Below are 57671 nucleotides of genomic sequence, written 5' to 3' on the forward strand. Positions count from 1 at the left end.
TTCCAACCCGGGGCCAACTCCCCCCCGTTAGCCCCCCCTCTCCCCCCCCCCCCCCCGGGCCCCCGCCTCAGTGGGGGGGGGGGGGGGCGGTTCCCCCAAGGGACCGCCCGCCGCCCGCGATTCTTTTTTGGCGTGTCGTACCCGCCTTTCTCCCATCGGGCGCGGTACGCGACCGGGTGTAACCGGGTAATAACTCCCAAGGAGTGATCCATCGGAGACGGGGGAGACGTCACGTGGGACACGTCGAAATCCGGGTGGTCGCCCTTGGCACGGGGGCGCTGGCCCTGCTTCTGGCAAGTGCTTGTGCGAGTTCCGGCACCCAGAAGGGTGCCGAAGGTTCACGTCAGGACGTGGCTGTGAGCGTCTCTCCGGGCAACGGGGCCACCCAGGTGGCCCCTGAGCTGCCCGTCACGGTCGGAGCCGTCAACGGCGCGCTCAGGAGCGTCAGCGTGCGCACGGCGTCGGGGAACACGCCGGTCGAGGGCGTGCTGAGCGCGGACCGCACCCAGTGGCGCAGCAAGCGCGCCATGTCCCCGGGCGAGACCTACAAGATCACGGCGGTGGCCGTGGGGCCCGGCGGCACCAAGGAGGTGACCAGCGAGTTCTCCACGCTCAAGGCCACCAAGGTGTTCGCCGTCCACAAGATCCTTCCCAACAAGGACATCACCGGCCTCACCGTCGGCATCGGCATGCCGATCATGCTGACCTTCGACCAGCCCATCACCGACCGCGTGTCGGTCGAGCGCAACCTCATGGTGCAGGCGTCCAAGCCGGTCGAGGGGGCGTGGCACTGGTTCGACGACAAGTCGGTGTCCTTCCGTCCCAAGCAGTGGTGGCCGGCGCACACCAAGGTCAAGCTCATCGCCCACCTGGCCGGCGTCCGCGGCGGGCCCGGGATGTACGGCGGGCAGGACTACGTCCGCGAGTTCGAGATCGGGCGCGCGCAGATCAGCCACGCCGACACCACGAGCCACCAGATGACGATCAGGCGCGACGGCAATGTCATCAGGTCGGTGCCCCTCAGTGCCGGTCAGGGCGGCTCCTGGAAGTACTACACGACCAACGGCGTCCACCTGGCGATGTCGCGGGAGGACGTCACCACGATGACCTCGCCCGACGCCGGTCCCGGCCAGCCGGGGTACTACAGCCAGACCGTGTACGACACCGTGCGGATCTCCGACACCGGCGAGTACGTCCACGGCGCGCCCTGGTCGGTGGGCTCCCAGGGCAGCTCCAACGTCAGCCACGGCTGCATCAACATCAGCCCGTCCAACGCCAAGTGGTTCAAGGAGACGACGCTCATCGGTGACCCGATCATCGTGAGCGGCTCCCCGCGCCAGCTCGACCCGGGCAACGGATGGGGGCACTGGCAGGAGCCCTGGCAGCAGTGGCTCCGGTGGAGCGGCCTGCGCTCCGGCTTCACGACCGAGGCCCTGACCGCCCACCACGAACCCAGCACCGGCATCCCCGCGAGCGAGTCGAAGAAGAAGGTGACGTCCTGACGGCCGCTCCTCGGCACGGCGCACACAGAAAGAGGGGGTCCGGGCGATGCCGCCCGGGCCCCCTCTGTACGTCCAGCTCTGCAGGTCCCAGCGACCTCAGTGGCCGATGGACTTGGACTCGTTCCCCGCGCCCACGCCGGCGTGGCCGTGGCCCTCGCCGTGGTGACCGTCGGTCTCCAGCGAGATCGACTCGGCGTCGGCCGAGTAGGTCTGGCTGAGCTTGGCCCTGAGCCGCCCGAGCGGGTTGCGCATGCCCTTGGGGGGCACGCCCTCGCCGTCCGGGGACGCCTCGACGGAGGGAATGTGCTTCTTGCCCTGGACGTGGGCCGCCAGGTCCGCGGCCGGGGGAACGTGCACCTCGATGTACTCGCCGTGGGGCAGGCGCTTGATGACGCCGGACTCCACGCCGTGCAGCAGCGTCTCCTGGTCCCTGCGCTGCAGGCCGATGCAGAAGCGGTACGTCACGAAGTACGCGATGGCCGGCCCGACGAAGATGGCGATGCGGCCGACCTCGGTCGTGGTGTACAGCGGGATGTGGAACGTCGAGGAGATCTCGTCGTTGGCGCCCAGCAGCCACAGGATGCCGTAGAACGCGATCGCCGAGATGCCGATCGAGGTGCGGTGCGGGTTGTTGCGCGGCCGGTCGGCGATGTGGTGCTCACGGTCGTCACCGGTGATCCACCGTTCGGCGAACGGGTAGAGCGCCAGGCCGGTCATGATGATGCCCATGGGCACCAGGGCCGGGATGAGCACGCTCAGCGGCAGCGTGTGCCCGAGGAAGTTGATCTCCCAGGCGGGCATCAACCGCAGCGCGCCCTCCAGGAAGCCCATGTAGAAGTCGGGCTGCGACCCCGCCGAGATGTCCGCCGGGGTGTACGGGCCGAACAGCCAGATCGGGTTGATCTGGGCGAACGTTCCGAGCAGCGCCAGGGCGCCGAACGTGAACAGGAAGTACGCGCCCGCCTTGATCATGAAGGTCGGGTAGAACGGCGCGCCGACCACGTTGGTCTCGGTGCGGCCCTTGCCCGGCATCTGCGTGTGCTTCTGCACCCACATGAGGATCATGTGCGCGGAGATCAGCGCCAGCAGGATGCCCGGGATCAGCAGGATGTGCAGGCTGTAGAACCGGGAGATCACGTCCTCGCCGGGGTACTCCCCGCCGAACAGGAAGAACGTGATGTAGGTGCCCACCAGCGGGATCGAGATCGCGACGCCCTCGGTGATCCGCAGGCCCGCGCCGGACAGCAGGTCGTCCGGCAGGGAGTAGCCGGTGAGGCCCTCCGCGAGCGCCAGCGTGAGCAGCAGCACGCCGATGATCCAGTTGAGCTCGCGCGGCTTGCGGTACGCCCCGGTGAAGAACACGCGGAGCATGTGCACCATCATGCCCGCCACGAACAGCAGCGCCGCCCAGTGGTGGATCTGACGGATCAGCAGGCCGCCGCGCACGTCGAAGCTGATGTGCAGCGCCGACGCGTAGGCCTCGGACATGCGGACGCCCACGAGTTGCTGGTACGCGCCGTTGTAGACGACCTCGCCCATGCTCGGCTTGAACCAGAACGTCAGGAACGTACCGGTCAGGAGCAGGATGATGAACGAGTAGAGCGCGATCTCACCGAGCAGGAACGACCAGTGGTCCGGGAAGACCTTGCGAAGGTTGCGCTTGAGGAAGTTCCCGGCGCCGAGGCGATCGTCGAGGAAGGTCGACGCGCCGGCGATGGGCTTCGGAACGGTGTCCAGGCTCATGCCTGCCCCCTAGCTTCCGCCTCCGCGTCCCCGCGCTCCCAGAAGCTCGGGCCCACCGGGACGTTGAAGTCGCTCTGTGCGATCAGGTACCCCTCGTTGTCGACACCGATCGGCAACTGGGGCAGAGGACGGGCCGCAGGGCCGAAAATGACCTTGGCGCCGTCGGCCGCGTCGAAGGTGGACTGGTGGCACGGGCAGAGGATGTGGTGCGTCGTCTGCTCGTACAACGCCGCCGGACAACCCACGTGGGTGCAGATCTTGGAGTAGGCGACGATGCTGTCGTGCGTCCAGTTCAGGTTGACGCCGGGCTTGAGGTCCTCGGGCCTGAACTTGATGAGGATCAGCGTGGCCTTCGCCAGGGCGTTGAGGTCGTCCTCGTGCCCTTCCGGCACCACCGACAGGATGCCGCCGGGGGAGTTGAAGTCCGCCGCGCGGATCGGCTGGCGGGTCCCCTCGACCATCAGGCGAAGGCCCTTCTTCCACACCGTGTGCCGCAGCGAGGTGCCGGGCAGCGGGCCGAGGTCCTTGAGCAGCACCAAAGGCAGCAGGCCGAGCGGCGCCGACGCCAGCAGGAGCGTGCGGCGCAGCATCTTGTGCCGCAGCAGCCCGCTCTCGTTCGCGCCCTCGAGGAAGGTCTTGGCGACCTCCTCGCGCGTCGCGGAGCCGGAGGCCATCGGGTGGCGCTGCTGGACCAGCGTGTACTTCGGCATGATCTGACGGGCCCAGACCACCAGCCCCGCCGCCAGCGACAGCAGCGCGACGGCCAGCGAGCCGCCGAGCGCGAGATTGGAGGTCGCCGTCTTCTCGACCGAGCCGACCTGGAAGATCACGTAGGACGCCACGAAGCCGACCGCGGCGACGAACGTCAGCAGGAACAGCAGCGAGGCCCGGCGCTCGCCCTTGCGGGCGTCCGCCGGGTCGGGGTACTTGACCTCGCCGACCACCGGCTCGTCGGCCGTGTGTTCGTCGTGCTCGCCGTGCGCGAGGGCCGCGGCGTGCCCGTTGCCCTGGGGACGCGCGCCCGCGTCGGGGCCGAGCAGGGAGTCGCCGCCGCGCGGCGGGGGCGTGCCGATGACGCGCCGCGGAACCCGCGGGCTTTCGCCCGGCTCGATCCCACCCGGCTCGATCTCATTCGGATTGTCAGTCATGGTTGACCTGCCGCTTCTTCGCGGTGATCCAGATGGCGGCGATGATCAGCAGGCTCAGGCCGCCGACCCATGCCACGAGGCCCTCGGTGACCGGGCCGATGCGGCCGAGGCCGTTACCGCCCGGGTTCGGCTCGTGACGGACGCCCACGATGTAGGCGATCATGTCGCGCTTCTGCTCGGGGGTGATCGTGCTGTCGTTGAACACCGGCATCGCCTGCGGGCCCGTGGCCATCGCCTCGTAGATCTGCGTCGGCGAGGCGGGCTCCAGGGACGGCGCGTACTTGCCGTAGGTCAGCGCGCCGCCGGCGCCCACGAAGTTGTGGCACTGGATGCAGTTCGCCCGGAACAGCTCGCCGCCCTTGGCCGGGTCTCCCTTGGAGGGGTCGACGGCCTCCAGGGAGGGCTTGGTGGGACCGCCGCCCAGCGACTGCACGTACGCCGCGAGCTCCTTGACGGTCTGGGGGTTCACCCACTCCGGGGGACGCTTGCGCGGGGCCTGGGGGCCGGGGTTCGCGAACGGCATGCGGCCGCTGGAGACCTGGAAGTCCACCGCGGCGGCGCCGACGCCGATGAGGCTCGGGCCCGAGGCACCGCCGGGCGCGTAGGAGCCCTCGGCGTTGAGGCCGTGGCAGCTCGCGCAGTGCGCCGCGAACAGCTCCTTGCCCGCGGCCACGTCGTCCGCCTTGCCGGAGGCGATCGCCGCGTCAGCCCGGTCGCCTCCGGGCATCAGCAGGGCGTACACCCCTCCGAGGAGGCTCAGGGCCAGAAGGAGGACGGCATATCGCGCGAGTGGATGCCGCCTCCGTGCGGTGATCGAGTTCACCGATATCCTCGTTCCGATCATTTGATGATGTAGATGGTCGCGAAGAGGCCGATCCAGACGACGTCGACGAAGTGCCAGTAGTAGGACACGACGATCGCGCTGGTGGCCTGCTCATGGGTGAAGCGCTTCGCGGCGTACGTGCGTCCCAGCATGAACAGGAACGCGATCAGGCCACCGGTCACGTGCAGGCCGTGGAAGCCCGTGGTCAGGTAGAAGACCGAGCCATAGGCGTTGGACGACAGGGTCAGGCCCTCTTCCACAAGGTTGTGGTACTCGTACAGCTGACCCCCGACGAACCACGCGCCCATGAGGAAGCTGACGACGTACCAGAACCGGAGCTTCCTGACCTGCCCCTTCTCGGCGGCCCACACGCCCAGCTGGCACGTCACACTCGACAGGACCAGAACGATCGTGTTGACAAGCGCGTACGGGACGTCCAGGTGGACGCCCTCGGGAAGAGTGGGCCATGGCCTGTCCAGGCCGAGGCTGACCGACCGGATCGTGAAGTACATCGCGAACAGCGCCGCGAAGAACATGAGCTCAGAGGACAGCCAGACGATCGTGCCGACGCTGACCAGGTTCGGCCTGCGGGACGATGGGGCTGTCGTCGTCGTGATTGCGGATGCTGTCGCCACGCGCAGCATTATTGCGGCTGTGATGGCCGGGTCGCCGCACGACCCCCCGCTAAGGGGCACTTCACGCGAATAAACCGGACATACGCCCGGATCCACGCCAAGTGTGACTCGTCTGGGATTCCGTCGGCGGGGACCGGTAGCATCCGTGGTGACCATACCTCGTCAATCGATAGTGAGCGCGACCGTGAGCATGAGGGTTCTCGTCTACAGCGACGACGCGGGCACCCGCGAGAAGGTGCGGCTGGCGATCGGACGGCGTCCGGCCGCCGACGTGCCCCTCGTCGAGATCATCGAGTGCGCCACCCAGCCCGCCGTCCTCAAGCGGCTCGACTCCGGCGAGATCGACGTCGCCGTGCTGGACGGCGCGGCCGTCCCCGCCGGCGGCATGGGCGTCTGCCGCCAGGCGAAGGACGAGGTGTACGACTGCCCGCCGATCTGCGTGATCGTCGAGCGCCGCGACGACCGCTGGCTCGCCGACTGGTCGCGCGCCGACGCCGTCGTGGCCCAGCCGATCGACCCCATCGCGCTCGCCGAGGCCGTCGCCGGCCTCATGCGGCGCCGCTCGGAAACCCGCATCTCCTCTCACTGACCTCTCACTGACGGAGACCCCCATGGACGCGCGCACCACGTGGCCCGCGCTGCTCACCGCCCTGCTGTCCCGCGAGCACCTCAGCGCCGACGAGACCGCCTGGGCCATGAGCGAGATCATGTCCGGGTCCGCGACGTCCGCCCAGATCGCGGGCTTCGTCACGGCCCTGCGCGCCAAGGGGGAGACGGTCGCGGAGGTGGCCGGCATCGCGCGCGCCATGCTCGACTACTCCACCCCCCTGAAGATCGACGGCCCGACGGTCGACATCGTCGGCACCGGCGGCGACCGCGCCCACACGGTCAACGTCTCGACGATGGCCGCCATCGTCGCGGCGGCGGCCGGGGCGCGCGTGGTCAAGCACGGCAACCGCGCGTCCTCCTCGTCCTGCGGGGCCGCCGACGTGCTCGAACACCTCGGCGTCGTCCTGGAGCTGTCGCCGGAGGCCGCCGCGCGCACCGCCGCCGACGCCGGCATCACGTTCTGCTTCGCGCCGGTCTATCACCCCGCGTTCCGCCACGCCGGGCCCACCCGCAAGGATCTCGGCGTGCCCACCGTCTTCAACTTCCTCGGCCCGCTCACCAACCCCGCCCGCCCGACGGCCCAGGCGATCGGCGTGTTCGACGCGCGCATGCTGCCGGTCATCGCCGGTGTCTTCGCCGAGCGGGGCGTGTCCGCGCTGGTCTTCCGGGGCGACGACGGGCTGGACGAGCTGTCCACCGCCACGACCTCGACGGTCTGGGTGGTCGGGGATGGCACGGCCGTGGAGACGGGCTTCGACCCGCTGGACATCGGCGTCCCGCGCTCGGAGCCGGACGCGCTGCGCGGCGGCGACCGCGAGTTCAACGCCCAGGCGGTCCGCGACCTGGTCGGAGGCAAGACCGGGCCGGTGCGTGACGCCGTGCTGCTCAACGCGGCCGCCGCCCTGGTCAGTCTCGACTCACTCACCCCCGGCGTCACCGAGTCCGGCGCCCCGGGCGAGGCCCTTGTCGCGGCCATGGGTTCGGCGTACGCGCGTGCCGCCGAGGCCGTCGACTCCGGGCGCGCGGCCGACACGCTGGCACGCTGGGTCGACATCAGCCGCTCCCACAAGTCCTGACCCTCCGCAGGACGCCGGCCGGGCTGCGCGACCGCGCCGCCCGCCCTGGTGCTCGGCTTCGCCCAGATGGCTGCCGCAAAGCCGGTGGTCCTTCCCTCCGCGGCTCCCACTGGCCGTGATCATTCCTCCGGGAGGAGGCGTCTCCTTCACGGATGGCGCGAGATCCTCCCTGGAGGGGATGTCGCGATTTCGTGACATTTCTGCGTGCCCTGCCAGGGCACGCGTGGTGGTCCGTCGTCTCGCCCATCGCCGCCGTGCACGACGGCGCCGTCACCGCCGTCCCGTGTCCGGGCGAGGTCCGCACGTCACGTCATGGCCCCCGCGGCGGGGCCGGTCCGGGTGAGCGACCTCGGACCGGGAACCGCGCATATAGCGGTAGCCGATCGCATGGATCCCTTCACTTGCGAAGAGCGTGTTTAGCCGACAGGTCAAACAGTGGAGCTCCCGAGGCGAGCGGTAAAGACTTGGCGGGTGCACCCATTGGATTCCAACGGCTTTGCCCCGCGAAGTGCCGAGGAGGTACGGACATGCCGTCGGTCTCCTCAATGGTGAATACCGGCATCGGCCGGGTTATTCGAGTGGTCCGCAGGTACAGGCCGGTCGGGACGGATGGAACCGCATTTCCGTCGATGGCCGTCGCTGGAGCGCCATTCTCGGGCCCGTGACCGTCTCCGTCGAGGGGACCGGCCGTCGCAGGCTCGCCGCAAACCGATGTTCCGCAGGCGCGGCAGTGTGATCACCAATCCTTCGGATCGCCTCTGCGATTTCCATTGTCCGGGCGTGGAGTGAGATATCGCCGCCGCCGTTTTTCCGCGAAGGAGTAGTGATGATGGTCGATTGGCGTGGACGTCGTCTGGAGGAGTTGTTCGCCGATCAGGTCGCCAGGACGCCCGGCAATACGGCGGTGTCGTTCGGGGACCGGTCGCTGAGTTATCGGGAACTCGACGCCGCCGCGGAGCGCTTGGCCGCGTGGCTGATCGCCAAGGGCGCCGGCCCCGAGCGGTTCGTCGCCGTCATGCTGCCCCGCTCGATCGATTTGATCGTCGCCGTGCTCGCGGTGCTCAAGTCGGGCGCGGGATACGTGCCGATCGAGCCGGACACCCCGGCTGAGCGCGTCGCGTACGTGCTGGACGACGCGCGTCCCGTCCTCATGGTCACCGATTCCGAGACCGTTGGCCGGCTCCCCGGAGGTCGGGTGCCGAGGCTGCTGCTGGACGATCCGGAGACCGTGGCCGAACTCGACGGCCCGGCCGCCGCTCCGGCTCCGGGTCGCGCCGGGCACCGGACGTCGGACGACCCCGCGTACATCATCTACACCTCGGGCTCGACCGGCCGCCCGAAGGGTGTGGTGATCCCGCACGGCAACGTGACCCGTCTCCTCAGCGCCACCGCCCACTGGTACGGCTTCGGCGAGCGGGACGTGTGGCCGCTGTTCCACTCGATCGCGTTCGACGTGTCGGTGTGGGAGTTGTGGGGCGCGCTGCTGCACGGCGGGCGCCTTGTGGTGGTCCCGCAGGCCGTGACCCGGTCACCGGCGGACTTCCTGCGGCTGCTGGTGGACGAACGGGTGACCGTGCTGAATCAGACGCCTTCCGCCTTCTACCAGCTGCTGGCGGCGGACCGGGAGAACCCCGAGCTGGGACGGCGGCTGTGCCTGCGTTACACGGTCTTCGCCGGTGAGGCATTGGACTTCCGGATGCTGGCCGACTGGTACGCGCGTCACGCCGACGACGCGCCGATCCTCGTCAACATGTACGGGATCACCGAGACCACGGTCCACGCCTCCTACTTCACCATCGACCACGTGAGCGCGGCCGAGGCGACCGGCAGCCCCATCGGGGAGCCCATCCCGGACCTCGATTTCCACGTGCTGGACGAACACCTGCGCCCGGTGCCGCCCGGCGCCGACGGTGAGCTGTACGTCAGCGGCCCCGGCCTGGCCCGCGGCTACGCGGGCCGGCCCGCCCTGACCGCGGAGCGGTTCGTGGCGTGTCCCTTCGGCAAGCCGGGAACCCGGATGTACCGCTCGGGAGACCTTGTCCGCCGGACCGAGGACGGCGGCCTTGAGTACCTGCGCCGCAACGACCAGCAGGTCAAGATCCGAGGGTTCCGCGTCGAGCTCGGCGAGATCGAGAACGCGCTCGTCCGTGAACCCTCCGTCGACCAGGCCGTGGTGGTCGTCCGCGAGGACCAGCCGGGTGACCGGAGGCTGGTGGCCTACATCGTGCCGTCCGGGACGGCCCGCCGGAGGCCCGCGCCCTCCCGGCTGCGGACCGTGCTCTCCTCCCGCCTGCCCGGATACATGATCCCCGCCGCGTTCCACGTCATGGACCGGTTCCCGCTGACGGTGAACGGCAAGCTGGACCGCGCCGTGCTCCCCGCTCCCACGCGGGAGGACAGCGTCGACGCCGATTTCGTCGCGCCGCGCGACGAGGCCGAGGCCGCGCTCGCGGAGATCTGGAAGCAGGTGCTCGGTCTGGAGCAGGTCGGTGTCCTCGACGGGTTCTTCGACCTCGGCGGCGATTCCCTCTCGGCGACCCGGGTGCTCTCCCGCATCCGGGCGGTGATGGGCGTACACCTGCCCTCTCGGACCCTTTTCGAGACACCGACCGTGGCCGGACTGGCGACCCGGCCGGAGATGACGGTGCGCGCTCCGGCGGCGCCCATCCCGGCCGTTCCCCGCACCGGGCGGCTGCCGGTCTCCTTGACCCAGCGGCGGTTCTGGCTCTACCACCAGCTCAATCCCGGCGAGGTCGAGTACAACGTCCACTCCGCCGTCCGGTTACGGGGTCCGCTGGACAGGGCCGCCCTGGACCGGGCGTTGCGCGATCTCGTCGCCCGGCACGAGGCGCTGCGGACCACCGTCGTCCTGTCCGGCGACCAGCCGACCGCGGTCGTCGGCCCGGTCGACGGCGTCGAGGTGCCGGTGACCTTCGCGGACCTGTCGGCACTGACGGACGGGACACGGCAGGCCGAGCAGGACCGCCTGATCCGCCAGGAGGTCGCCGCACCGTTCGACCTGGAGCGGGGTCCGTTGGTGCGGGCCCTGCTGATCCGGTGTGCGGAGCACGAGCACGTCCTGGTGCTGGGCGTCCACCACATGGCCGTCGACGGCTGGTCGCTCAACACGATCCGCGGCGAACTGCCGGTGCTCTACGAGGCGGCCAGGCAGGGGCGCGCCGCCGAGTCGGAGGCACCTGGCGTCGGCTATCTCGACTACGCCGCCTGGCAGCGCCAGGAGTTCGACGACTCCCGGCTAGATCCCCAGATCCGGTACTGGCGCGAGCGCCTGGCGGACCTGCCACCGCTGGAGCTGCCCACCGACCGGCCGCGTCCCCCGGTCAGGACCTCCGCCGGCGCCGCCCACCGGTTCACCATCGACCGGGATCTCCTCGCCGATCTCAAGGAGTTCAGCCAGGTCAACGGGGTCACGCTGTTCATGACGCTGGTCGCGGCCGGCCAGGTGCTGCTGGCCCGCTACTCCGGCGGGCATGACGTGGCGGTGGGCACGGCCGTGTCCGGGCGGGACCGGGCGGAGCTGGAGAAGCTCGTCGGCGCCTTCATCAACACCGTCGTGCTGCGTTCGACGGTGGACGGCCGGCTGTCCTTCACCGGCTTCCTCGCCCAGGTGCGCGAGACGGTGCTGGGCGCCCTCGCCCATCAGGACGTTCCGTTCGACCGGCTCGTGGACGAACTGTGCGATGAGCGGGACGCCAGCCGCACCCCGCTCGTGCAGGCGATGATCGTGCTGCAGAACGCGCCGGAGGCCGAGACCGGAGAGTTCGCCGGCCTGCGTGCGGAACGGCTGGACCTGCCGCGTCCCGCCGCCGTCTTCGATCTCACCGTGGAGTTCACCGAGCGGCTCGACGCGCTCGACGTCATGATCGAGTACGGCACCGACCTGTTCGAGGCGGACACCATCGAGCGGTTCTCCGGTCACCTGCGGACGCTGCTCCGGAACCTGGTGGCGGAGCCGGAGCTCCCGCTCGCCCGGACCGCGTTGCTGGACACCGACGAGCGGGAGCGGCTGCTCGTCGGATTGAACGGCGCGGCGGCGAGCCCCCAGCCGCGGCAGTGCGTGCATCAGCGGGTCACCCAGACGGCGCTGATCAGGCCGGACGCGGTGGCCGTCGCATCCGCGAGGACGAGCCTCACCTACGCCCAGCTCAACGAGCGGGCCAACCGGCTGGCCAACCACCTGCGAGACCTCGGGGTCGGCCCGGGGACGCCCGTCGTGCTCAGCCTGGGACGTGAGCCGGAGCTCGCCGTCGGCATGCTCGGCGTGCTCAAGGCGGGCGGGGCCTTCGTGCAGACCGCACCCGGCATGCCCGCGGCCCGGCTGGCGCACGTCGTGCAGGAGACCGCCGCCCCCGTCATCGTGACGGGAGGCGAGGCCGCCCATGGCCTGCCCGACACGCGGGCCGTGGTCGTCGACCTGGTCGCCGACCAGCCACTGCTGGCGGTGTCCCCTGCCACCGACCCGCTCGTGGAGGTCGACCTCGACGACCTCGCCTACATCGTGTACACCTCCGGCTCCACCGGGCGGCCCAAGGGCGTCATGATCTCCCACCGCGGCCTGGCCAACCTGTGTCAGTGGCACCTGCGCGAGTTCGGGGTCGAGCCGGAGGACCGGGCCAGCCACCTGGCCGGCCTGGGGTTCGACGCGACGGTGTGGGAACTGTGGCCCTACCTGTACGCGGGCGCCCGAGTGGACCAGCCCGACCAGGAGGTCCTGGACGATCCCGAGCTGCTTGTCGAATGGTTCACCCGGATGGGGACCACGACCGCCTTCGTGCCGACGCCCAGGATCGAGTCCCTGCTCGACGAGCCGGCCATCGCGGGCACCCGCCTTCGCACGGTGCTGACCGGAGGAGACGTGCTGCGCCGCAGGCCTCGGCCGGGGCTCCCGTTCACCCTCGTCAACGCCTACGGCCCGAGCGAGAACTCCGTCGTCGCCACCGCCGGGCCCGTCGACCCGGGGACGGGCCTGCCGTCGATCGGCGGACCGATCGACGGGACCGCCGGCTACGTGCTGGACCATTACGGCGCTCCCGTCCCCGTCGGGGTGCCGGGCGAGCTCTACCTGCACGGCACCGGCCTGGCCCGAGGGTACGCCGGACGGCCGGACCTGACCGCCGAACGGTTCGTGGCCTGCCCGTTCGGTCCTCCCGGTTCCCGGATGTACCGCACCGGTGACCTCGTGCGCTGGAAGCCCGACGGGACCCTCGAATTCCTCGGCCGGGCCGACGACCAGGTCAAGCTGCGCGGATACCGGATCGAGCTCGGCGAGATCGAGAGCGTGCTCTTCGACCACCCGGCCGTGGCGCAGGCGATCGTCGTACTGCGGGAGGTCCGGCCCGGGACGCCGCGGTTGGTCGCCTACGTCATGCCGGAGAAGGACGCGGAGATCCGCTCCACCGACCTGGCCGAGCACGTCGCGCTGCTCCTGCCGGACTACATGGTGCCGTCGGAGTTCATGACGCTCGACGGAGTGCCGCTGTCCGCCAACGGCAAGATCGACCGCAGGGCGCTGCCCATGCCCGCCGCGTCAGTGGAGGAAACGGCGTACGTCGCCCCGTCCACTCCCGTCGAGCAGGTGCTCGCCGATATCTGGGCCGAGGTCCTCGGCGTCGACCGGGTGGGGATCGAGGACAACTTCTTCACCCTGGGCGGGGACTCGATCCTCAGCCTCCAGGTGGTGGCCCGCGCACGCCGCGCCGGTCTCCGGCTGAACTCCAAGGACCTGTTCCGCCGGCCGACGATCGCCGGGCTGGCCCCGAGGGTCACGCCCTGGCAGGAGGCTTCCGGGCACGGCCCCCAGCCGTCGACGGGCCGGGCTCCGCTGACTCCCATCCAGAACTGGTTCTTCGCCCACCGCGGCGCCACCGCCCGGTTCGATCAGTTCGTGGTGGTCGAACTCGTGGACGGGGTGGACACCTCGGCCCTGGGTGTGGCGGTGGCGGCGTTGACCGGCCACCATGACGCCCTGCGCGCCCGCTTCGTCTCGCTGGACGGGCGCTGGTCGCAGGACACCACGGCGGCGGAGAACGCGGTGGTCTTCCACACGGTGGACCTGTCCGGAGTGCCGGACGACGAGATCGACACGGCCGTCGAACGGGAGTCCTCCCGGATCACCGCCGCCATCGACCCCGTCGAGGGCCCGGTGTTCACGGCCGTGCTGTTCACCGCCGGGGACCGGCCCCCGCGACTCTCCCTCACCGCCCACCACCTTGTCGTGGACGGGGTGTCGTGGCGCATCCTCATCGAGGACCTGGAGATCGCCTACCACCAGGCCCGCACCGGCCGGTCGGTCGACCTCGGCTCCAGAACCTCCCCCATGACCGAGTGGGGCCGCAGGCTTGCCGCGTACGCCGCGGGCGGCGGGCTGGACGATCAGCGTCCGTTCTGGACCGAGGTCATGCGCGGGGACGACGAGGCCCTCCCGCTGGACGGCCACGGTTCCACCACGGTGGCGGCCGCCCGCGAGGTCCGCGTCCGGCTGGACGCGGAGACCACCGCCACCCTGCTGCGGGACGTGCCGGGCATGTACCGCACGGAGATCAACGATGTGCTGCTGACCGCGCTCGGGCGGGTGCTGTCCGGCTGGACCGGGCGGGATCGCGTGGTGATCGCCCTGGAGGGGCACGGCCGCGAGGAGTTCTTCGACGACCTCGACCTCAGCCGCACGGTCGGGTGGTTCACCTCGTACTTCCCGGTCGCACTCGTGCACCGGGACGGCGGCCACTGGGGCGCCGCCCTGAAGTCGGTCAAGGAGCAGGTGCGGAACATTCCGCTGCGCGGGCTGGGGTACGGCGCGCTGCGCTACTACGGCGCCGACGCGGGAGAACTCGCCGGCGACCCGCTTCCGCAGCTGAGCTTCAACTATCTGGGCCGCTTCGACGGTTCGATCCGGGGCAGCGGCCTGTACTCGGCCATGTCGGGGATCAGGTTGCGGGAGAACCCGGACGCCACCCGGCTGCACCTGATCGACGTCGTGGGCCAGGTCGTCGACGGGGAGATGGAGTTCACCTGGTCGTACTCCCCGGATCTCCACGAGGAGGCGACCGTCCGCCGGCTGGGGGGGCAGTTCGCCGAGAACCTGGCCGCCATCGTCGCGCACTGCGCCGAAGCGGGCGCGGGCGGCCGTACCCCCTCGGACTTCCCCATGGTCCGGCTCGGTCAGGCCGAGATCGACCGGCTGGTGGGGGACGGCCGGTCGGTGCAGGACGTCTATCCGCTGACGCAGATGCAGAGCGGGCTGCTGTTCCACTCCCTCATGGACCCTGAGCAGGCGACCTACCAGGAGCAGCTCGACTTCCGGCTGCGCGATGTCCGCCGCCCCGAACTGTTCGACGCGGCCTGGCAGCGGGTCGTGGACCGGCACCCGGTGCTGCGTACGTCCCTGGCCTGGGACGGTCTTCCCGAACCGGTCCAGCTCGTCCACACCGCCGCCCGCTGCCCGGTGACCCACCTGGACTGGAGCGAGCTCGACGAGGAGGGGCAGCGGCGCGCCGCCGAGCGGTACCTCCGTGAGGACAGGGCGCGGAGACTCGGCATCGGCGCGCCCCCGCTGATGAGGGTCGCCGTGGCCGCCCTGGGCGGCGCCCGGGTCCATGTGTTCTGGACCTTTCACCACATCCTGCTGGATGGGTGGAGCGCCATGCAGGTGCTCTCCGAGGTGATCGGCGAATACACCGCGCTCCTCGGCGAGAAGGCGCCCGCCGCGCCGGCACGGCGCCCGTTCGCCGACTACGTGAGCCGGCTCGCGAACCAGGACACCGCCGAGGCCGAGCGGTACTGGCGCGCCGCGCTGGCGGGCGTGGAGGCGCGGACCCCGCTGCCCTACGACCGGCCGCGTACGGACGACCGGCGGGCGGTGGTCCCCGCCGAGCTGGGGGTGAAGCTGCCCGCGGACCTCTCCCGGCGGCTGTACACCGCCGCCAGGCACAGCAAGGTCACGCTCAACACGCTGATCCAGGCGGCCTGGGCGCTGGCGCTCTCCCGCTACAGCGGCGAGCGCACCGTCTGCTTCGGCGCGACCGTGACCTCCCGTCCCGAGGGCCTCGACGGGGCGGACACCATGGTCGGCCTCATGATCAACACGCTGCCCGTGCTCGTGAGGATCGACCCGGACGAGACCGTGCGGAACTGGCTGCGCCGGCTGCAGGAGGAGCAGGCCGAGGCCCGCAGGCACGACCTGGTGTCGCTCACCCAGGTGCAGGGCTGGGCGGCGCCGCGCGACGACACGACCATGTTCGACAGCATCGTCGCCTTCGACAACTATCCCGCCGACCTGCGGATCGGCGAGCGGTTCGGCCTGCGGTTCACGGACATCACCGCGAGCAACAGCTCCAGCTATCCGATGAACGTGATCGCCCATGCCGGTGACCACCTGTCGCTGCTGCTGCACTACGATACCGGGCTGTTCGAGGCGGCCACCATCGAGCGGGTCATGGGTCACCTGCGGGTGCTTCTCGAAGGGATCGCCGGCGACCCGGAGCGGAAGGTCGGCGACCTCTCCATGCTCACCGAGGAGGAGCACCACACCATCGTCCACGAGTGGACCGACACCGCCTCCGACGCCGACATCGACCGGCGGCTGGAGCAGGTGATCGCCGGGCACGCGCGGCTCCGGCCGGACGCGGTCGCCGTGATCCACGGTGAGCGGACCCTCAGCTACGCCGAGCTGGACAAGCGGGCCAACCGGTTCGGCCACTACCTCATGGCCGAAGGCGTCGGCAGGGAGACCCTGGTGGGCGTCTCGGTCGAGCGGAGCATCGAGGCCGTGGTCGCCATCCTGGGCGTGCTGAAGGCGGGCGGCGCCTATCTGCCGCTCGACCCGGACTTCCCGGTGGAGCGGACGCGGACGATGCTCGACGACGCGAAGCCGCCGCTGGTGCTCACCCAGGAGCACCTTCTCGGCAGGATTCCGGAGACGGAGGCGACCGTGGTCCCTCTGGACCGGGTCTGGCCCGCCGTGGCGGACCACCCGGACACCGCGCCGGACATTCCGGGCGGCGCGGGGGACAGGGCCTATGTCATCTACACCTCCGGGTCCACCGGACGCCCCAAGGGCGCGGTCGTCGAACACCGCGCGCTGTGCAACATCACCACGGTCGGTCACCGGTGGTACGGCCTCGAACCGGGTTCCCGCGTCATGCAGCTGTACACGATGAGCTTCGACGGAAGCGTATGGGAGATCTTCAAGACGCTCACGGCCGGAGCCACCCTCGTGATCCCCGACCCGGAGGTGCAGCGCAGCCCCATGGCGCTGGCCAGGCGGTTGCACGAGGACGGGATCACCGCGATGACGATGCCGCCCGCGGCGGTGGTCGCCGTGGACCCGCGATCCGTGCCCGGACTGACCTATCTCGGCCTGGGCGGAGACGTCCTGCCCCCGGAGCTCGCGCGAGAGTGGTCACGGGACCGCAAGCTGATGAACGTCTACGGGCCGACCGAGACGGCCGTGGCGGTCTGCCGCTTCGACGTCGAGCCCGGAGTGGACTACCGCACCGTGCCGATCGGGACGCCGGCCGACAACATCAGGCTCTACGTCCTGGACGACCGGCTGTCGGTCGTCCCGGTCGGCGTCACCGGCGAGCTGTACATCGGCGGCGCGGGACTGGCCCGCGGCTACCTGAACCGGCCGGACCTGACCGCCCTGGCCTTCGTCGCCGACCCGTTCGGCCCGCCCGGCTCGCGGCTGTACCGGACCGGGGACCTGGTCCGGTGGAACGCAGGCGGCCAACTGGAGTTCGGCGGGCGGGTGGACCACCAGATCAAGCTCCGGGGATACCGGATCGAGCTGGGCGAGATCGAGAACGCCCTGCTGGGGCGGCCCGAGGTCGCCGACGCGGTCGTGACCGCCGCGCAGGACGAGTCCGGGCACAAGCGGCTGGTGGGTTACGTGGTTCCCGCCGACATGGCCGCACCGCCACGGAGCGAGGCCCTGCGCGAGGCCCTCGCCGCGTCCCTGCCGGCCTACATGGTGCCCTCGGCGTTCGTGGTGCTGCCGACCCTGCCGCTGAGCCCCACCGGGAAGGTGGACCGCCGGGCACTGCCGGCGCCGACACGCGAGGACATCACCGAGGTCGGTTACCTGCCGCCGCGCAATCCGACCGAGGAGGCGCTCGTGCGCATCTGGGCGGAACTGCTCGACGAGGAGCGGATCGGCGTCGAGGACAACTTCTTCGAGCTGGGCGGTGACTCGGTCACCAGCCTCCGGCTGATGGCCAGGATGGGCAAGGCGTTCGGCGTCGAGGTCTCACCTCGTGACTTCTTCGAGGCTCCGACGATCGCCTCACTGAGCGAGCTCGTCCAGATGAAGATCCTGGCCGGTTGGGAGCAGGCGGCCATGTCCGGTACCGAGATCGGGGAGCAGGCATGACCAACCCCACATCGCCCACATCGCCGGCATCGCACCAGGACCGCATGGCCGCCCTGCCGCCACAGGTACAGGAGATGCTGCGGCGGCGGCTCGCCGGGGAGGCGCCGGACGACCCGGCCGAGGAGGACGTCATCCCCCGTGTGCCCGGCGACGGGCCGCTTCCGCTGTCCGCGGCGCAGGAGCGGCTGTGGTACATGCACGAGGTCGACCCCGAGAGCACCGAGTACAACACCGCCCATGTGCTGCGCCTGCTCGGTGAGCTGGACGAGCCCGCCCTGATCGGCGCGCTCCGGAGGCTCGCGGAGCGTCACGAGTCGTTGCGCACCACCTTCGTCTCCCTGGAGGGACGCGGGACACAGGTGGTGAACGCCTCCGTGGAGATCCCGCTGGTGGTCACCGACCTGTCCGCGCCGCCGGAGGCCGCTCCGGTGGAGGCCCGTCTGGTGGAGGCCCGTCTGGTCGAGGACGGTCTGGCGGAGGCCGTCGACCGGTGCCTGCTGGAGGAGATGACCCGGCCGTTCGACCTCCACCATGGCCCGGTGCTCCGGGTACGCCTGCTCCGGCTGGCCGCCCGGGAGCACGTGCTGGTCATGGCCATGCATCACATCGTCACCGACGGCTGGTCCATGCAGGTGCTCACCCGCGAGCTGGGTTCCCTGTACGCGGCCGCCGTCCATGGCGGGCAGGCGGAGCCGCCCCCGCTGCCGATCCGGTACGGCGACTTCGCCGTATGGCAGCGGGGCCGGCTTCCCGGTGCGGAGATCCAGGGGCACCTCGCCTACTGGCGGGATCGGCTCCACGGGCTGGAGCCGCTGGACCTGCCCACGGATCACCCCCGGCCCCCGATGAGGAGCGGGGCCGGTGAGCGGTACAGGTTCGAGGTTCCCGCTTCGGTGATCTCCCGGCTGAGGGAGCTGAGCGCCGAGAACGGCGCCACCCTGTTCATGGCGCTCGCCGCCGCGGTGAAGATCCTGCTGGCCCGCTGGTCGGGCCGGAAGGACATCGCCGTGGCCACCCCGCTCTCCGGTCGTGACCGGGTCGAGGTCGACGACCTCGTCGGTTTCTTCGTCAACACCGTGGTGCTGCGGACGTCGGTCGATGAGACGCGGTCGTTCACCGAGACGCTGCGCTCGGTCCGATCGACCGTGCTGGACGCGATGGCCCACGGCGGCGTGCCGTTCCAGAACGTCGTGGAGACGCTGCGGCCCGACCGCGATCCCAGCCGCCCCGTGCTGGCCGAGGCGACCGTGAGCCTGCTGGGTGCGCGGCGCCGGCCGGTCGAGCTGCCCGGGCTGCGGGTCGAGGAGATCGACCCTCCGGTGGTGACGGCGGACGCGGACGTCTCGTTCGAGTTCGCCGAGCGGGACGGGGGGCTCGTCGCGCATCTCGGATACACCACCGACCTGTTCGTGCGGGCCACCGCCGAGCGGATGGCCGCGCATCTGGTGACCCTGCTTCAGGGGGTCGCGGACGATCCGGACGCCGCCCTGATCAAGGTGCCCATGACGGGCACGGAGGAGACGCACCGGCTCCTCGCGGAGTGGTCGGGGGCCTTGGACCACCCGGTTCCCCGTACGGTGCCGGAGCTCTTCGCCGCCCAGGTCGCCCGCGCGCCCGACGCGGTCGCGCTCGTCTCGGAGGAGGACCGGCTCAGCTACGCGGACCTGGACGCGCGCGCCGACCGGCTCGCGCGTCTGCTCGTCGAGCGGGGAGCGGGTCCGGAGAAGATCGTGGCGGTGGCCCTGCCCGCGTCGGCGGACACGATCGTCGCGGCGCTGGCGGTGCTCAAGAGCGGTGCGGCCTATCTGCCCCTGGACGCGAGCAACCCTCCCGAGCGGCTTCGGCTGATGCTGGACGACGCCGCCCCGGTCCTGGTGGTCACCTCGCCCGGCTTCGGTCACTCGATTCCCGCGGGGCCGCAGGTCGTGGACCTGTCCGTGCCGACCCTCCCCGACGGCCCCGGCGAGGAGGACCGAAAGGACGCTCCCCGGCTCCTTCCGTCCCACCCGGCGTACGTGATCTACACCTCCGGTTCCACCGGCCGTCCCAAGGGCGTCGTGGTGACCCACGCGGGTGTGCACGGTCTCGCCGCCGGGCAGTCGGCGCACTTCGGCGTCGGCCCGGGCTCGCGCGTCCTGCAGTTCGCGCCGTTCGGGTTCGACGCGGCGTTCTGGGAGCTGTGCATGGCCCTGCTGACCGGTGGCACGCTGGTCTGCACCTCCCGGGAGCGGAAACTGCCCGGCGATCCGCTCGCCGAGACGCTGGTCCGCTACGGCATCACCCACGTCACCCTGCCTCCGAGCGCGCTCGCGGAACTGCCCGAGGGCGCGCTGCCCGCGACCCTGACCCTGGTCGTGGCCGGCGAGGCGTGCCCGCCGCGGCTCGCCCGCGCCTGGAGCGGCGGCCATCGCATGGTCAACGCCTACGGTCCGACCGAGTCGACGGTCTGCGCGAGCATGAGCGACCCCCTGGTCCCGGAGGAGATCACCGGCGCAGTGCCCATCGGACGGCCTTTCCCGGGCATCCGGAACTACGTTCTCGACGATCGGCTGCGCCCGGTACCCGCCGGAGTCCCCGGCGAGCTGTACCTGGCCGGGGCCGCGCTGGCTCGCGGATACCTCGGCCGTCCCGGCCTGACCTCCGAACGCTTCGTCGCCGACCCGTTCGGCCCTGCGGGAAGCCGGATGTACCGCACCGGCGACCGGGTCCGGTGGCTGCCGGACGGCGTGCTGGACTATCTCGGCCGCACCGACGACCAGGTCAAGATCCGCGGTTTCCGCATCGAGCTCGCCGAGGTCGAATCGGTGCTGGCCCGGCAGCCGGGGGTGCGGGGCGTCGCCGTCGCGGTCCGGCAGGACGACCACGGCACACGGCGGCTCGTGGCCTACGTCGTCGCCGACGGCGCGGCCCTCGCCGAGCTGCGCTCGTTCGCGCGCGAGCGGCTTCCCGAGCACATGGTGCCCTCCATCGTGGTCCCGCTGGACCGGTTGCCGCTGAACGTCAACGGCAAGGTGGACCGGCGGGCACTCCCCGAGCCCGAACTCCGCCGGGACCTGGCCCGCGCCCGCGTGGCACCGCGCACTCCGGCCGAGGAGACGCTGGCGCGGATCTGGGCGGAACTGCTCGGCGTGGCGGAGGTCGGCGTCGAGGACAACTTCTTCGACCTGGGCGGCGACTCCATCCTGAGCCTGCGGGTCGTGGCCCGCGCGAGGGAACGCGGACTGCGCCTGACGGCCCGGCAGGCGTTCCTGCGGCACACCATCGCGGAGCTCGCGGAGCTCGCGGAGCTCGCGGCCGAGGCGAGCACTGAGCACACGATCGGGAGCGATCGCGGCCCGGTCACCGGCGAGGTGCCTCTCACCCCCATCCAGCACTGGTTCTTCGACGCCCTGACCGACAGCCGTGACCGCTTCAACCAGACGGTGCTGCTGGAGCTCGCCGACGAGCCGGACGAGGACGCCCTGGCGGCCGCCGTCGCGGCGCTCCTGGACCAGCACGACGCCCTCCGCCTGCGGGCCACGTCTTCCGACGATGGCCGGCGACTGCGCAACGCGGAGGCCGAGCGCGGTGAGGTCCTGCGGCGTTTCGACCTCTCCCACCTGGATCCCGGCCCGCAGGACGAAGAGATGAGGGACATCGGCCTTCGGGCGCAGACCGGCTTCTCCCTGGAGAGCGGGCCTCTACTGCGGGCCCGGCTGTTCCTGCTCGGCCCGGGACGGCGGCCCCGGCTCCTGCTCGCCGCCCATCACCTGGTGGTCGACGGCATCTCCTGGCGGATCCTGCTCTCCGATCTCGAGACGGCCTACGAGCGGGCCAGGAACGGCCTGCCGATCGATCTCGGGCCGAAGACCACCTCTTTCCGCGACTGGTCCATCCGGCTCAGCCGCTACACCGAGTCCGGTGGGTTCGCGGCCGAGGCGGACTACTGGACGGGCGTGGCGGAGGCCGCGGAGAAGGCGGCACGGCTGCCCCTGGAGGGCGCCGGCGACAACACCGCCGGCGACAACACCGTCGGCGGTTCACGCACGGTGTGCGCGTCGCTGAGCGCCGAGGCCACCGAGGCGCTCCTGCGCGACGTGCCGAAGGCCTACCGGACGCAGATCAACGACGTGCTCCTCACCGCCCTCGGCCGGGTCGTGCGCGATTGGACCGGCTCCGGCACGATGCTCGTCGCCCTTGAGGGCCACGGCCGGGAGGAGTTGTTCGACGATGTCGACCTTTCCCGTACGGTCGGCTGGTTCACCTCGCTGTTCCACGTCGTGCTGAGCACGCCGTGGGACGAGGGGTGGGGCGCCGCTCTGAAGAGCGTCAAGGAACAACTGCGGTCGGTGCCGCGCAACGGCATCGGTTACGGCGCCCTGCGCTACCTGGGCGGTGACCGGGACGTGCGCAACGGTGGCAGGGAACCCGAGATCAGCTTCAACTACCTCGGCCGCCTCGACGCCGAGACCGGGAGTGAGGGTCTGGTCCGCGGCTGGGTCGACAACGAGGGCGCCGAACGGAGCCCGGAGCAGGTCAGGCAGCACCTGCTGGAGGTCAACGGGCTGGTCCGTGAGGGGAGGTTACGGTTCCACTGGACGTACTCGGCCGATCTGCACCGTGAAGAGACGGTCATGCGGCTCGCCGAGGGGTTCATCGCGGCCCTGCGGCAGATCATCGAGCACTGTTCCGCGCCGGACGCCGGTGGGTTCACCCCCTCGGACTTCCCTCTCGCCTCCCTCGACCAGGCGGCGGTGGACCGTATCACGGCCGGGCCCACGCCGGTGGAGGACATCTACCCGCTCACGTTCACCCAGGCCGGCATGTTGTTCCACGCCCTCTCGGAGCCGGGGCGGGACCTGTACACGGGGTACTTCGGGGCGACGCTCGACGGCGTCACCGATCCCGAGGCGCTCGCCCAGGCGTGGCAGCGGGTCGCCGGCCGGACGCCGGTGCTGCGCACCGCGGTGCTCTGGGAGGACCTTCCCGCTCCCGTCCAGGTGGTGTTCTCCACGGTGAGCGTTCCCGTCACCCACCATGATTACCGGGCCATGCCGGAGGACGACCGGCGGACCGCGCTCGAGGAGCTGTGGGACACCTGGACGCGGGGAAGGCTCCCCCTCGACCGGGCGCCGCTGCTGCGCCTTTCCATCGTGCGGCTCTCCGACGCCGGCGTGCGGCTGCTGTGGTCGACCCACCACATGATGGTGGACGGGTGGAGCTTCGCCGAGGTGCTCTCGGACGTCCTGGCGGAGTACGCGGCGATGACCGGAGGCCCGGCGAGCCCGCCCGAGGTCCGGCGCCCCTACCGGGACTACGTGGCCTGGCTCGACGGCCAGGACCAGGACGACGCGCTGCGATACTGGAGCGCCGTCATGAACGGCTTCACCGCGCCGACGCGGCTGCCGTTCGACCGTCCACCCGTCCGGGCCCATGACACGCGGTCCTCGCGCGAGATCAGGGTGAACCTGTCACCCGAGCGGTCGCGGATGTTGTACCAGGCCGCGCGGGACGCCCGGATCACCATGAACACCCTGATCCAGGGGGCGTGGGCCATCCTGCTGTCGCGCCACGGCGGTGACAGGGAGGTGTGCTTCGGCACCACGGTCTCCGGTCGGCCGCCGGGGCTGCCCGGCGTGGAGTCGATCGTCGGGCTGTTCATCAACACCATCCCCGTGCGGATCGAGGTCGACGGAGAGAGCTCCGCGTCGGTCTGGATGCGCCGGTTGCAGGACTCCCAGGCCGAAGGCCGGGACTACGAGTATCTGCCGCTGGCGCACGTCCAGCGGGCCGCGGGCGTGTCCAGCGGGATCAGGCTCTTCGACAGCATCGTCGTGTTCGAGAACTACCCCTACGACGAGCAGGCGGCGGCGAGGTACGGACTGCGCCTGACCGAGCTACGCGGTGACGAGCACACCAACTACGCGCTGACCCTCACGGCGTACGCCGGCGAGGAACTCGCCCTCGCCCTCGGGTACGACCCCGACCTGTTCGACGAGGCGACCGCCGAGCGCCTGGTGGGGCAGTTGGACACGCTGCTCCAGGCGATCGGCGCCGCACCCGGGACACCCGTGGCGGGGCTTCCCGTGCTCCCCGAGCGGGAGTCGCGGCAGGTGCTGACCGAGTGGAACGACACCGCGACCCGGTTCCCGCCCCCCGCGTGCATCCACGAGCTGTTCGCCGAGCGGGCGAGGACCGCTCCGGACGACCCCGCCGTGAGCTGCGGTTCCGAGGCCCTCACCTTCGCCGCACTGGAGACCCGCGCCAACCGGCTCGCACATCACCTGGTCCGGCTCGGGGTGCGGCGGGAGGTGCTCGTCGGCGTTTGCGTCGAGCGCGGTGTGGACGCGGTGGTCGCCCTGCTCGCCGTACTGAAGGCCGGGGGCGCCTTCGTCCCTCTGGATCCGGACTATCCGGCCGAGCGGCTGGCCTTGATGCTGGGGGACGCGAACGCCCCCGTCGTGATCACCCAGGAGGCGTTGCTCGACCGGGTGGCCGGGCACCAGGCCGTGGCCGTCTGCGTCGACCGCGACCGGGCCAGACTCGACGGGGCCAGACTCGACGGGGCCGCGCTCGACGATCTGCCCGCCACACCGCCCGAGGTCGCCGCGACGCCTGACGACCTCGCCTACGTGGCCTACACCTCGGGCACCACCGGCCGTCCCAAGGGCGTCATGGTCGCCCATCGCCACGTGCACCATATGGTGCGGGCCTGGGACGCGCGTTACGGTCTCACCGCTCTGAAAGCACGAGCCCTGTCGGTGTCGAGCCTGTCCGTCGACCTGTTCTTCGGCGACTTCCTGCTGTCGGCCCTGTTCGGTGGCGAGATGGTGATCTGCCCGCCGGAGGCCATGGCCGACCCGGTCGCGATCGCAGACCTGATGCTGGAGACCGGCACCGAGCTCATGGTCACCGTTCCGGTGCTGGCCAGAGCACTGGCCGCGGAGTTCACCTGGCGCGGCATCCGTCCGAAGACGCTGCGGGTGCTGATGGTCGGCTCGGAGGGCTGGCCCGCGGACGCCGCCGCCGAGGTGCTGGAGGTGTTCGGCGGCGACGGCGTGGTCGTGGTCAACGCCTATGGCTCGACCGAGACCACCGTGGACTCCACGGTGTTCCAGCTCGGCGGCGACCCCGTGGGCGAGGCGGCGTTCGTCCCCATCGGACGGCCGCTCGCCAACACGCGGATATACGTGCTGGACGCCGAGATGCGTCCCGTCCCGATCGGGGCCGTGGGGGAGTGTTACATCGCCGGAGACGGGGTGTCCCGCGGATACCTGAACCGCCCCGAGATCACCACGCGACGCTTCCTGCGCGATCCGTTCGCGGGCGAGGAGGACGCACGGATGTACCGGACGGGAGACCTCGTCCGGTGGCGTCCCGACGGCAACCTGGAATGCCTCGGCAGGGCCGACGACCAGGTGAAGATCAGAGGATTCCGCGTCGAACTCGGCGACGTCGAGGCGGCCCTGGCCCGCCATCCCCGGGTCGCGGGCGCCGCGGCGGCCGTCAGGAAGGACGAGGCGGGGCACAACCGGCTGGTGGGTTACGTGGTGCCGCGTCCCGGAGCCGGACCCGACCTCGCGGACCTGCGCGCGTTCGTGTCCCGGTCCCTTCCCGCTCCGGCGGTGCCCGCCGCCTTCGTGCTCATCCCGGAGCTGCCGCTGAACCCGAGCGGCACCGTCGACCGAAAGGCGCTGCCCCGAGCCGACCAAGCAGGGCCCGGCGACGCGGTGGCGGACGCCGGTGCGCTCCACGCCCTGCCACGCGCCGAGCACGTCCCGCCGCGCACCGAGACCGAGCGCGTCCTGGCGGGGATCTGGGCCGAGGTGCTGGACCTGACCCGCGTCGGCGTCACGGACGACTTCTTCGAGCTGGGCGGGGACTCGATCCTCAGCATCCGAGTGATCTCCCGGATACGGTCCCTCTTCGGCGTCGCCCCGTCGCCGCGGCAGTTGTTCGACACCCCGACCGTGGCGCGGCTGGCGGCGGCGATCGACGCTGAGACGGCCACCACGGACGCGGCTCCGCTGGTCGCCACCGCCGCCGGCGGTCCGGCCCCGCTGTCGTACGCGCAGCAGCGGCTGTGGTTCCTGCACGATTTCGATCCCGGCAGCACCGAGTACACCGTCGTCACCGCGTTGCGGCTGCGTGGCACGCTGGACGTCGAGGCGCTGGGCGCCGCGCTGAGCCGGATCGTCGCCCGGCACGAGCCGCTGCGCACGACCTTCAGCACCGTGGAGGGGAACCCGGTGCAGGTCGTCCGTCCCGCCGAACCGGTCGTCCTGGTCATCGAGGACCTGACGGGTGTCGCGGCGGACGAACGGGAGGCCGCGATGGAGGAGTGCCTGCGCCGGGAGACGGCGCGGCCGTTCGACCTGGGCTGGGGACCGGTGTTCCGCACCACGCTCATCCGGCTCGGCGCGCGGGACCACGCGCTGGCGTTCCTCGCTCACCACATCGCGGTCGATGGATGGTCGCTGGACCTGCTGATGAGGGAACTGGACACCGAGTACGGGGCGGCGCTCGCGAAGGAGCAGGTGGAGCGGCCTCCGCTGCCGATCCGTTACGCGGACTACGCGGCCTGGCAGCGGAGCACGGCCAATGACCGGGCGATGGAGGAGCACCTCGCGTACTGGAGCGACCGGCTGGCCGGCGTGCGCCCGTTGGACCTGCCGATCGACCATCCGCGCCCGGTCGTGCGGGAGGCCGCGGGGGCGATGCGGCTGCTGACGGTCGACCCCGAGGTCGTGGCCGGGCTCAGGCGGGTCGCCGGGCGACGGGACGCCACGCTGTTCATGGCGCTGGTGGCCGTGGTCCAGGTGCTGCTCGCGCGGTACACCGGTCAGGACGACATCGTCGTCGGAACCCCCACCTCCGGCAGGAACCGGCACGAACTGGAAGGGCTGATCGGCTGCTTCATCAACACGGTGGCACTGCGCTCGACGGTGGACGAGTCGCTCAACTTCGAGGAGTTCCTCTCCCAGGTGCGTGACACGGTGCTGGAGGCGTTCGTCCACGAGGAGGCGCCGTTCGACCGGCTGGTCGAGGTCCTCAAGCCCGAACGCGACCCCAGCCGCAACGCCGTGGTCGAGGTCATGGTCGGGTTGGAGACCGACCGGGGGGCCGACGTCCGCCTGCCCGGGCTGGAGGTCGAAGAGCTGCCCTACGTCAGCGACGAGCTCAGCCACGACCTGAGCTTCGACTTCGTCGAACGGCAGGGAGAGCTGATGGTGGCGGTCGGCTTCAACACGTCCCTGTTCCGGCCGGAGACGATCGACCGGATCACCGCCGACCTGAGCGACCTCCTCGCCGCCGTCGCGGACGCCCGGCGCCGGTTGGCCGACCTTCCCCTGCGGTCCGAGGCCGAGTTCCGCCGGCTCGTCGCCGGCGCGCCCGCCGAGGTCACCGTCGCCTACGTCCTCGACCGGTGGCTGCGCCCGGTGCCCCCCGGGGTGCGCGGCGAGCTGTACCTGTACGGCGCCCAGGTCGAGCGCGGCCACACCGGCCAGGAGGGGCTCACCCCCGAGCGGTTCGTCGCCGATCCGTTCGGCGCGCCCGGCGCGCGCATGTACCGCACCGGAGACCTGGCGAGAACGACCGCGGACGGCGCGCTCGAGTATCTCGGCGGGATCGAGGAGCAGATCACGCTCCGCGGCTTCAGGATCGAGACGGGACAGGTCGAGTCGGTGCTCCGCGGCCACCCGGACGTCGCGCTGGCGGCGGTCGCGGTGAAGAGGAGCGCCACCGGCACGCCCCGGCTCGTCGCCTACGTGACGCCCGGGGCTCCGGTCGGCGAGCTGCGGGATCTCGCCCGGCTCTCCCTGCCGGAGTACATGGTCCCCGCCGCCTACGTCACACTGGACCGGCTGCCGGTCACGGCCGGCGGAAAGGTCGACCGGGACGCGCTGCCGGATCCGGAGCCGGACACCGGGGAGCAGCGGTACGTCGCTCCCAGCAATGACGTCGAGGCGACGCTCGCGGACATCTGGGCCGATCTTCTCGGACTCGAGCGGGTCGGCGTCGACGACGACTTCTTCGAGCTGGGCGGCGACTCCATCCTGAGCATCCAGGCGGCCTACCGGATCCGCCAGGCCGGGCTGACCGTGACCTCCAGGGACCTGTTCCTCGCCCCCACCGTGAGCCGGCTGGCCACCGTGGCCCGGCCGGCCGGCCGCGAGGAAGGCGGGCCGGAGGAGGAGGCGCAGGAGACGGAGACCGGCCCGGTGCCGCTCACTCCCGCGCAACGCGAGTTCTTCCTGAGCGACCCGGTGGCACCGCACCACTTCACCCAGTCGATCCTGGTCGAACTGGTGGCCGAGGTGGACGAGACCGCGCTGCGGTCGGCGCTGGCCGTGCTCCCCGCCCGGCACGACGCCCTCCGGATGCGGTACGAGCGCGACGGCGAGGGCTGGCGGCAGCGGGTGACACCGGCGGGCGACGAGCCGGAACCACGCCGGTACGACCTGTCCGGCGTCCCCGCGGCCGAGCGCAGGGCGGCCATGGACCAGGCGGCGACCGAAGCGGACGCGAGCCTGAATCTGACCGGCGGGCCGCTGCTGCGCGCCGTCCTGTTCGACCTCGGCCCAGGCGAGCGTCCGTGGCTGTTCGTCACCGTTCACCACCTGGTCGTGGACGCCGTCTCCTGGCACATCCTCCTCGACGACCTGGAGACCGCCTACCGGCAGGCGGTGGCGGGCGAGGACATCCGGCCCAAGCCCGCCACCACCCCGTTCGCGAGGTGGGCCGGACGGCTGGCGCGCCATGCCGCCGAAGGCGGGTTCGACGACGAGCTGGACCACTGGGCCTCCCCGCCGGAGAGCCCGCCCCTGCCCGCGGACGGGGAGGGGCCGGGCGTGGTCTCCTCCGTCAGGACGGTCACGGTCGAACTCGACGAGCAGAGAAGCGAACTCCTGGTACGCGGCGCCGTGCGGGCCTTCCGCACGGGGACCCGGGAAGTGCTGCTGGCGGGACTCGCACGGACCCTGAGCCGCTGGACCGGCCAGAGCCGGGTTCTCATCGACGTGGAGGGACACGGCAGGGAAGACCTCTTCCCCGACATCGACCTCTCCCGCACGGTCGGGTGGTTCACCACCGTCTTTCCCCTCGCCCTGGAGGTGCCCGGGGACGGCGGCGACTGGGCGGAACTGGTCGCCTCCGTCCGGCGGCGGATGCGCTCGGTGCCGGGCAAGGGCCTCGGATACGGCGCGCTGCGGCATCTGAGTTCCTCGGGCGCGGCGCTCGCGGCGCGCACGACCGCCCCCGTCACGTTCAACTACCACGGACAGGCAGGGGACCTGACGATAACCCCCGGGAGCCCGCTCTACCACGCGTTCCACCCCTCGATCGGCACGGACAGAGACCCTGCCGAACACCTCGACCACCCACTGGAGGTGGTGGGCATGGTGCAGGACGGAAGGCTGCGTCTCACCCTGTACCACTCGGAGAACGTGCACAGCCCGGCCACCGTCCAGCGGCTGGCGGACGACCTGCTCGACGGGTTGCAGGCCATCGCCCGGTATGTGGCGGAAAGGCTGGGCGCGTGAACGCCGACGACCTGCCCTCATTGCTGGCCGAGCTCACCCGGCGGTACGAGGTGCCGGGAGCCCAGCTCGCCATCCGCTGGAAAGGGCGGACCCTCACCGCGGTGACCGGGGAGCACGTGCTCGGCGCCGGTCCGCCCGTCACGCCTCGATCGTGCTTCCCGCTCGGATCGATCACCAAGCCCTTCACCGCCGCTGTGGCGATGGAGCTCGTCGCCGCCGGTGACGTCGACCTCGACGTGCCCTTGGTGAAGTACCTGCCGGCGTTCGGCGCGGGTCGCGTGGCGACCCTCCGGCAGGTGCTCAGTCACACCGCCGGTCTCCCGGCCAACGTCCGCGAGGACACCGGAGGCGATGGCAACCGGCTGCGCTGGGTGGCCCGGCACTGCCGTGAGGCGGACCTGGCGTACCCGCCGGGGACGGTGTTCTCCTACTCCAATGTCGGTTACATCGTCGCCGGGCTCCTCATCGAGGAGATCACCGGGCTGAGCTGGGAAGAGGCCGTCGACGCCTTCGTCCTCGACCCTCTGGGCGTCAAGGCGTGCCCCGACGAGGAGGCAGGGCCGAGGCTCGTCGGAGGGCACGCCGTCAACGCGGCACGCGGCACGGTGTTCCCGATCGCCGCGCAGAACCTTCCCGCGCTGGAGGCGCCGAACGGAGCCCTGGCTCTCAGCGCCGAAGACCTGGTCACGTTCGCCCGCCTCTTCCTGACCGAGGACGGGCTCACGGGCCCGCTCGGCACGGAGACGACCGGGCTGATGTGCCGGGACCAGCTCCACACGACCACGGCCGGGCCGTTCGGCCTCGCGGACGGATGGGGCCTGGGCTGGGCGCTGTACGGCGACGCCGGTACGGCCGGTCACGACGGCACCGGTGAGGGCACCTCGTGCCATCTGAGGTTCGAACCGGCAGGAGGGACGGTGGTGGCGCTGACGACGAACGCCAACACCGGGCAGGCCATGTGGACGGCGCTGCTCGAACGCCTCCGTGCCGCCGGAGTGGCCGTGGAGGACCACTTCCCGGCTCTCGGCCTCGGAAGTCCGGTCCCGGCGCGGGACGACCTCCTCGGAACGTTCGTCAACGACGACACGGCGTTCGAGATCGGCCGGGCGGCCGAGGGCAAGGTCCATCTGTCGCTCGGGGACCGGCCGTACGGCGAGCTCACGTGTTACGAGGACCTGCGCTTCACCATGCGTGAGCTGAGCGGCGCGGCACAGACCCACACGGGCAGGTTCGTACGCGACCCTGCGACCAAGCGCATCGAATTCCTGCAGATTTCCGGCCGATTGGCCCGACGACGAGACGGAGTGGGCAGTGGCCACGGTGCTATCGGGTGAAGGCGAGCAGAACAGAAGCGCGACGCGGCCCCTGTCCCGCAACCGGAACTACTCGATCTTATGGTCCAGCCAGCTTCTCTCCGAGCTCACGGTCGAGGTCATCGCGGTCGCCATACCGCTGCTGATCATGGCTCGGTCCGGGTCGGCGCTGGAGGTGGGGCTCGCCTCTTCGGTGATGGCGGCGATCCACATGGTCTCGGTGGTGCCCGCCGGCGTGCTGGCCGACCGGATGGACCACCGGAAGATCATGCTGGTGTGCCAGGCCGGACGGGTGGTGGGACTGGTCAGCCTCGCGGCGGCACTGATCATGGACGTGTACTTCTTCCCGCACGTCCTGCTGGTCGTCGCCTTGGAAGGGTTCTTCGGGTCGGTGTTCGATCCGGTGGAACATGCCGCGCTGCCCACCGTGGTGCCCGAGTCGCAGTTCCAGACGGCGGTGGCCCGCAACGCGGCGCGGCCGTATGTCGCCGCCATGTTCGGCCCGTTCGCCGCCGGGCTGCTGTTCACCCTGAACCCGGCGGGCCCGTTCGTCACCCAGGGGGCCATGCTCGCGATCTCTTTCGCGGCACTGCTGTTCCTGCGGCTTCCCCGGCTCACCGCCGCGGCCGGACCCGGGGCCGAGCGGAAGGAGGACGAGGAGCAACAGGAGGCGGAGGAGGAAGGCCGCAGCGCTCGCGCCGACGCCGCCGATGGGTTCCGGTGGGTGCTGGGACACGGCGTGATCCGGATGACGCTGCTGTGGATCACGCTCACCAACCTCACCTTCAGCGCGCTGGTCATCATCGTCCTTGTCAGGTCAGGTGAGGAGAACGTCGCCGGCTACGAGATCGGCCTGATGATGACGTGCTTCGGCGTCGGCGGGCTGCTCGGCGCGGCGGTCGCCGCCCGCCTGACCACCGCCCTGCGGCCGGCCGTGATCGTCATGGGGTTCTCCTGGGTCGTGACCGCCGTCGCCGCGGTGATGGCGTACATCCCCAGCGGGTTGCCGCTCGGACTGCTGTTCGGTCTCGCGGCGTTCTTGGCGCCCGCGGCGAACACCACGGTGCTGACCTACCAGATGATGGCCACTCCGGCCGGGATGCGTGGCCGGTTGAGCGGGATCAGCGGTCTCAGCGCGGGCATCGCCGGGGTGCTCGGCCCGGCGGCCGGTAGTGCCGTGGTGTCCGCCACAGACGGACCCACCGCCTTCCTGGTGTGCGCGGGCGGCTTCGCGGTGGTCGCGCTCGTCACGGTGCTCAGCCCCTCCCTGCGCCGCTTCCCCTCCATCGAGCCCGGTGCGTCCCTGGAGTCGCCTTCCTGAGCCGACCGGCTTCGCGCCGGATTCCCCTGGCCGAGGTGATCGGCCAGGGGAATCCGGCGTACGCATGGACGTCAACGGTCAATCCGTCTTCCGGCAGTTCGCCGCGCCGCCGTCCCGGGGGGCGAAGAAGGACGCTATCGACTGGAGGATCTCGTTCGCCTCACGGAGCTCTCCCACCTCCTCCTCGAGCCGCTCTATCCGCTGGCTGAGGTGTTCGTCCCGGTCCTGGCTCTTCTCGTGCTGTTCCGATGACATGCTTTCTCCCCAAGCGAACGATTGTGTGAACTGGCGGCAGGCACCGCTCAGCTTCGAACGTCTCGCCGAACCGAGCCGACCAGGAACACCATGCCGAACAGCGCCGCGGCGACACCTGCGACGGCGAAAGAGGACGGGCCGGCCCGATGGCCCGACTCCCAGTGAAGGCCCATGTAATCGAGTAAGGAGATGCCGTTCACGGCGGTGTACCAGATCACCAGGTAGACGACCTGGAAGAGCCGGTGCGTGCGGCTGAGCACGCCCAGCGCCAGAGCGAGCGAGGGGACGAACAGGACGGCGGCGATCCATGCGCCGATGGCCGCCACGCCGGAGGTGATGACCATCGACGCCAGCGGCGCCGCCCCGATCACGATCGTGAGGATCACCCCGGCCGTCCACTCCGCGAGGAGCCGCAGACCCGTCGCCGGGTAGGCCCCCATCAGCGTGTCCACGCCGTACTCGTGCCGCTGGGTACCCAGGCGGGACCAGATCAGGATCGGCCAGATCCAGGCCGCCGAGATCGCGGACGAGGCGGACAGCCCCGCGGGCGAGGCGAAGGTGAGGAGAAGGACGGCGAGGGAGATCGCGAGCGTGCCGAGCCACCACCACAGCGGCACACCCTGCAAGAGGATCCGCACCTCTCCGGCGACCAACCGTCCTGTGGTGCTTCCCGTCCGCACCTCTGCTCTGGGCAGGGTCATGGTGGTACGCATCCGTCCGGCCGTCACGGGTCGCTCGGGCGACGGTCCGGGGGAGGCGGTGACCTCCGGGTCCTGCGACGGCGCCGAGGCCCGGAACGTGCCCCGGGCGGGGTCGAACCGGGTGAACCAGAGAGCGGGCAGCAAGGCCAGGAGCACCGCAATGGCCACCAGGACGAGCCTGTCGAGCACGAAGCCGGAGGTGATGTCGAATCCGCTCCAATCGAAGGTCTTCAGCGGGCGGTCGAGATAGGTCAGACCGAGACTGAACTCCTGCCCCTCGTGCTCGATCCCCTGCGTGGCCATCTCCGCGCGCATGGACGTCACGACGGCGTGTGTCCCCATCCCACCGAACGGCGCCTGTGGCGCCTGGCCGCCGAGCACGATCACCAGCCATATGAAGAACCAGGCGATGTTGCCCATGCCCGAGCGCAGCAACGGGATCGTCTCGAACACCAGCGCGGCGGCGGCGGTCAGCATGACCATGGGGAGGGCGATCAGCATGAACGGGGTCACCAGGGCGATCGGGTCGATGGCCGTCGACTCGCCGCGGGCGATCTGGACGACCAGCGCCGTGACGATGAGCACGCCGAGCATCGAGGCCAGAACCAGGACGCTGCTGAGGAACTTGGCGGCGAAATAGAGTGCCGTCCGTAGCGGGGTGACGGCGAGAAGCTCGCCCACTCCGACGTCCCTGTCATGGCCGACGGAGTTGCGCACGACGTAGAAACCGCCGAGGGTGAGCCACAGCGCGCCGGCCAGCGCGGTCGCCATGCCGATGTAGGCGCTGTTGTAGACGCCGCGGTAGTGCCCGATGTTCATGATGACCCACTGGGTGTCCCGGGCCGGCGTGGCCAGGTAGCCCAGGCCGACCGCCGACAGCAGGATCACCGCGTACACCGGGCGGCGGACCCTTTCCCGGAAGTCGCCGGCCACGAGACCGGCAAGCGTGCCGGCCGTCATCACACGACCGTCCGATCTCCGGTGACCGTCTGCCGGCCCCACCCGTTGATGATGGCGAGGTAGGCATCCTCGAGGTCGGGCGTCACCATGACCGCCTCCCCATAGGGCCGTTCGGGGGACAACACCCGCAACCTGACGCCCGCGGCCGTCCGCACCATGCGGCTGACCAGGTGTCGCGCCTGGAACGAGGTCACGTGGGCGGAGTCGACCATGACCTCCCACACGTGTCCGTCCACCTCGCGCAGCAGTTCCTCGGGGCTGCCGCGCCGGTGGAGCCGACCGGCCGCCACCACCGCGATGTCGGAGGCCACCGACTCGATGTCGGAGACGATGTGGGTGGACAGCATCACCACCCGATCGGCGGCCAGGTCGCTGAGGAGGTTACGGAAGCGCACCCGCTCCTCGGGATCGAGTCCGGCCGTGGGCTCGTCCACGATGATCACCTGGGGGTCGGCCAGGAGGGCCTGGGCGATCCCCACGCGCCGGAGCATGCCGCCGGAGTACTTGCCGAGGGGGCGCTTCGCCGCTTCGGTCAGGTTGACCAGCGCCAGCAGCTCATCGATGCGCTCCCGTGCGGAACGGGCCGACACGCCCTTCGCCGCGGCGAGGTAGGAGAGGAACTCCCGTGCGGTCAGGTTGGGGTAGACCCCGAAGTCCTGCGGAAGGTAGCCCAGCACCCGGCGGAGTGTGTCCGGCCTGGCCAGCACGTCCTCCCCGTTGAACACGAGGTTCCCGCTGGTCGGACGGGTGACGGTGGCGGCGATGCGCATCAGCGACGACTTGCCCGCACCGTTCGGTCCGAGGAGTCCGAGTATGCCGGTGCCCAGGCGCATCGTCATGCCGTCTACGGCGCGTTTCCCGCCTCTGTAGACCTTGGTCACATCCACGATCTCGAGCATCATGCCGGTTCCTATCCTGCTTTCCGCAGATTGATCCCGTCGGCTGCCCGCACGACGATGGAGCGGTCGCTGTTCGGTGTGTTGGTGAGGTTCTCTGGGTTCCGCACCCCGTCGATGCGGTACGTTTCGGACCCCTTGGGGAGAACGATCGTCGCGATCTCCGCGGCGTGGACCTCGACCCGCCGTGGGGCGGCGGCGAAGGTCAGGTTGACGTTCCCGTCCGAAAGGGTCCGGGCCTCGACCTCCGGCGACTTGGCACCGGTGATCTTTATGTGGCCCCCGTCGTTGCGCAGGTGCAGCTTGCCGTCAGGGTCGGCGATGTTCAGGGTGCAGTCGCTCAGCGTCGCGGTCGTGTCCCCCTTCAGGCTCTTGAGCCGCACCGTCGTCCCGGATCCGGTGACGGTGAGCGCGGTGCCCGCGGGGACCCGCACGGTGTGCCGGCTGTCACAGGAGACGACGATGCCGCTGCACTGCACGTGCAGCTTCAGCGTCCCGCCGTCCAGCGACCACGTGGCGTTGCCGTTGTTCCCGGCCGCCCCTTCCAGGGAACGCTCGACGTTGACGCCCCCGCTGGAGCCGTCGACGACGGTGAGGCTCGTGTCATGGACGTCGATGGTCAGAGCGTTGCCGGAGAAGGCGAAGTCACGCCGGTCCCCGCTCCCGCCGCCGCTGTTCGCGGTGCCGCCGGCCGCTCGGCAGCCGATGAGGCTCGCCAGAACCGCGATGGCTCCGGCTGCCGCGGCACATGTTCTTATCACGGGCGATGCCATGAGATCCTCCAGGGCGCCAATACGGTATCCCCTCAAGAATCCGTTCCGACGGCGTCCGCCACATCTGCCGTTCGGCAGATATGGCGGGCCGGTTTCCCCGCCGGTGACCTCCGCCAAGGCGGCGCGGGCCGCGGCGTATCCGGATGCCCGAAATTCCGTGACGGCACTGCGCATTCGCGTCGGCCGTCGCTCGCCACGCGAGCTCCGTTCTAGATCGCGAAGCGGCATGCCCTGGTGACGGCTAGTGATGCCATGGGCCGGCCCGCCCGTTATGTACTAACTGAAATGTCCGAGACTGCTAGTCCGTAATGTGTTCCGTTAACTTGGGAGTCAATGTCTAGAACCGCCCGTTCGGCATCGGAAAGGCTCCTGTGGGAACGGGGATTCGCTCCGGAAGCCATCTTCCACGGGAACGGTGAATAGCCATGTACGGGATATCCCTGGCTGAAGAAGACGTCGCTGCGGTCAACGCGCTCGTCGACGATCTGGCACGACGACATCACAGTGTGGAGTCCGCCGAATTCCAGCAGGAGAGCAGGGCATACGCCGAAGAGCTGCCGCGGCGGCTGCGTCAGGCCATCAACGAGTACAGGCTCACCGAACGGTCTGGGACTCTGGTGATCTCCGGGCTCCCCGTCGACGACGAGTCGCTCGGCTCGACGCCCCCCGACCGGAGGGACACGCGGACCTCCTCCGCCTCACACCGCCACGACATCGCCTTCTACCTCGTGGCGGCCCTGCTGGGAGAGCCCATCGGCTGGGCGACCCAGCAGGACGGGCTCATCATGCACGACATCTTCCCGATCAAGAAGTACGAGCACGACCAGATCGGCTGGGGGAGCGCCGAAGACCTCACATGGCACACAGAGGACGCGTTCCACCCCCTGCGCACGGATTATCTCGGGCTCATGTGCCTGCGCAATCCCGACGGGGTGGAGACCACCATCGCCGAAATCGCCGATGTCGAACTCGATTCGGAAGTACGGGCATTGTTGTCCGAGAAACGGTTCTTCATCCTTCCCGACGACTCGCACCGTCCGCAGAACAGCGGGGCGCACGGGCCCGAGCGTGACAGCCGGGTGGCCGAACTCCGTATGCGCAGCCGGCGCGTCGTAGAGAAGGCGCTCAGTGAACCCGAGCCGATCGCCGTGCTTTTCGGTGATCCCCGGTCACCCTACGTGAGGGTGGACCCGCACTACATGCAAGGCGCGCAGGGGGACATCGAGCAGACCGCCCTGGAGAAGTTCTGCGCGGCCATCGACTCCGTCCTCGCCGGAGTCGTGCTCAAACCCGGAGATATGTGCTTCCTCGACAACTATCGGGTGGTACATGGCCGTAAGCCGTTCCGTGCCCGTTTCGACGGCACCGACAGATGGCTGCGCAGGCTCAACGTCACCAGAGACCTGCGCAAGTCGCGAGAGTTCAGGATCGACGCCGGGTCCCGTGTCATCTACTAGCGGTTTCCGCAGCGTGATCGGGTGGTTCGACGAACGAGAACGGCAGTTCCCCATACCTTAAGGACGATCATGACGCAAATGGCGCAAAGTAGGGTAGCCAAGGTCTACGCCGGAAACCAGGAGAACAACCTCACCGAATGGGAGTTCCTGGCTCTGAACAGTGAACTGAACATCGCCGACGGGCACGCCCGCCAAGAACTCACCCCGGGGCAAAGCAAGATCATCGACGAGCTGCCGCTGCTGTTCGGTGAGGGAGAGCGGCGTCGGGTCGAGGAGATCGAGCGCGAGTGCCACAGGGCCTACTTACAGCTCCTCGGTCAGCATTCCTATCCCTCCACTCCGGGGCGCGTGCTCAGCTGCTACTCCTCTTCGGTCGCCATGGAGATCCTCTCCCGGGCCCTGGCCACGAGGATGGATTCGGTGGCGCTGCTCCACCCGACGTTCGACAACATCGCCGACCTGCTGCGCGGCAACTCCCTGCGGCTGCTTCCCATCGCGGAGGACCCGCTGCACGGGGGCGACCTGGACGACGAACTGCTCCGGTCGGTGGGCTGCGTGTTCATCACCACACCGAACAACCCCACGGGCAAGGTCGTCCCCGAGGAACGCCTGCGGCGGCTCGCCGAGCAGTGCGCCGAGCACGACGTCATCCTGGCGCTGGACACCTCCTTCCGAGGGTTCGACACCCGCGCCCACTACGACCACTACGCGGTGCTCCAGTCCGTCGGCTGCCGGTGGGCGGTGATCGAGGACACCGGGAAGCTCTGGCCGACGCTCGACCTCAAACTCGGCATGCTTGTCTTCTCCGAGGACATCGGCCTTCCGGTGTCCAAGATCTACTCCGACATCCTCCTCGGCGTCTCGCCGATGATCCTCGTGCTCGCCCGCCGGTTCGCCGAGGACGCGGCCAACGGCGGCCTGGACGAACTGCACCGCTTCATCGGCGGCAATCGCGAACTCGTCCGCGCCCAGCTCGCCGACCTTCCGGGCCTCACCTTCCCCGACGCGGACAGCAAGGTGAGCGTGGAACGGGTGCATCTGGGGGACCGGCCCGGCACCGAGGTCTGGGCGGCGCTCCGTGAGAGCAACGTGTACGCGCTGCCGTGCAGGGCCTTCCACTGGGACAAGCCCAACGAAGGGTCGAACATGCTCCGAATCGCACTAGCGCGCTCCAGCGAACCGCTGGCCCGCTCCGTGCAGACCTTGCGTTTGGTGCTGGAGCGCTTCTGATGAGCGACTCGGGCGTCACCGGAGTGCCGTCTGACGACCTCGGCCACCTACGGCAATGGCGTTCCGGCGTGGTCCAGGAGGTCTCTCCCCCGGGAGTGCACGACCTCGGGCCGGGGTACCTCGAACCCGGCCTGCTCCCGGTGGGGCTTCTCCGGTACGCCTACGATCGGGCGCTGACCGAGTACGGTGCGGCGGCGCTCAGCTACGGGCACAATCCCGGCGTGTCCCTCCTGAGGGAGTCCCTGGCGGCGAGGGCCGGCGCGAGCCGGTGCGAGGCGGCCAACGTGGTGCTCACATCCGGTACCTCGCAGGCGCTCTACTTGGTGAGCACCGCCCTCGCCAAAGCGGGGAACGTGGTGCTGGTCGAGGACACCTCCTACGACCTGGGACGGCGAATCTTCACCGACTGCGGGTTAAGCGTGCACAGAGTGCCGTGCGACGAGGACGGCATGGACCCGCACGCCCTGGAAGCCGCTCTCGCCCAGCACGCCGGGAAAGTGGCGTTCATCTATCTCATCCCCACATTCCACAACCCGACCGGCCGGGTCGTCCCCATATCCCGCAGGCACGAACTGCTCGACGCCGCATCCAGGTACGGCGTGCTGGTCGTCGAAGATGACGCCTACGCCGACCTGGCGTTCGACCCCGGAGCCGTGCCGCCGTCGCTGGCGGACATCGCGGGCCATCGGGGAGTGCTGCGACTGTGCTCCTTCGCCAAGACGCTCGGCCCGGGCCTGCGCCTGGGCTGGATGCTGACGGACCCCGAACTGGCCCGCCGGCTCGTCTCACACGGCCTGTTCGTCAGCGGTGGCTCCCTCAACCACACCACCTCGCTCGCCGTGGCGATCTTGCTCAGGGGCGGGGACTACGATCGGCATCTCACACGGCTACGGGGCCGGCTGCACGAACGTTGCGACGCTCTGGCCGGACGGTTGCGGGCGAGCCTTCCGGACGACGTCGAGATCGCGCGGCCCCGGGGAGGGTTCTTCCTGTGGCTGAGCCACCGGAACGGGTGGAGCGAGGCCGAACTGCTGGCCACGGCCGACCGCGCCGGCGTCCGGGTCGGCGCCGGATCCCGGTTCGGGACCACGCCCTGGCCCAGCGTGCGCCTGGCCTACAGCTTCAACCCGCCCTCCGTCCTCGCGGCCGCCGCACAACGTCTGGCCGGCGCCTGGAACAGGCGACCTCTCATCACATTGGAGTCAGATCGTGCTCTTCACCGATCATGATCGGAAGACGGCGCCCTCCACGGGGCCCGTCGGGTACAGCCTGCCCATATCACCCTCCGGGCAGGCATCCATGCTCACGCCTCCGCCATGGCACTTCTCGGGGGAAGTGATCATGGTCGAGTACCGCGTCGATCCCGCCGCCGCCGAGAGGTTCCTCCCTCCGGGCCTGACCCTCGGAGCGGATCCGGGCGCCGCCGCCGCGGTGTTCGCCGAGTGGCAATGGTGTTCCGGCTCGGAGGACGAACTCGCCGAACCGGCGCTCAACCAGTTCGCCGAGTTCCTGATCCTGCTCGGCTGCGAGTACCGGGGCGCCCCGATGGCGCGGTGCCCCTTCGCCTGGGTCGACCAGCCCGTCCCGATGGTCAGGGGCTGGGTCCAGGGCATGCCGAAACAGTTCGGGGTGGTCCACCAGTCAAGGCCCGCCGCGGTCGGCCGTGGTGGGCCCCGTCTGGCACCGGGCGGGCGGTTCCACGGCACCCTGTCGGTGAACGGACGCCGAGCGGTGGAGACGGCCGTCACGCTGCACGGGCGGACGGAGCATGAACCGCTCCTGCACACCGTGCCGCTCGCGCACACCCTCATGTTCCCGGACTGGGCCTCGACAGGCGCAGGACAACCCACGCTGGTCGCCTCGGAGGTCACCGACGTGGAGTTCTCCGGTATCTGGAAGGGAGCGGCGGAATTGAAGTTCGTTGACGTCGTGGGGGCCGACTTCAACGAGCTGTCACCCATCGAGACCGGCGACGGCTACGTCTTCTCCTACGCCGAGACGCTGTGCAGCGGGCGTGCCTTATAGGCAGATGAACCTAGGTACGGGGGCTCTTAGTGCTGAGAATCAACTTCACAGTGACTGATCTATCCCGTTGCCGGATGGCGGCGGGTCTGGGGCCGCTGGTGGAGAGCGCATTCGCGCTCAAAGCCTTCGGAGGGGGCGCCAATGTTCCGATCCAGGGATGGAGGAGCCGGGTAAGGAAAGAACTCGGAGAGCAGATATTCGAGGTCGAGCTGATCAACAGGCGGTACTGGCTGTCGGAACTCCTGAACGTGCTCGCCCATCCGCTCAGCGAACCCGACGACGGCCACATCGACGGCGGGAGCCGGGAACAGATCGTGTCGGTGCTGGCGAACTTCTGCCAGGTCGCCGTGCTGCCGTACTGGAACCAGATCCAGAACCGGCTGAAGGAATTGTGCGACGCCCAGGGCCGGATCGTGATCACCGGAGGCATCGAGCGCCTGCTCGGCACGATTCATCCGCAGATACGGTGGAGCTCACCGACCCTGGAGCTCCCACATTCCACGGACCAGGAAATCCACCTCAACGAGGGCGGGATGTTACTGAGTCCATCGTTCTTTCTCCGCGACCAGCCGTGCGTGTTCCTTCCCGCCGTACGGGACACCGAGGCTCCCGCGGTCGTCTTCTCGCTCAACGAGGCCATGGAGGTTCAGCCCCGCGACTCGGAGGATTGGAGCGAACAGGCTCTGGGCGCGCTGATCGGGCACACCCGCGCGGCGGCGCTTCAGGAACTCGCCGAGGGCCGCACCACGGGCGAACTGGCCGGGCGGCTCGGCATCTCGATGGCCGGCGCCAGCAAGCACACCACCATACTCCGCAAATCCGGCCTGGTAATCACCTTGAGAAACCGCAACACGGCCATGCACACCCTCACTCCGCTGGGCATGGCACTGCTTCGGAGTCACCCGCACGGTGCCTCCCTGCCCGATGTCGAATCCGTAGGTTCGTCTGAAAAGGAGTACGTCATGAACAAGAACCCGTTCGACGACCCGGACGGTCGTTTTTACGTGCTGGTCAACAACGAGGGGCAGTACTCCTTGTGGCCGTCCTTCGCCGAAATACCCCGGGGCTGGGGGATCGTCCTGGAGGAAAAGGACCGGCAGACGGTCCTCGACTACATCAACGAACACTGGACCGACATGCGGCCCAAGAGCCTGCGTGAGGTGGCGGACAAGGTGTGAGGAGGCCGCACCCGCCCGTGCGTCCCCCGATGCCGGTGACCGCCGCCGAGGTCGCCGGCCCGGTGCCTCGGTGACCGGCGGGCGGCGATCATCGGTCACCGACCACGTACGGCGCGCGATCGGTGACCGATGAGGGAGAATCATCGGTCATGACGATCCGTTTGCTGATCGCGGACGACCAGGAAATGGTCCGCCGTGGCATGCGCCGAATCTTGGAGCAGCAGCCGGACATGGAGGTGGTGGCCGAGGCCGGTGACGGCAAGAGCGCGGTGGAGTTGGCACAGCGCACACGTCCACACGTGGCTTTGGTGGACGTCCGCATGCCTCGGATGGACGGGCTGGAGGTCACCCGCCAACTGGCCGGCCCGGGGGCGGTCGTTCCCGTCAAGGTCGTCGTGGTGACGACCTTCGACCTCGACGAGTACGTCTATCCGGCCCTGCGCAACGGCGCGTCCGGCTTCCTGCTCAAGCGCAGCGGCCCCACGCTCCTGGTAGAGGCCGTCAGGGCGGCGATGGCGGGAGACAGCCTGATCAGTCCCTCCATCACCGTCCGGCTGCTCAAGCACGTCACCGGCCGGGGGCAGGACCGTCAGCCGGCGCTCGAACCCCTCACCGACCGCGAGGTCGAGATCGCCGGCAAGGTCGCCGAGGGCAAGACCAACTCCGACATCGCGACGGAGTTGTTCATCTCGCCGGGAACCGTCAAGACCCACGTCGCCAGCATCCAGCGCAAGCTCGGCGTCCGTAACCGCGTCGGCATCGCGGTGAAGGCGTGGGAAATGGGGTACGCCACCGGAGACCCGACGACCTGACGCCGGAGCCCCCGGGCCCCGGACGTCTCGAGGACTCCGGGCCCCATCGGCTCCAAGCGACCGGTCGGGCGCCCCCGCCGATGCGGGGGTCGGTGCGACGGCGAATATCTGCTGAACGGTAGATGCGAAAAATTCTCCAGAATGCCATGCGCCGCCGCTTTAATGGAACTGCATAGACTTCCCCCATGCAGGGAATGGTCGCATCGACTCAACTCCGCCGGCTCACGTACGGGGCGGCGCTCGTCATAATGCTCTCTCCCGCGCTCCTCGCCGGGCCCGGCGACCTCGTCGTCGCCATCCCGGCGGTGGCGGCACTGACCGCCGCCATCCTCCCGTGGCCGATCGGGCGCGTTTCTCTCGCCATGGTCGCCGGCTTTCTCGCGACGCTTTCCATCATTCTCGATTTCGCCTACTTCGGCCGGGCCCACACCGCGTTGTTATGGCTCCCCGTCGAGGTGCTCGGCCTGACGATCCTCCTGGGACGGGTCGTCCGCGAGGTGCGGGGCCGCCTGCTCCTCCTGATCGCGGGAGTGACGGGGATCGCGCCTTTCGCGGCACCTCTTCGGTTCACCCTCCGGGCCCCCTCACCCGACTGGGAACTCTTGGTCGCCGCCGTCTTCATGGTGACGTTCGCCGTGGGCTTGGCGGCCGGAGTGGGGCTCTACCTGCGGTCACTGGACAATCAGCGGCGGCGTGCCGTGACGGAGGCACGCCGGGACCAGCGACTGGAACTGGCCCGCGATCTGCACGATTTCGTCGCACACGAGATGACGGGAATCCTCCTGGAAGTGCAGGCCGCCCGCGTACGCGAATACGACCCCGTGGAGAACCGCGCGCTGCTCGCCCGGTTGGAGGACGCCGGCCAGCGCGCGCTCGACTCCATGGACGAGACATTGCGGCTGATGCGCGGTTCCGACCGCCACCCGGGCGAGGGAGAGGCGGAACCGCTGCGCCCGCACGGCCTCAGCGAACTCCCCGGCCTGGCCCGCCGCTTCCGCGAGAGCACCGCCGCCCATACCCTGCTGCATATGGAGGAGGACCTGGTCGACCTCCTCTCCCGTCAGGTACAGCGGGCGATCTTCCACGTGGTCCTGGAAGGGCTGACCAACGTGCGCAGACACGCCGGGAAGGTCACCGAGGTGTCGGTGACGGTCAGACGCATCGCCGACGACCAGGTGGAGGCCGCGGTCACCGACAACGGCAACCGGAACTCTCTTCCGAAGGACAACCGCCGCGGCGGCGCCGGCCTCATCGGACTGAACGAGCGCATCGCGGCCATCGGCGGCACCCTGACCGCCGGCCCCCAGGAAAGGGGTTGGCGCATCACCGCACACATCCCCATCCCCCAAGCCGCCCCCGCCCTCTAGTCGTCCCTCCCATGAGGGCTGTGAACAGGCTTCTTCGCCGCCGTCCTGAGGACAGCTTTGCCGATCTCTACTGCGGCGAGCATCCGGGGGAGGAATTCGTCGGGGACCGAGCCCAGGCCCAGCCCGGCCGCTCGCGCGGTCTCGGTGAGCTTGTCCCGCTGCCGGCCGGGGTTACCAGCTGATCGTCAGACGGGTGTCGGGACGTTCGATACGGACGCCGGGGCCGAGTTCGTCGTCGGAGGTCCCGGCGCGGTGGGCGGTGATGATCGGCCGGGCAGGTCGGGTGTGGTTCCAGCCCCGCAGGAGGTCGACGAGCCGGGCGGTGAGGCGGCGGCTGTCGGGTCCGTGGGCGACTACGCCGATCTCGCGGGAGACGGGGCCGTGCGGGCGGGCGGTGATGTAGGCGAGGGTGCCGCCGTTGTACAGGCCGGCTCCCGCCCACCGCAAGGCCGGGTCGGCGATCCCGGACTTACGGGCATCAGCGCTCACCGACAGGCGAGCGAACCCGCGGGTGGTCGTGGCCAGCCACAGGTCAAGATGTTCGACGGGTTCGTGGTCGGTCACGTTGATGCCGGTCCAGTGCGTGTGGGCTGGATGGGTGAGGGTCTGTGCCAGGGCGGGGATATCGGGGCTTTCGGCGGTGGCCGTGTTGAGGGTGATCTGGTCGGTGAGCGGGATCGAGGCGGTGGTGTCGGCGGCGGAGCCACCGCGCATCGGTACGAACCCGCACACGCGGGCGTGGCTGGCGACCAGTTCACCGGTCGGCTGGAGGTCGAGGGCGAGGGAGCGAGTGAGGCCGCTGCCGTGCAGGCGGATCGGAATGACGATCCGCCCGGCGGGGGCGAGTTGGTCCCACCAGGCGTGGGAGATGTCCCAGGCTCCGGCGGTAACGATGATCCGGTCGTAGGGTGCGGCTTCGGCCCAGCCTGTGGCGCCGTCGCCGCAGATGGTGGTGACGGTGGAGTATCCGGCTTTGTCGAGGGCGGCACGGGCCCCGTTGGTCAGGTCCTGGTCGATCTCGATGGTGACGACGCGGCCGTGCGGTCCCGTGATCTCCGCGAGGAGCGCGGCGTTGATGCCGGTCGCCGCGCCGATCTCCAGGATGGTGTGGCCTGGGCGGACGTCGAGGTCTTCGGCTTGGCCGGCGACGATGTTCGGGGAGGACGCCGAGGACTGGGCGGTGCCGTCGGGGGCGCATTTGGTCACCACGACCTTCGGCTGGTATGCCTCGGCCAGGTCGACGCCGGGCAGGAACACCTGGCGCGGGACGGTCCGGAACGCGGCCTCGACGGCGGCGGTGCGGAACGTGCCGAGGCTGAGAATGCGGTCGGCCAGGGCGTTGCGGAGCGCTGCAGGATCAAGGGCGACGGAGTCGGCGGTGTCTGCGGTCACTGCTGTGACCTTAGTGGCCAGGTACGGGACGCGAGGCGTTCCGCCGGCGGTCCTGTGGTCGTCACGTCGCCGCTGCCCATGATTCGCTTCATTCGCCCGCCACCGCGAACCACACCGTCCGGCCCGCCGCGTCGTCCCTCCAGCCCCAGGCCTCGGACAGTTCCCGTACGAGCCGCAGCCCCCGGCCGCTCTCGGCCAGCAGGCGATTCAGAACCGTACGGCCGTCAGTACGCCCTGGCAGCGATGGTTCGTATGCCCGCTGTCCCGAGATGCGCGCGGAGACCAGGATCGACTTGACCGTGGTGGTCGCGTGCAACACCCACCATGTTCGACGCCGCGACACCGGAGGACGGCGGTCCGGAACGGTCGAGCGAGGTCGGGCTGGTTCATACGGTTTCTCCGTCTCACTCATGACTGGGCGGTGGTTGTCGTTCTGCAGATCGGCGCTCCAGGAGGAGATGCGGCGCTGCGTGGTCGGTGAACGTGCCATGCACACCGAATACCTGTGCGAGCAGTGCCGGTGTGAGCACGGTGGTGGGTGACCCCGCGGCGGCGATGCGGCCGTGGTCGAGCACGATCACGTGGTCTGCGTAGCGGACGGCGAGGTCGAGGGTGTGCAGTGCGGCGATGACGGTGATCCCGCTGGACGCGGCCAGTCCGAGCACGTCGAACTGATGGCCGGGATCGAGGTGGTTCGTCGGCTCGTCCAGGGCGAGCACTTCGGGATCGCCGATGAGGGCACGGGCGAGGAGAACCCGCTGTCGTTCACCCCCGGACAGGAGCGAAACTGGACGTTCGGCGAGTTCGAGCACCCCGACTCGCGACATTGCGTCAGTCAGGTGTGCGGCGTCGGCACCCCAGCGAACTTCCGGCAGCGCTTCCGCCGCACCACAGGGACCACACCGAGCGAGTACCGCCAGGCCTTCGCCGTGATCTGACCCCTGTCCCACCGACGTTCATTGCAGCCGGGGCGGCAGGCCACCCGCCTTCGACCACGAGGCGTACAAGCAACGCGACACCGTCGAGCGGTGCATCGACCGCCTCAAATGGCGTGGCCTGGCCACCCGCTACGAGAAGACCGTAGCCATCTACCTGGCAGGACTCCACATCGTGGGCATCTTCATCTGGTCCGCAAGGTGATCCAAACGAAACGGCCTAGTCGGCCTCGGCGAAGCCGATGCTGAACGCGGCGTCGAGGTCGTGCTTGCTGTAGGTGCGGAAGGCGAGGTGGGTCTCGGTCGCGAGGACGCCCCCCACCTTGTTGATGCGCCCGGGGATGACCTCGGCGATCTCGTCATAGTGCGGGACGCGGACCATCGCCACCAGGTCGTAGTCACCGGTGATCGAATAGACCTCGCTCACCCCGTCGAGCTCGGCGATCGTCTCGGCTACCTCGGGAATCCGGTCGACCTCCGCCTTGATGTGCACGATCGCGGTGATCATCAGCGCTCTCTCCTTCAAGTACGGCCTGCGCCCGACTCTAGCGCCGCCACCACTCACCCACAGCCACCGGCTCTCACCAGCCGACCCACCGCCACCGGCGCCGATCGGCGAAGCGGCCCCGGCCGCCTCACCCGCAGGCAGTCCTTCCGGTTCGCGCCCCGCGCGGTGAAAGCGGCGCATCGGACATCTGATCTGCGGATCCGGTTCGGCCGGTTGAGATGCCAGGCTGAGAGCCCTGGTCGAGGGCTCTCAGCCCCGCACGCTGCCCGCCGTTTTCGTCTGGGGGGCAGCCGCTCGTTCTTTCACTGAACGTAATGATTCATTTGCGAAGCGTGAAAACATCGGCTGGGGCCCCGGTAGGATCGCCGGTATGATTCTTAGTATGGCCACCACGAAGATCACGGTTACCATTCCCGAGGAGCTTGCCGCTTACATCCGGGAGCAGGTGGAGTCCCGCCATTTCGACTCGGTTTCCGCGTTCATGACGCGAGCCGCCGAGAGCCTTCGAGACTTCGATCCCCTGGACCTTCTGATCGCCAGCATGGTGGCGGAGACGGGGGAGCCGGATGATGACGCCAAGGCCTGGGCGAACGAAGCTCTGGCGAAGGCTCGTGAGGCGAAGCGCGGTGGTGCTTCCGGTGCGGTGGGTGACGCGGCGTGAGCTCCCTTCCCGAATACGTTCTCGACTCCGGAGCCTTGATCGCTCTTGAAAGGGCGGATCCGCGGATGACGGATCTGCTGATGCAGGTTCGGCGGGGCCAGGCCCGCCTGGTGCTGCCCGATGCGGTTCTCGCGCAGGTGTGGCGGGGCGGTCGCGGGCGTCAGGCCCGTACGGCCGCATTGCTCGGTCTCAAGCCTGAGCAGTGCGTGAAGGTCCCTCTGGACACCGAGTCCGCCAAGCGGATCGGCGTGAGAATCGGCGAATCGGGTCACGCGGATGTCGTGGACGTCCAGGTGGCGACGCTGGGAGAAGAGTTGCGCGCAGCGGTGATCACCTCTGATCGGGAGGACATCCTCCGCGTCAGTGCAGAGCTCAAGGAACGCGTGATCGAGATTTGACCGGCTATTCCAGCGCTGGGAAGGGTGGTGCGCTGCCCGTTTCACATGTCGTCGGGCAGTAACCGGAAGGACTCATGGCTGGTGAGGGGGCGAACGGCGCGGAAATGTCTGCGGTCCAAGGAGAAGATCGCGTCGGTACGGAACTCCGCGGCAAGGGCGCAGTTCATGGCGTCGGTGAGTCCGACGTCCATCGTCTTGTAGCGAGCCATGAGAGCACGCGCGGTACGCAGGTGCGGAGAAACCTCGGGCATCTCGTATCGCTTGATGTCGACCTCGTCCATGATGTGATCGAGAGCCTTGATCGCTGTCTGCGAGCCGTCGGCGCTTGTGAGCAAGTAGTCCAGTTCGGCCAGCACCAGTGGAGAGATCACCAGGTGTCCGACGCTCCCACGGGCCTTCACGCAGGCGGCGTGCTCCGTATCCGCTCCATTGAACATGGCGAGAAGGGCGGAGGTGTCAGCGATGGCGACGGGTACTGTCACAGCCCGAAACCCTCCGCGAGCATCTCGTCGGCCCGCGCCGAGAGATCGCCCGGGCCGAAGAACAAGGGCAGATCGTCATCGTCGCCCATGGGGTCGGTCGGGTACGGAAGCGGCGGCTCGGCCTTGTCGGCGGGCACCAGAGTGGCGATGTGCCGCCCGTTCTTGGTCACGGCTATGGTCTCCCCGTGTTCCGCGGCCGCGAGAATGCGTGCGGACTGTTGGTTGAATTCACGCGCGGTGGTCTCCACGCCTTCCAAGGTACTACTTATGTACTACGTGGCTGCTCGATGCGGCCTCCGCTCTGGTGTGGCGTCGGTCCGGCCTTCGGAGGCGTGACGGGAAAGATCTTACCATTGCTTGGCGTGCCTGTTCGGGTGCGCTACGTGATGGAGTGCCGGTGGCCGACCTTGTCGCTCGCCCGAATGGGCCATGTCGTTCACGTCAGCGGAGGGGTCTGCCCTCGCGGGGCTGGGTGGCCTCCAGGCCCTGGTACGCGCGGTCGATGCGTTCCTTGAGGCGGCCCGCGCCCCTCGCGGGGAGGCTCCAGGTGCCGTCCACGCGCACCAGGCGCACGCCGGGGGAGTCAAGCCAGCGCAGGATGCACTCGGTCTCCTCGGCTCCGGCGGCGGGCAGGGGACCGGGGCCGGGGATCACGGTCTCGGCGGTCGCGACCAGCGCGTCGACGTAGGGCGTCGGGTGGGCGCCCTTCGGCATCACGCCCGCCGCGGCCAGCCTGCCGTGCCGGACGACGTGGATGTCCCACCCGCCGCCGAAGGCCGGGCTCGCGGCGATCATCTCGGGGATGCCGGTCAGCGACCGCAGGCGCTGCATGCGCGCGGCCGTGCGCACGTACACGGCGAGCCGGTCGCGGTCGACGGCGGCCTCCTCGTAGCGCTGCTCGGCGGCGAGCCGCTCCATGCGGGCCTGGAGCGCCGCGAACACCGGGCCTGGATCCTGCTCCATGGCGGACTTGGCGATGTCGACGTGGCGGTGGTAGTCGTCGACGGTCTGCCGGCCCTCGCAGGGCGCGCCGCAGCGGCCCATCTCGGCCAGCGCGCAGGCGGACCGGCGGGTGCGCGGGGTGATGCGCTCGGTGCACTGGCGTAAGGGCACGGCCTCGTGCAGCGCCGTCCTGGCGTCCTCGGCGCCGCGGGTGGAGGTGAAGGGGCCGAGGTAGGTGGCCGCGTCGCCCTTGACCTCGCGGACGATCGACAGGCGCGGGAACGGCTCGTCGGTGAGCTTGAGCCAGAAGACCTTCTCGGGGAAGCGTGAGCGCCGGTTGTAGCGCGGTTTGGTGGAGCCGATGAGGCGCAGCTCTCTGACCTCGGCCTCCAGCCCGGTGGCGCAGATGATCGGCCGGACGCGCTGGGCGATGCCGATCATCTCGCGGATGCGGGGCCGGGTCTCGCTCGCGGTGAAGTAGGACCGCACGCGCTGGCGCAGGTCGCCGCTCTTGCCGACGTACAGCGCCTCGCCGCGGTCGTCCTCGAAGACGTAGACGCCCGGGGCGCTCGGGATCGCGGCCGCGAGGTGGCGTTTGCGCTTCTGCTCGGGCGTGGGGGCCCGCACGAAGCCCTTGAGCTCCTCCAGGGTGTGCACCCCGTACGCCCCGACGCGCTCGATCAGGACGTGGAGGACGTCGACGGTGGCCTTGGCGTCGGCCAGGGCGCGGTGGCAGGGCTCGGTGGAGCTTCTGAAGACCCGGGCCAGCGTGGAGAGCTTGCAGTTGGGCACCTCGTCGCGGGTGAGGACGCGGCGGGCGAGATCGGCGGTGTCGACCACCGGGTTGGCGGGGGGAGGGTAGCCGCCGGCCTGGCAGACGGCCTTGACGAAGCCGACGTCGAACGGGGCGTTGTGCGCGACGAGCGTGGACCCGCGGATGAACTCCAGGAAGGACGGCAGGACCTGCTCGACGCGGGGGGCGGCCATCACCATGACGTCGGTGATGCCGGTCAGGACGGTGATGAACGGGGGGATGGGACGGCCGGGATCGACCAGGGTGGCGAACTCGCCGAGCACCTCGCCCCCGCGCACCTTGACCGCGCCGATCTCGGTGATGGCGTGCTCAGAGGGGGAGCCGCCGGTCGTCTCCAGGTCGAACACGACGAAGGTCACCTGGTCGAGGGGCGTGCCCAGCTCGTCCAGCGTTCCTTGAACCCCGATCTCCACGTCCATGACCATACGATCGCGGACCGACAGTTCCGAGGGGGGCACGGGAAACGCGTCCCGAATCCGTATGACTCGGGAACGCAACCCGGCATACGGACGGTCGTTATACGGCTTGTGTTCGATGTGCCCCTGGCGCACCGGACGCGGTGCCGGTGCCGTTACCGGTAGCGAAAGAATGCCATTTTTCGCTATTTGTCCTTTTTGGCCCCCTAGTTATCGGAGGTACACATGCGCAAGACGTCCGCCTTGCTGGCATCCCTCGCCCTGGCGGCGGGCTCCCTGCTGTTACCCGCCGCCCCCGCCCAGGCCGGGACGGCGCCCGCCGCCGGCAAGGCGTCGGCCCAGGCGAGCGCCGGCGCCCAGAACGCCGGCCCCGCCCGGGTCAACGTGAGCTACCCGCGGGGCATGCGGCGCGGCGGCTACGCGACCTACACCTACAAGGTCACCGACGCGGGCAGGTTGCAGGACGACGCCCTCGTGCTCGCGACGATCCTGCCCGCCAAGGTGGTGTCCAAGGTCCGGTTCGTGAAGAAGCCGTCGAACGCCTCCTGCGGCTACCGCAACCTCCGCGTCTACTGCGTCGTCCGCCTCGGGAGCGCGAACACGCTGAGCATGCAGTTCCGCGTCTACGTGAAGTACAGGTACGCGGGCGACTTCAAGGCCGACCACTACTGGACCCCGGTGAGCTACGAGCCGGGGCTCAGCGCCTGGGACTACGTCCGGCAGGTGGGCAGGGAAGACCGCATCGGCCGGTCGACGACGAAGATCTCGCTGCGCTGAGCGCCCGCGCCCGGTCCCGCGCGAGCGCCGCGGGCCCGGGCGCGGTCCGTACACCTGGGATCACATCTTCGTCCCCGCCCCGTTCGCCCCTGCTTCACCAGGCGGGTCGGCGCCGCGGATGACCGCACGCAGCACGCGCGGCGTGGGGAACCGGGTACTGAGCGCTCTGACCACGGACGCGACAGCCGTACCCTTATCGGATAGGGAGATTCTGAACGGCCAGTCAGCTAGGGGAAGTCGGATGAGTTCAGCCGGTGAAGGTCTGTCTCGCCCGCTGCCCGAGCAGGTCCGCTTACACGTCGTCGAGCTCGCGGCCCAGGTGCTCGGCTCGATGCAGCCCGCGGCGATTCCGCCGCCGCTGCGTGGCATCGCCAGGTTCGACCCGCGCAAGCGCGCCCGCCTGGGCAGCGCGCCGATCGCCGCCCAGCTGGAGACGGACAAGGAGTTCCGCGAGATCGTCGCCGAGGCGCTCAACGACGCCTGGCCCGAGCTGGTCGCCAGCCTGGAGGAAGGCAACGTGCCCCCCGCCGCCGAGCCGGTGCTCGTGGCGGCCGCGGCCTACCTGACCCGCCCGCCCGGCTGGCCGGACCTGGTGGAGACCGCCCGCGCCGACCTGGAGCAGGTGGCGGCCGCCGCCGAGGGCAACGCGCAGGAGCAGACGCTGACACGGCTGCGCGAGCAGCTCGCCGCCCAGAAGACCGCGGCCAAGGAGGAGGCCGACCGCCTGCGCGAGCAGCTCAAGGCGTCCCGCGCCGAGGTCGCCGACCTGCGCCGCCGGCTGCACGACGCCCGCGAGCGCGGCAGGGTCGCCGAGGAGCGCGCCGCCGAGCTGGAGACGCTCGCCCAGGAGGCCAGGGCGGCGGTCAGCTCGGCCGCCAGCGCGGGCGAGACCGAGCTGCGCAAGCTGCGCGAGCGCCTCACCGACGCCGAGCGGCAGCTCGAGGCCAGCCGCCGCGCGGCGCGCGAGGGGCGCAGCATCGAGGACGCGCGCATCCGCGTCCTGCTGGACAGCCTGCAGGACGCCGCGGCCGGGCTGCGCAGCGAGCTCGGGCTGCCCGTCGCCATCAGCAGGCCGGCCGACTCGGTGAGCGCGGTCGCCCCCGGCCGCCCGTCGGTCAGGGCCGTGCCCGCCCGCGCGCTCGCCGACGACGACCCGGCGCTGCTCGACCAGCTCCTGGCGCTCCCGCAGCTCCACCTGATCGTCGACGGGTACAACGTCACGAAGACCGGCTACCCCTCGCTGACGTTGCTCGACCAGCGCTCGCGCCTGCTCACGGGGCTGGGCGGCCTGGCGGCGCAGACGCGCGTCGAGCTCACCTGCGCGTTCGACGGCGCCGAGCTGAACGGGCCCGTGCAGGTGTCCGCGCCGCGTGGCGTCCGCGTGCTGTTCAGCGCGCCCGGAGAGATCGCCGACGACCTGATACGGCAGCTCGTCCGGGCCGAGCCGCCGGGGCGCGCGGTGGCGGTCGTGTCCTCCGACCGCGAGGTGGCCGATTCGGTGCGCCGCATGGGCGCCCGTCCCGTGCCCTCCACGCTCCTGCTGCGCCGCCTCGGCCGCGCCTGACCGACCCTCGTACGGACCCCGCCCCGGCCACGGCTGAAGGCTCCCCTGAACCGCGGGTGTCCGGGCGGCCAGGTGGCGGCGGGCGCCAGACGAATTCGTGGGGAAAAGGTGCAGGTTTCTTTGCCTTTTCTGTAGGATCACGCCCCAGGTTGTCTAACTTGTCTCACTCGAGGGGGCTGTCGTCCCAGTGCTTGCGCGTGTCCGGGGAGTCGGGCGGATACCAGTGGTCACCGGCCTCATCGCCGCCGTCCTGGTGACGCAGGCGGTGGGGGCCGAGGCGAAGCCGAAGCCCACCATCGCCCAGACCAAGGCCAGGCTCGCCAAGCTCAACGACCAGGCCGACCATGTGGTCGAGAAGTACAACCAGGCCAGCGAGCAGTGGAAGAAGGCCCGCAAGGACTACAACGCGCTGAACGGCAAGTTCAAGCAGCAGCTGGAGCGCATGGACAGCCTGCGCGCGGGCCTGGTGTCGGTCGCGGTGAGCACCTACCAGTCGGGCGACATGCTGGCGCTGCCCAACCTGGTCACCCAGGGGGACCCCGAGGCGCTGCTCAGCGGGCTCGCCTCGGTCGACCAGCTCGCGACGGACCGGGCGCACAAGGTGGCCGAGTACGAGGAGGCCACCCGCTCCATCAGGGGCCAGCGCGACGGCGCCAAGGACGCCTACGACGAGGCGGTCAAGCTGCTGAACGAGCTGCGCACGCAGAAGAAGGACGTCGAGAAGCTGGTCGGCGAGCAGGAGCGGCTCCTGCGCCGGCTGAACGCCTACAACCCCGGCAATCCCAACAGCCCCGGCATCAAGTACACCGGCCCGGCGTCGGGCAACGCCCGCGCGGCGCTGCAGTACGCCTTCGCGCAGGTGGGCAAGCCCTACCGCTACGGTGGTACCGGTCCCGGTTCCTTCGACTGCTCGGGGCTCACGCAGATGGCCTGGCGCGCGGCCGGCGTCAGCCTTCCCCGGACCGCAGCCGGGCAGTACTCCTGGGGCTCCTCGCGCAGGGTCTCCCTGAACGCCCTGGCGCCCGGCGACCTGCTGTTCGCCTCGGGGCTCGGTCACGTCGGCATGTACGCGGGCGGCGGCAAGATGGTGCACGCCCCGCGTACGGGGGACGTCGTGAAGGTCGTCCCGCTGTCGTCCTACCACGGCATCTTCGCGGCCGTACGGCCCTGACGCTCCGTCGGGCCGCGTGAGCGGCGGGGAAACCCGCGCGTAACCCCGCGCGTCCGCCGGTGTGCCGGTCTAGGGTGAGGGACGGCCCGGATCGTCGCGGCCGGGTCCCGAAGGGGAGCGGAGCATGCCGGTCCTGGTGCCGCCAACAAGCCCGCCGCCCGCCACGCTCGGCGGGTGTCACCTGATGATGGCCGAGGACGGGCGTGCATGACCGTCGTCGGGATCACCGGGCACCAGTCGATGCCGCCGCGGGCCCGGGCCCACGCAGAACGGGAGCTGAGCGCGCTGCTGGCCGCTCTGGAGGCGCCGCTCGTGGGCTGGAGCAGCCTTGCCGCGGGCGCCGATCAGCTCTTCGCCGAGATCCTCCTGCGCCTCGGAGGCGAGTTGCGGGTCGTCGTGCCGTCCCGCGGGTACGAGGCGACGTTCCGGGGCCCGGACCTGGACGCCTACCACCGGCTGCTCGCCGCCGCCGGCGTCGTGACGGTGCTGGACTTCGCGGAGCCGGGGGCGGCCGCCTACCACGCCGCCGGGTGCTTCGTCGTCGAGAACTCCGAGATCGTCGCGGCCGTCTGGGACGGCAGGCCCGCGCGCGGGCTCGGGGGGACGGCCGACGCCATCCGGCACGCCCGCGACCACGGGCGCGAGGTCGTGGTCATCTGGCCGGAGGGCGTCGAGCGCTTCTGAGCCGGTCTCCGGCCGCCCGCCCGCCCGGGCCGTTCTGTACGGAGCCGTTCCGCTGCGGCCGATGGCTCCAGGGTAATACTGTGCTATCGAGATATATGACGAATTGACTTCTGCGAAAAGCTCGGAACATGGGGGAATGGTTTGCTTTCCGAGAGATTCCCGTTCTGACGTACGGCCGGGGGGTGAGGTTCTCGGTACCCTTCGTGGGGATAATTGATGACAATTCCGCAAAACCGAGTATTGACTTCGGCTCGCTTTCCTGGATGCAAGAGCGACTTAGTCCATATTGCTGTCCAATTCAGGACACGGCGGGAGCATCGGGAAGGTCGCGGTCACGCTTGAGAGGCCCCGCGAGCAGGATGAAGCCCGTCAGGGTCATCCCGCCGGTCATGATCCACATGGCGGGCCGCACGCCGAGGGAGTCGCCCAGCGCGCCGCCGAGCAGAGCGCCGAGCGGGATCGTGCCGAGGTTGACGAACTGCATGGACACCGACGCCCGGCCCAGAAGGTGACGCGGCGTGTACACCTGCCGGAAACTCCCCTTGATCACGTTGCCCGCCACCACCCCCGCGGCGATGACGAACCCGCCCCCCATCGCCGGCGCCAGCCCCCATCCCGGGAACGCGGCCGGGATCAGCAGGACGAACGGCAGGCACCCGATCTCGGCCGCCGGCACGCCCACGACCAGCGCGTTCGCCTGCAGGACGGTGATGGCCACGAGCGGCAGGGCCACAGTGGTGACCGAGCTTCCGAACGCGCCGGCCGTCTCGCCGACCCACAGCAGCCGGAAGTCGCGCTCGCGTAGCAGCCCGCCGCGCCTCCGAAGCCCGGGGGGACGGGCGTCCGCGCTCGGGGTTTCGGGGGGCAGGGTACCGGTGCCGGCGGGGCGCGCCCACGCGGGCCGGGCGCGGCGGGCCTTCACGGGCGCCCCGGGACGCCGAAGGTGAACACGAACACCGGGTCGCGGCGCCGGCCGTCGTCCGGGATCTCCCGCGTGGCCCAGCGCTCGTAGAGGCCGATGACCTCGTGGGACAGCTCGGACAGCTCCGAGGGCGTCAGCCGCAGCCACTTGTCGGTGGAGAAGGGCGCGCCGTGCCACGCCTCGCGCTCCTCCTCGGAGGAGGCGTAGTAGGCGCGCACGAGGTTGACGTGGTGTTCGAGGTTGAGCGACTCGGCCGCGCCGGCGATGGCCGCGGAGGCGGGGTCGCCCTCGAAGTCGCGCGTGGACCAGCGGATCGCGTTCGCGACCAGGCGCCACCAGCGTTCCCGCCGGTCGCGGGCCAGCTCGGGTGCCTCCTCGATCAGCTCTCCCGAGGCCAGGACGCGCAGGTGGTGGCTGACGTTCGCGACCGCCTGGCCGGTGTGGTCGGCCAGCATGCTGACCGTGCAGGGCCCGTAGACCCGCAGGGCGTCCATGAGCCGCCTGCGTAGGGGGTGGGCAAGGGCCGCCAGGACGCGGGAGTCGGTGATCTGCCGGACGTTCTCGTTCTCCATGGCCCCACGCTGGCATGCACAACGATTACTGTGCAAGAGGAATTGCTAAACACCTCTTGCATACTTGCATCTCTAGAGAGACCGCGCGGTCGGTCCCGGGCGACCAAGATCGCTAACTCGTGTGACTCCCGTGGCCGGTGGGACTTCTATCGGGCCAAGTTTCGGGATATGTGAGGGGAATCACATTCGGGTAACAGGCGTCATTGATATGCAGGCGTTATCTGGCGAAGATCGCGTTATTTGATCTACGTTCACCGGGCTGACCCTTTGCCGTAAATTGGCAAATCTTGTACCTTCTGGGCCGCGGCGAGCACGCCATGCCGTCGCGTTGTAGGCCGGACCGTCGCGGGGGCCGGCTTATGCAAGACCATCCATTCGGCCGCCGCCGTGAACACATAGGGAAACCGAGAAAACCACAGGCGGTGGTCTGCCGAATCCGTGCGGCAAGGAGCACGGAGCCGGGGAACCAATTGACCCCTACCCCAGGGGTCGGGGGTGAATCGGCGCCATTGCGCCGTAGGGCTACTTCCATGCCCGAATCCGTCAGCTAACCCGGTAGGCGTAAGTGGAAGAACCAAGGAGCGATCCTGTCCAGCACTACCCCTAGCCCCAGCCTGTCCAGATTCGCCCGGCTCTCCCTCAGCGGTGCCGCCCTCACCATGACGGCATCCGTCGCCGTGGTGCCGGTGCAGGCACCCTCGGCGGACGCGGCCGTCACGGCCATGGCGCAGAGCTCGGTCAAGGTCGGCAAGGTCATCAAGCCCGGCAAGACCGGGAAGACCTCCAAGACGACCAAGACGACCAAGACCACCAAGCTCACCAGGGCCGCCAGACAGCGGATCAAGGCGCACACCGCGGTGGAAGTGGCCAAGAAGCAGATCGGAGACCCGTACCGGTGGGGTGCCAGCGGCCCCGGTGCGTTCGACTGCTCAGGCCTGGTCGTGTACGCCTGGCGCAAGGCCGGTGTGAAGCTGCCGCGCATCGCGGCCAGCCAGTTCCGCTCCGTGCGGAAGAAGGTCTCCTGGAAGCACCTCAAGCCGGGCGACCTGATGTTCTTCTACGGACTGGGCCACGTCGGCATGTACGTCGGTCACGGCAAGATGATCCACTCTCCGCACAGCGGGACCCGTGTGCGGATCGACAAGCTGAACGGCTATCGCAAGAGCAGTTTCGTCGGAGCCGTTCGCCCCGGAGCGTGACCGGAGCGCGGGGGAACTTCCAAGGAGCCCTTTCCCCGGAAGCCTTCGCCCGCGCCCACCGGCCACGCGGCGGCCCCTCAGGGGCCCCGCCCGCCTCCACTCCCCTCGGAGGCGGGCGGGGCCTTCGGCGTTCCGGTCCGGAACACACGCGGAGACGGCGAAGCACCGGGCCGGGGAGCGGGTCGTGCCGCGCGGGGAGCGCCCCGGCGGGGGAGCGGCCAGGTAGATTGCCCGCATGCGCGTCGTGTGGCTGGGGACCGTGCTGGCGGGCCTGCTGGCCGCGCTGACCGTCCCCCCGTCGCCCCCGTCCCCCTCTGTGCCCCCACCGGCGCCCCCGTCCGCGTTCGTATCCCCGCACCTGCCCCCTGCGCCCCCGGGCATGTCCGCGGCCACGCCCCTGACCGCGCCGACCGTGCCCCCGACGCCCCCGGCGCCGGACGCCGTGACCGGCGAGCATCCGGAGATCTGGGGCCACGCGCGCGTTGTCCGCGGAACCCGCTC

At 70.0% G+C, this 57671-nt stretch carries 40 protein-coding genes, 2 pseudogenes and 1 riboswitch (1 of these 43 running past the window's edge); of the genes and pseudogenes, 24 read left to right on the forward strand and 18 right to left on the reverse strand.

Features of this window, described 5'->3' with window-relative positions:
• The first annotated feature begins 356 nt into the window (after positions 1–356).
• Complete coding sequence (locus AB0M95_RS08590) at positions 357–1502, forward strand: Ig-like domain-containing protein (protein WP_363761242.1); 1146 nt, start codon at positions 357–359, stop codon at positions 1500–1502.
• Positions 1503–1598: 96 nt separating this feature from the next.
• Here AB0M95_RS08590 and AB0M95_RS08595 read toward each other — a convergent pair whose 3' ends face one another.
• From AB0M95_RS08595 to AB0M95_RS08610, 4 genes are read right to left on the reverse strand one after another with little or no spacing between them, the layout of a single operon-like run.
• On the reverse strand, positions 1599–3245 hold the full coding sequence (locus AB0M95_RS08595; RefSeq protein ID WP_363761244.1) for a ubiquinol-cytochrome c reductase cytochrome b subunit: 1647 nt from the start codon (positions 3243–3245) through the stop codon (positions 1599–1601).
• Entirely contained in the window at positions 3242–4393 is a 1152-nt protein-coding gene (locus AB0M95_RS08600) for a Rieske 2Fe-2S domain-containing protein (protein WP_363761246.1), read from the reverse strand. Before AB0M95_RS08600 ends, AB0M95_RS08595 begins: the two co-directional genes overlap by 4 nt.
• Positions 4386–5216 carry a c-type cytochrome gene (locus AB0M95_RS08605; protein WP_363761248.1) on the reverse strand — a complete coding sequence of 277 codons (831 nt, stop codon included), beginning with the start codon at positions 5214–5216 and terminating at the stop codon, positions 4386–4388. Before AB0M95_RS08605 ends, AB0M95_RS08600 begins: the two co-directional genes overlap by 8 nt.
• A gap of 17 nt (positions 5217–5233) precedes the next feature.
• The gene (locus AB0M95_RS08610; protein WP_358513295.1) at positions 5234–5860 is read right to left on the reverse strand and encodes a heme-copper oxidase subunit III; all 627 of its coding nucleotides are present in this window, start codon (positions 5858–5860) and stop codon (positions 5234–5236) included.
• A 181-nt stretch (positions 5861–6041) separates the two neighbouring features.
• Between AB0M95_RS08610 and AB0M95_RS08615 the strand changes: the two genes are divergently transcribed.
• From AB0M95_RS08615 to AB0M95_RS08640, 6 genes are all read left to right on the forward strand, one after another.
• The gene (locus AB0M95_RS08615; protein WP_358514204.1) at positions 6042–6440 is read left to right on the forward strand and encodes a hypothetical protein; all 399 of its coding nucleotides are present in this window, start codon (positions 6042–6044) and stop codon (positions 6438–6440) included.
• A gap of 22 nt (positions 6441–6462) precedes the next feature.
• Positions 6463–7536 carry an anthranilate phosphoribosyltransferase gene (gene trpD / locus AB0M95_RS08620; protein WP_363761250.1) on the forward strand — a complete coding sequence of 358 codons (1074 nt, stop codon included), beginning with the start codon at positions 6463–6465 and terminating at the stop codon, positions 7534–7536.
• Positions 7537–8362: 826 nt separating this feature from the next.
• Positions 8363–17923 (forward strand): amino acid adenylation domain-containing protein, encoded by a 9561-nt coding sequence (locus AB0M95_RS08625; protein WP_363761252.1) that lies wholly within the window; start codon positions 8363–8365, stop codon positions 17921–17923.
• Positions 17920–29445 carry an amino acid adenylation domain-containing protein gene (locus AB0M95_RS08630; RefSeq protein WP_363761254.1) on the forward strand — a complete coding sequence of 3842 codons (11526 nt, stop codon included), beginning with the start codon at positions 17920–17922 and terminating at the stop codon, positions 29443–29445. The genes AB0M95_RS08625 and AB0M95_RS08630 overlap by 4 nt, the downstream gene beginning before the upstream one ends.
• Positions 29442–30779, forward strand: a complete 1338-nt coding sequence (locus AB0M95_RS08635) for a serine hydrolase domain-containing protein (protein WP_363761256.1) — start codon at positions 29442–29444, stop codon at positions 30777–30779. Before AB0M95_RS08630 ends, AB0M95_RS08635 begins: the two co-directional genes overlap by 4 nt.
• Positions 30757–32079: an MFS transporter gene (locus AB0M95_RS08640; RefSeq protein WP_358513305.1), complete on the forward strand. Its 1323-nt coding sequence runs from the start codon at positions 30757–30759 to the stop codon at positions 32077–32079. Before AB0M95_RS08635 ends, AB0M95_RS08640 begins: the two co-directional genes overlap by 23 nt.
• 78 nt (positions 32080–32157) lie before the next feature.
• On the opposite strand, the gene AB0M95_RS08645 is transcribed toward AB0M95_RS08640, so the two are convergent.
• The 4 genes from AB0M95_RS08645 to AB0M95_RS08660 are packed head-to-tail and all read right to left on the reverse strand — an operon-like array spanning position 32158 to position 35664.
• Positions 32158–32334, reverse strand: a complete 177-nt coding sequence (locus AB0M95_RS08645; protein WP_358513307.1) for a hypothetical protein — start codon at positions 32332–32334, stop codon at positions 32158–32160.
• 47 nt (positions 32335–32381) lie between these two features.
• The gene (locus AB0M95_RS08650) at positions 32382–33995 is read right to left on the reverse strand and encodes a hypothetical protein (RefSeq protein ID WP_363761258.1); all 1614 of its coding nucleotides are present in this window, start codon (positions 33993–33995) and stop codon (positions 32382–32384) included.
• Complete coding sequence (locus AB0M95_RS08655; protein ID WP_363761260.1) at positions 33995–34897, reverse strand: ABC transporter ATP-binding protein; 903 nt, start codon at positions 34895–34897, stop codon at positions 33995–33997. Before AB0M95_RS08655 ends, AB0M95_RS08650 begins: the two co-directional genes overlap by 1 nt.
• 8 nt (positions 34898–34905) lie before the next feature.
• Positions 34906–35664: a hypothetical protein gene (locus tag AB0M95_RS08660; RefSeq protein WP_363761262.1), complete on the reverse strand. Its 759-nt coding sequence runs from the start codon at positions 35662–35664 to the stop codon at positions 34906–34908.
• Positions 35665–36089: 425 nt separating this feature from the next.
• Between AB0M95_RS08660 and gntD the strand changes: the two genes are divergently transcribed.
• The 7 genes from gntD to AB0M95_RS08695 all read left to right on the forward strand — a co-directional run bounded on the left by gntD (position 36090) and on the right by AB0M95_RS08695 (position 43733).
• Positions 36090–37121 (forward strand): guanitoxin biosynthesis L-enduracididine beta-hydroxylase GntD, encoded by a 1032-nt coding sequence (gene gntD, locus AB0M95_RS08665; protein ID WP_363761264.1) that lies wholly within the window; start codon positions 36090–36092, stop codon positions 37119–37121.
• Between the two features lie 78 nt (positions 37122–37199).
• Entirely contained in the window at positions 37200–38351 is a 1152-nt protein-coding gene (gene mppP, locus AB0M95_RS08670) for an enduracididine biosynthesis enzyme MppP (protein WP_363761266.1), read from the forward strand.
• Positions 38351–39580 (forward strand): aminotransferase class I/II-fold pyridoxal phosphate-dependent enzyme, encoded by a 1230-nt coding sequence (locus tag AB0M95_RS08675; protein WP_363761268.1) that lies wholly within the window; start codon positions 38351–38353, stop codon positions 39578–39580. The genes mppP and AB0M95_RS08675 overlap by 1 nt, the downstream gene beginning before the upstream one ends.
• Positions 39561–40376, forward strand: a complete 816-nt coding sequence (gene mppR, locus AB0M95_RS08680) for an enduracididine biosynthesis enzyme MppR (protein WP_363761270.1) — start codon at positions 39561–39563, stop codon at positions 40374–40376. The genes AB0M95_RS08675 and mppR overlap by 20 nt, the downstream gene beginning before the upstream one ends.
• 962 nt (positions 40377–41338) lie before the next feature.
• The gene (locus AB0M95_RS08685; protein ID WP_358514206.1) at positions 41339–41554 is read left to right on the forward strand and encodes an MbtH family protein; all 216 of its coding nucleotides are present in this window, start codon (positions 41339–41341) and stop codon (positions 41552–41554) included.
• A gap of 149 nt (positions 41555–41703) precedes the next feature.
• A complete protein-coding gene (locus tag AB0M95_RS08690) occupies positions 41704–42366 on the forward strand; it encodes a response regulator transcription factor (protein WP_363761272.1) in 663 nt (220 codons plus the stop codon).
• 194 nt (positions 42367–42560) lie between these two features.
• Positions 42561–43733: a histidine kinase gene (locus tag AB0M95_RS08695; protein ID WP_363761274.1), complete on the forward strand. Its 1173-nt coding sequence runs from the start codon at positions 42561–42563 to the stop codon at positions 43731–43733.
• Positions 43734–43904: 171 nt separating this feature from the next.
• Here AB0M95_RS08695 and fxlM read toward each other — a convergent pair whose 3' ends face one another.
• The 4 genes and pseudogenes from fxlM to AB0M95_RS08715 form a co-directional block, all read right to left on the reverse strand.
• Positions 43905–45125 (reverse strand): methyltransferase, FxLD system, encoded by a 1221-nt coding sequence (fxlM, locus tag AB0M95_RS08700; protein WP_363761276.1) that lies wholly within the window; start codon positions 45123–45125, stop codon positions 43905–43907.
• Positions 45126–45213: 88 nt separating this feature from the next.
• Positions 45214–45444 (reverse strand): ATP-binding protein, encoded by a 231-nt coding sequence (locus AB0M95_RS08705; protein ID WP_363761278.1) that lies wholly within the window; start codon positions 45442–45444, stop codon positions 45214–45216.
• An 85-nt stretch (positions 45445–45529) separates the two neighbouring features.
• Complete coding sequence (locus AB0M95_RS08710) at positions 45530–45790, reverse strand: ABC transporter ATP-binding protein (RefSeq protein ID WP_363761583.1); 261 nt, start codon at positions 45788–45790, stop codon at positions 45530–45532.
• Positions 45791–45877: 87 nt separating this feature from the next.
• Positions 45878–45952: pseudogene (locus AB0M95_RS08715) on the reverse strand (hypothetical protein); the annotation flags it as partial.
• A gap of 12 nt (positions 45953–45964) precedes the next feature.
• On the opposite strand from AB0M95_RS08715, the gene AB0M95_RS08720 reads away from it, so the two are divergent.
• Positions 45965–46063 carry an AraC family transcriptional regulator gene (locus AB0M95_RS08720; protein ID WP_363761280.1) on the forward strand — a complete coding sequence of 33 codons (99 nt, stop codon included), beginning with the start codon at positions 45965–45967 and terminating at the stop codon, positions 46061–46063.
• Positions 46064–46088: 25 nt separating this feature from the next.
• Positions 46089–46265 (forward strand): annotated as a pseudogene (locus tag AB0M95_RS08725) (IS5/IS1182 family transposase); the annotation flags it as partial.
• Between the two features lie 15 nt (positions 46266–46280).
• Here the strand turns inward: AB0M95_RS08725 and AB0M95_RS08730 are convergent.
• Positions 46281–46568: an Lrp/AsnC ligand binding domain-containing protein gene (locus AB0M95_RS08730; RefSeq protein WP_363761282.1), complete on the reverse strand. Its 288-nt coding sequence runs from the start codon at positions 46566–46568 to the stop codon at positions 46281–46283.
• A 382-nt stretch (positions 46569–46950) separates the two neighbouring features.
• Between AB0M95_RS08730 and AB0M95_RS08735 the strand changes: the two genes are divergently transcribed.
• Positions 46951–47229, forward strand: coding sequence for a ribbon-helix-helix domain-containing protein (locus AB0M95_RS08735; RefSeq protein ID WP_358513342.1), 279 nt, complete (start codon positions 46951–46953; stop codon positions 47227–47229).
• A complete protein-coding gene (locus AB0M95_RS08740) occupies positions 47226–47627 on the forward strand; it encodes a PIN domain-containing protein (RefSeq protein ID WP_363761284.1) in 402 nt (133 codons plus the stop codon). Before AB0M95_RS08735 ends, AB0M95_RS08740 begins: the two co-directional genes overlap by 4 nt.
• A 41-nt stretch (positions 47628–47668) precedes the next feature.
• Here the strand turns inward: AB0M95_RS08740 and AB0M95_RS08745 are convergent, their stop codons facing one another.
• The 3 genes from AB0M95_RS08745 to AB0M95_RS08755 all read right to left on the reverse strand — a co-directional run bounded on the left by AB0M95_RS08745 (position 47669) and on the right by AB0M95_RS08755 (position 50284).
• The gene (locus AB0M95_RS08745) at positions 47669–48109 is read right to left on the reverse strand and encodes a PIN domain-containing protein (protein ID WP_363761286.1); all 441 of its coding nucleotides are present in this window, start codon (positions 48107–48109) and stop codon (positions 47669–47671) included.
• Positions 48106–48357 carry a type II toxin-antitoxin system prevent-host-death family antitoxin gene (locus AB0M95_RS08750; protein WP_363761288.1) on the reverse strand — a complete coding sequence of 84 codons (252 nt, stop codon included), beginning with the start codon at positions 48355–48357 and terminating at the stop codon, positions 48106–48108. The genes AB0M95_RS08745 and AB0M95_RS08750 overlap by 4 nt, the downstream gene beginning before the upstream one ends.
• Positions 48358–48550: 193 nt before the next feature.
• Positions 48551–50284 (reverse strand): DEDD exonuclease domain-containing protein, encoded by a 1734-nt coding sequence (locus tag AB0M95_RS08755; RefSeq protein ID WP_358513352.1) that lies wholly within the window; start codon positions 50282–50284, stop codon positions 48551–48553.
• A 222-nt stretch (positions 50285–50506) separates the two neighbouring features.
• On the opposite strand from AB0M95_RS08755, the gene AB0M95_RS08760 reads away from it, so the two are divergent.
• From AB0M95_RS08760 to AB0M95_RS08775, 4 genes are all read left to right on the forward strand, one after another.
• Positions 50507–51058: a hypothetical protein gene (locus AB0M95_RS08760; RefSeq protein ID WP_363761290.1), complete on the forward strand. Its 552-nt coding sequence runs from the start codon at positions 50507–50509 to the stop codon at positions 51056–51058.
• Positions 51059–51299: 241 nt separating this feature from the next.
• Positions 51300–52622 carry an NYN domain-containing protein gene (locus AB0M95_RS08765; protein ID WP_358513356.1) on the forward strand — a complete coding sequence of 441 codons (1323 nt, stop codon included), beginning with the start codon at positions 51300–51302 and terminating at the stop codon, positions 52620–52622.
• Positions 52623–52845: 223 nt separating this feature from the next.
• Complete coding sequence (locus tag AB0M95_RS08770; protein WP_363761293.1) at positions 52846–53793, forward strand: NlpC/P60 family protein; 948 nt, start codon at positions 52846–52848, stop codon at positions 53791–53793.
• A 207-nt stretch (positions 53794–54000) separates the two neighbouring features.
• On the forward strand, positions 54001–54477 hold the full coding sequence (locus tag AB0M95_RS08775) for a hypothetical protein (protein WP_363761295.1): 477 nt from the start codon (positions 54001–54003) through the stop codon (positions 54475–54477).
• Between the two features lie 298 nt (positions 54478–54775).
• Here AB0M95_RS08775 and AB0M95_RS08780 read toward each other — a convergent pair whose 3' ends face one another.
• Together AB0M95_RS08780 and AB0M95_RS08785 are read right to left on the reverse strand one after the other, a co-directional pair.
• On the reverse strand, positions 54776–55399 hold the full coding sequence (locus tag AB0M95_RS08780; RefSeq protein WP_363761297.1) for a hypothetical protein: 624 nt from the start codon (positions 55397–55399) through the stop codon (positions 54776–54778).
• Positions 55396–55971 (reverse strand): metalloregulator ArsR/SmtB family transcription factor, encoded by a 576-nt coding sequence (locus tag AB0M95_RS08785; protein WP_363761299.1) that lies wholly within the window; start codon positions 55969–55971, stop codon positions 55396–55398. The genes AB0M95_RS08780 and AB0M95_RS08785 overlap by 4 nt, the downstream gene beginning before the upstream one ends.
• Before the next feature lie 418 nt (positions 55972–56389).
• Positions 56390–56548: riboswitch (cyclic di-AMP (ydaO/yuaA leader) on the forward strand.
• 82 nt (positions 56549–56630) lie between these two features.
• Here AB0M95_RS08785 and AB0M95_RS08790 point away from each other — a divergent pair.
• Both AB0M95_RS08790 and AB0M95_RS08795 read left to right on the forward strand, forming a co-directional pair.
• A complete protein-coding gene (locus tag AB0M95_RS08790) occupies positions 56631–57170 on the forward strand; it encodes a C40 family peptidase (protein ID WP_363761301.1) in 540 nt (179 codons plus the stop codon).
• A 235-nt stretch (positions 57171–57405) separates the two neighbouring features.
• Positions 57406–57671 carry the start of a hypothetical protein gene (locus AB0M95_RS08795; RefSeq protein WP_363761303.1) on the forward strand. The gene runs 676 nt beyond the window's last position, so 266 of the gene's 942 nt are visible here — the first part of the coding sequence; it begins with the start codon at positions 57406–57408; its stop codon lies beyond the right edge, outside the window.

Origin of the sequence: Sphaerisporangium sp. NPDC051017 (assembly GCF_040683095.1) — a bacterium.
GTDB lineage: Bacteria > Actinomycetota > Actinomycetes > Streptosporangiales > Streptosporangiaceae > Sphaerisporangium.

Excerpts from the sequence above, each read along its gene's own strand:
- AB0M95_RS08760 (WP_363761290.1), top strand. The coding sequence starts at position 50,507 with ATGCGCAAGACGTCCGCCTTGCTGGCATCCCTCGCCCTGGCGGCGGGC.
- AB0M95_RS08775 (WP_363761295.1), top strand. The coding sequence starts at position 54,001 with ATGACCGTCGTCGGGATCACCGGGCACCAGTCGATGCCGCCGCGGGCC.
- AB0M95_RS08610 (WP_358513295.1), bottom strand. The coding sequence starts at position 5,860 with ATGCTGCGCGTGGCGACAGCATCCGCAATCACGACGACGACAGCCCCA.
- AB0M95_RS08660 (WP_363761262.1), bottom strand. The coding sequence starts at position 35,664 with ATGGCATCGCCCGTGATAAGAACATGTGCCGCGGCAGCCGGAGCCATC.
- AB0M95_RS08615 (WP_358514204.1), top strand. The coding sequence starts at position 6,042 with ATGAGGGTTCTCGTCTACAGCGACGACGCGGGCACCCGCGAGAAGGTG.
- gntD (WP_363761264.1), top strand. The coding sequence starts at position 36,090 with ATGTACGGGATATCCCTGGCTGAAGAAGACGTCGCTGCGGTCAACGCG.
- AB0M95_RS08730 (WP_363761282.1), bottom strand. The coding sequence starts at position 46,568 with ATGATCACCGCGATCGTGCACATCAAGGCGGAGGTCGACCGGATTCCC.
- AB0M95_RS08685 (WP_358514206.1), top strand. The coding sequence starts at position 41,339 with ATGAACAAGAACCCGTTCGACGACCCGGACGGTCGTTTTTACGTGCTG.
- mppP (WP_363761266.1), top strand. The coding sequence starts at position 37,200 with ATGGCGCAAAGTAGGGTAGCCAAGGTCTACGCCGGAAACCAGGAGAAC.
- AB0M95_RS08675 (WP_363761268.1), top strand. The coding sequence starts at position 38,351 with ATGAGCGACTCGGGCGTCACCGGAGTGCCGTCTGACGACCTCGGCCAC.
- AB0M95_RS08755 (WP_358513352.1), bottom strand. The coding sequence starts at position 50,284 with ATGGACGTGGAGATCGGGGTTCAAGGAACGCTGGACGAGCTGGGCACG.
- AB0M95_RS08655 (WP_363761260.1), bottom strand. The coding sequence starts at position 34,897 with ATGATGCTCGAGATCGTGGATGTGACCAAGGTCTACAGAGGCGGGAAA.
- AB0M95_RS08595 (WP_363761244.1), bottom strand. The coding sequence starts at position 3,245 with ATGAGCCTGGACACCGTTCCGAAGCCCATCGCCGGCGCGTCGACCTTC.
- AB0M95_RS08765 (WP_358513356.1), top strand. The coding sequence starts at position 51,300 with ATGAGTTCAGCCGGTGAAGGTCTGTCTCGCCCGCTGCCCGAGCAGGTC.
- AB0M95_RS08600 (WP_363761246.1), bottom strand. The coding sequence starts at position 4,393 with ATGACTGACAATCCGAATGAGATCGAGCCGGGTGGGATCGAGCCGGGC.
- trpD (WP_363761250.1), top strand. The coding sequence starts at position 6,463 with ATGGACGCGCGCACCACGTGGCCCGCGCTGCTCACCGCCCTGCTGTCC.
- AB0M95_RS08695 (WP_363761274.1), top strand. The coding sequence starts at position 42,561 with ATGGTCGCATCGACTCAACTCCGCCGGCTCACGTACGGGGCGGCGCTC.
- AB0M95_RS08625 (WP_363761252.1), top strand. The coding sequence starts at position 8,363 with ATGATGGTCGATTGGCGTGGACGTCGTCTGGAGGAGTTGTTCGCCGAT.
- AB0M95_RS08785 (WP_363761299.1), bottom strand. The coding sequence starts at position 55,971 with ATGGAGAACGAGAACGTCCGGCAGATCACCGACTCCCGCGTCCTGGCG.
- AB0M95_RS08630 (WP_363761254.1), top strand. The coding sequence starts at position 17,920 with ATGACCAACCCCACATCGCCCACATCGCCGGCATCGCACCAGGACCGC.
- AB0M95_RS08735 (WP_358513342.1), top strand. The coding sequence starts at position 46,951 with ATGGCCACCACGAAGATCACGGTTACCATTCCCGAGGAGCTTGCCGCT.
- AB0M95_RS08650 (WP_363761258.1), bottom strand. The coding sequence starts at position 33,995 with ATGACGGCCGGCACGCTTGCCGGTCTCGTGGCCGGCGACTTCCGGGAA.
- AB0M95_RS08690 (WP_363761272.1), top strand. The coding sequence starts at position 41,704 with ATGACGATCCGTTTGCTGATCGCGGACGACCAGGAAATGGTCCGCCGT.
- AB0M95_RS08645 (WP_358513307.1), bottom strand. The coding sequence starts at position 32,334 with ATGTCATCGGAACAGCACGAGAAGAGCCAGGACCGGGACGAACACCTC.
- AB0M95_RS08790 (WP_363761301.1), top strand. The coding sequence starts at position 56,631 with ATGACGGCATCCGTCGCCGTGGTGCCGGTGCAGGCACCCTCGGCGGAC.